The 57,671-nt window shown below is 62.7% G+C and carries 49 protein-coding genes; 30 read left to right on the top strand and 19 right to left on the bottom strand.

What is annotated here, in order from left to right; genetic code table 11:
* The 3 genes from NKI18_RS25170 to dnaE form a co-directional block, all read left to right on the top strand.
* Window positions 1-217 (top strand): hypothetical protein (locus NKI18_RS25170; RefSeq protein ID WP_353020850.1); only part of this gene is annotated, 217 nt, incomplete at its 5' end.
* An 84-nt stretch (window positions 218-301) separates the two neighbouring features.
* On the top strand, window positions 302-2,314 hold the full coding sequence (locus NKI18_RS25175; RefSeq protein WP_352458803.1) for an acetyl-CoA carboxylase biotin carboxylase subunit: 2,013 nt from the start codon (window positions 302-304) through the stop codon (window positions 2,312-2,314).
* 609 nt (window positions 2,315-2,923) lie between these two features.
* On the top strand, window positions 2,924-6,451 hold the full coding sequence (dnaE, locus tag NKI18_RS25180) for a DNA polymerase III subunit alpha (protein WP_352619864.1): 3,528 nt from the start codon (window positions 2,924-2,926) through the stop codon (window positions 6,449-6,451).
* A gap of 14 nt (window positions 6,452-6,465) precedes the next feature.
* Here dnaE and NKI18_RS25185 read toward each other — a convergent pair whose 3' ends face one another.
* Window positions 6,466-7,347 carry a DMT family transporter gene (locus NKI18_RS25185; RefSeq protein ID WP_352458805.1) on the bottom strand — a complete coding sequence of 294 codons (882 nt, stop codon included), beginning with the start codon at window positions 7,345-7,347 and terminating at the stop codon, window positions 6,466-6,468.
* A 174-nt stretch (window positions 7,348-7,521) separates the two neighbouring features.
* Between NKI18_RS25185 and NKI18_RS25190 the strand changes: the two genes are divergently transcribed.
* Complete coding sequence (locus NKI18_RS25190) at window positions 7,522-8,028, top strand: hypothetical protein (protein ID WP_352458806.1); 507 nt, start codon at window positions 7,522-7,524, stop codon at window positions 8,026-8,028.
* A gap of 656 nt (window positions 8,029-8,684) precedes the next feature.
* Here the strand turns inward: NKI18_RS25190 and NKI18_RS25195 are convergent.
* Both NKI18_RS25195 and NKI18_RS25200 read right to left on the bottom strand, forming a co-directional pair.
* Window positions 8,685-8,972, bottom strand: a complete 288-nt coding sequence (locus NKI18_RS25195) for a GIY-YIG nuclease family protein (protein WP_352570211.1) — start codon at window positions 8,970-8,972, stop codon at window positions 8,685-8,687.
* Window positions 8,973-9,220: 248 nt separating this feature from the next.
* The gene (locus tag NKI18_RS25200) at window positions 9,221-10,549 is read right to left on the bottom strand and encodes a DNA polymerase IV (protein WP_352574945.1); all 1,329 of its coding nucleotides are present in this window, start codon (window positions 10,547-10,549) and stop codon (window positions 9,221-9,223) included.
* Window positions 10,550-10,617: 68 nt separating this feature from the next.
* Between NKI18_RS25200 and NKI18_RS25205 the strand changes: the two genes are divergently transcribed.
* Complete coding sequence (locus tag NKI18_RS25205; RefSeq protein WP_352455641.1) at window positions 10,618-11,193, top strand: GNAT family N-acetyltransferase; 576 nt, start codon at window positions 10,618-10,620, stop codon at window positions 11,191-11,193.
* 302 nt (window positions 11,194-11,495) lie between these two features.
* A complete protein-coding gene (locus tag NKI18_RS25210) occupies window positions 11,496-12,836 on the top strand; it encodes a hypothetical protein (protein ID WP_352619863.1) in 1,341 nt (446 codons plus the stop codon).
* 185 nt (window positions 12,837-13,021) lie between these two features.
* On the opposite strand, the gene NKI18_RS25215 is transcribed toward NKI18_RS25210, so the two are convergent.
* Window positions 13,022-13,321: a DUF3572 domain-containing protein gene (locus tag NKI18_RS25215; protein ID WP_352455643.1), complete on the bottom strand. Its 300-nt coding sequence runs from the start codon at window positions 13,319-13,321 to the stop codon at window positions 13,022-13,024.
* A gap of 217 nt (window positions 13,322-13,538) precedes the next feature.
* Between NKI18_RS25215 and NKI18_RS25220 the strand changes: the two genes are divergently transcribed.
* The 8 genes from NKI18_RS25220 to NKI18_RS25255 all read left to right on the top strand — a co-directional run bounded on the left by NKI18_RS25220 (window position 13,539) and on the right by NKI18_RS25255 (window position 22,061).
* Window positions 13,539-13,910 (top strand): response regulator, encoded by a 372-nt coding sequence (locus NKI18_RS25220; protein ID WP_006334976.1) that lies wholly within the window; start codon window positions 13,539-13,541, stop codon window positions 13,908-13,910.
* Window positions 13,911-13,943: 33 nt separating this feature from the next.
* Window positions 13,944-15,317, top strand: coding sequence for a PleD family two-component system response regulator (locus NKI18_RS25225; RefSeq protein WP_023679987.1), 1,374 nt, complete (start codon window positions 13,944-13,946; stop codon window positions 15,315-15,317).
* Between the two features lie 461 nt (window positions 15,318-15,778).
* Window positions 15,779-16,513: a FadR/GntR family transcriptional regulator gene (locus NKI18_RS25230; RefSeq protein WP_023679986.1), complete on the top strand. Its 735-nt coding sequence runs from the start codon at window positions 15,779-15,781 to the stop codon at window positions 16,511-16,513.
* Window positions 16,510-17,697, top strand: a complete 1,188-nt coding sequence (locus NKI18_RS25235; RefSeq protein WP_352619862.1) for a PLP-dependent transferase — start codon at window positions 16,510-16,512, stop codon at window positions 17,695-17,697. Before NKI18_RS25230 ends, NKI18_RS25235 begins: the two co-directional genes overlap by 4 nt.
* 29 nt (window positions 17,698-17,726) lie before the next feature.
* Window positions 17,727-19,004, top strand: coding sequence for an ABC transporter substrate-binding protein (locus NKI18_RS25240; RefSeq protein ID WP_031212851.1), 1,278 nt, complete (start codon window positions 17,727-17,729; stop codon window positions 19,002-19,004).
* Window positions 19,005-19,217: 213 nt separating this feature from the next.
* Window positions 19,218-20,141, top strand: coding sequence for a carbohydrate ABC transporter permease (locus NKI18_RS25245; RefSeq protein ID WP_352619861.1), 924 nt, complete (start codon window positions 19,218-19,220; stop codon window positions 20,139-20,141).
* Window positions 20,141-20,989, top strand: a complete 849-nt coding sequence (locus NKI18_RS25250; protein ID WP_352594495.1) for a carbohydrate ABC transporter permease — start codon at window positions 20,141-20,143, stop codon at window positions 20,987-20,989. Before NKI18_RS25245 ends, NKI18_RS25250 begins: the two co-directional genes overlap by 1 nt.
* 4 nt (window positions 20,990-20,993) lie before the next feature.
* Window positions 20,994-22,061, top strand: a complete 1,068-nt coding sequence (locus NKI18_RS25255) for an ABC transporter ATP-binding protein (protein WP_352619860.1) — start codon at window positions 20,994-20,996, stop codon at window positions 22,059-22,061.
* Between the two features lie 68 nt (window positions 22,062-22,129).
* On the opposite strand, the gene rpmG is transcribed toward NKI18_RS25255, so the two are convergent.
* The 9 genes from rpmG to NKI18_RS25300 all read right to left on the bottom strand — a co-directional run bounded on the left by rpmG (window position 22,130) and on the right by NKI18_RS25300 (window position 31,796).
* On the bottom strand, window positions 22,130-22,297 hold the full coding sequence (gene rpmG / locus NKI18_RS25260) for a 50S ribosomal protein L33 (RefSeq protein ID WP_006201775.1): 168 nt from the start codon (window positions 22,295-22,297) through the stop codon (window positions 22,130-22,132).
* 306 nt (window positions 22,298-22,603) lie between these two features.
* Entirely contained in the window at window positions 22,604-22,984 is a 381-nt protein-coding gene (locus NKI18_RS25265) for a YybH family protein (RefSeq protein ID WP_352619859.1), read from the bottom strand.
* Between the two features lie 51 nt (window positions 22,985-23,035).
* On the bottom strand, window positions 23,036-23,497 hold the full coding sequence (locus tag NKI18_RS25270; RefSeq protein WP_352619858.1) for a YqfO family protein: 462 nt from the start codon (window positions 23,495-23,497) through the stop codon (window positions 23,036-23,038).
* A 110-nt stretch (window positions 23,498-23,607) separates the two neighbouring features.
* Window positions 23,608-24,783 carry an MFS transporter gene (locus tag NKI18_RS25275; protein ID WP_352448698.1) on the bottom strand — a complete coding sequence of 392 codons (1,176 nt, stop codon included), beginning with the start codon at window positions 24,781-24,783 and terminating at the stop codon, window positions 23,608-23,610.
* A 16-nt stretch (window positions 24,784-24,799) separates the two neighbouring features.
* Complete coding sequence (locus NKI18_RS25280; RefSeq protein WP_352619857.1) at window positions 24,800-25,534, bottom strand: NUDIX hydrolase; 735 nt, start codon at window positions 25,532-25,534, stop codon at window positions 24,800-24,802.
* Between the two features lie 72 nt (window positions 25,535-25,606).
* Complete coding sequence (locus NKI18_RS25285) at window positions 25,607-26,059, bottom strand: DUF983 domain-containing protein (RefSeq protein ID WP_352619856.1); 453 nt, start codon at window positions 26,057-26,059, stop codon at window positions 25,607-25,609.
* The gene (gene rnr / locus NKI18_RS25290) at window positions 26,059-28,365 is read right to left on the bottom strand and encodes a ribonuclease R (RefSeq protein ID WP_502900745.1); all 2,307 of its coding nucleotides are present in this window, start codon (window positions 28,363-28,365) and stop codon (window positions 26,059-26,061) included. The genes NKI18_RS25285 and rnr overlap by 1 nt, the downstream gene beginning before the upstream one ends.
* Before the next feature lie 6 nt (window positions 28,366-28,371).
* Entirely contained in the window at window positions 28,372-30,972 is a 2,601-nt protein-coding gene (gene topA / locus NKI18_RS25295) for a type I DNA topoisomerase (RefSeq protein ID WP_352619855.1), read from the bottom strand.
* 446 nt (window positions 30,973-31,418) lie between these two features.
* Window positions 31,419-31,796: a COG4315 family predicted lipoprotein gene (locus NKI18_RS25300; protein ID WP_352619854.1), complete on the bottom strand. Its 378-nt coding sequence runs from the start codon at window positions 31,794-31,796 to the stop codon at window positions 31,419-31,421.
* 187 nt (window positions 31,797-31,983) lie between these two features.
* Here NKI18_RS25300 and NKI18_RS25305 point away from each other — a divergent pair, with 187 nt between their 5' ends.
* A complete protein-coding gene (locus NKI18_RS25305; protein ID WP_352619853.1) occupies window positions 31,984-32,730 on the top strand; it encodes a cytochrome c biogenesis CcdA family protein in 747 nt (248 codons plus the stop codon).
* A gap of 53 nt (window positions 32,731-32,783) precedes the next feature.
* On the opposite strand, the gene NKI18_RS25310 is transcribed toward NKI18_RS25305, so the two are convergent.
* On the bottom strand, window positions 32,784-33,689 hold the full coding sequence (locus tag NKI18_RS25310; RefSeq protein WP_352619852.1) for an SDR family oxidoreductase: 906 nt from the start codon (window positions 33,687-33,689) through the stop codon (window positions 32,784-32,786).
* A 129-nt stretch (window positions 33,690-33,818) separates the two neighbouring features.
* Between NKI18_RS25310 and NKI18_RS25315 the strand changes: the two genes are divergently transcribed.
* Together NKI18_RS25315 and glmU are read left to right on the top strand one after the other, a co-directional pair.
* On the top strand, window positions 33,819-34,766 hold the full coding sequence (locus tag NKI18_RS25315) for an AraC family transcriptional regulator (protein ID WP_352619851.1): 948 nt from the start codon (window positions 33,819-33,821) through the stop codon (window positions 34,764-34,766).
* A 130-nt stretch (window positions 34,767-34,896) separates the two neighbouring features.
* A complete protein-coding gene (gene glmU, locus NKI18_RS25320) occupies window positions 34,897-36,258 on the top strand; it encodes a bifunctional UDP-N-acetylglucosamine diphosphorylase/glucosamine-1-phosphate N-acetyltransferase GlmU (RefSeq protein ID WP_352619850.1) in 1,362 nt (453 codons plus the stop codon).
* A 1-nt stretch (window position 36,259) separates the two neighbouring features.
* Here glmU and NKI18_RS25325 read toward each other — a convergent pair whose 3' ends face one another.
* Window positions 36,260-36,613: an ADP-ribosylation/crystallin J1 gene (locus NKI18_RS25325; protein WP_352594486.1), complete on the bottom strand. Its 354-nt coding sequence runs from the start codon at window positions 36,611-36,613 to the stop codon at window positions 36,260-36,262.
* Window positions 36,614-36,840: 227 nt separating this feature from the next.
* Here NKI18_RS25325 and glmS point away from each other — a divergent pair, with 227 nt between their 5' ends.
* Both glmS and NKI18_RS25335 read left to right on the top strand, forming a co-directional pair.
* Window positions 36,841-38,664 (top strand): glutamine--fructose-6-phosphate transaminase (isomerizing), encoded by a 1,824-nt coding sequence (gene glmS, locus NKI18_RS25330; RefSeq protein WP_352455656.1) that lies wholly within the window; start codon window positions 36,841-36,843, stop codon window positions 38,662-38,664.
* Between the two features lie 80 nt (window positions 38,665-38,744).
* Complete coding sequence (locus NKI18_RS25335) at window positions 38,745-39,497, top strand: DUF502 domain-containing protein (RefSeq protein ID WP_023680026.1); 753 nt, start codon at window positions 38,745-38,747, stop codon at window positions 39,495-39,497.
* On the opposite strand, the gene recG is transcribed toward NKI18_RS25335, so the two are convergent.
* A complete protein-coding gene (recG, locus tag NKI18_RS25340) occupies window positions 39,449-41,557 on the bottom strand; it encodes an ATP-dependent DNA helicase RecG (RefSeq protein WP_352619849.1) in 2,109 nt (702 codons plus the stop codon). The two genes, NKI18_RS25335 and recG, sit on opposite strands and share 49 nt — an antisense overlap.
* Before the next feature lie 91 nt (window positions 41,558-41,648).
* Here recG and NKI18_RS25345 point away from each other — a divergent pair, with 91 nt between their 5' ends.
* From NKI18_RS25345 to NKI18_RS25370, 6 genes are all read left to right on the top strand, one after another.
* Window positions 41,649-41,936 (top strand): FAD assembly factor SdhE, encoded by a 288-nt coding sequence (locus tag NKI18_RS25345; protein WP_023680023.1) that lies wholly within the window; start codon window positions 41,649-41,651, stop codon window positions 41,934-41,936.
* Window positions 41,937-41,949: 13 nt separating this feature from the next.
* Window positions 41,950-45,447, top strand: a complete 3,498-nt coding sequence (gene mfd, locus NKI18_RS25350) for a transcription-repair coupling factor (protein WP_352455659.1) — start codon at window positions 41,950-41,952, stop codon at window positions 45,445-45,447.
* 179 nt (window positions 45,448-45,626) lie between these two features.
* Window positions 45,627-47,000 carry a class II 3-deoxy-7-phosphoheptulonate synthase gene (locus tag NKI18_RS25355; protein WP_352448710.1) on the top strand — a complete coding sequence of 458 codons (1,374 nt, stop codon included), beginning with the start codon at window positions 45,627-45,629 and terminating at the stop codon, window positions 46,998-47,000.
* A 149-nt stretch (window positions 47,001-47,149) separates the two neighbouring features.
* Window positions 47,150-47,569: a GFA family protein gene (locus tag NKI18_RS25360; protein WP_352574951.1), complete on the top strand. Its 420-nt coding sequence runs from the start codon at window positions 47,150-47,152 to the stop codon at window positions 47,567-47,569.
* A 77-nt stretch (window positions 47,570-47,646) separates the two neighbouring features.
* On the top strand, window positions 47,647-48,006 hold the full coding sequence (locus tag NKI18_RS25365) for a diacylglycerol kinase (RefSeq protein WP_254820160.1): 360 nt from the start codon (window positions 47,647-47,649) through the stop codon (window positions 48,004-48,006).
* A gap of 40 nt (window positions 48,007-48,046) precedes the next feature.
* Entirely contained in the window at window positions 48,047-48,634 is a 588-nt protein-coding gene (locus NKI18_RS25370) for a hemerythrin domain-containing protein (protein ID WP_352574952.1), read from the top strand.
* A gap of 3 nt (window positions 48,635-48,637) precedes the next feature.
* Here NKI18_RS25370 and NKI18_RS25375 read toward each other — a convergent pair whose 3' ends face one another.
* Both NKI18_RS25375 and NKI18_RS25380 read right to left on the bottom strand, forming a co-directional pair.
* Window positions 48,638-49,225 (bottom strand): DedA family protein, encoded by a 588-nt coding sequence (locus NKI18_RS25375; RefSeq protein WP_352574954.1) that lies wholly within the window; start codon window positions 49,223-49,225, stop codon window positions 48,638-48,640.
* The gene (locus NKI18_RS25380; protein ID WP_023680015.1) at window positions 49,222-49,785 is read right to left on the bottom strand and encodes a DUF1003 domain-containing protein; all 564 of its coding nucleotides are present in this window, start codon (window positions 49,783-49,785) and stop codon (window positions 49,222-49,224) included. The genes NKI18_RS25375 and NKI18_RS25380 overlap by 4 nt, the downstream gene beginning before the upstream one ends.
* An 82-nt stretch (window positions 49,786-49,867) precedes the next feature.
* Here NKI18_RS25380 and NKI18_RS25385 point away from each other — a divergent pair, with 82 nt between their 5' ends.
* From NKI18_RS25385 to gltX, 5 genes are all read left to right on the top strand, one after another.
* On the top strand, window positions 49,868-50,581 hold the full coding sequence (locus NKI18_RS25385; protein ID WP_352619848.1) for a DNA-3-methyladenine glycosylase I: 714 nt from the start codon (window positions 49,868-49,870) through the stop codon (window positions 50,579-50,581).
* Between the two features lie 65 nt (window positions 50,582-50,646).
* Window positions 50,647-52,329, top strand: coding sequence for an NAD+ synthase (locus NKI18_RS25390; RefSeq protein WP_352619847.1), 1,683 nt, complete (start codon window positions 50,647-50,649; stop codon window positions 52,327-52,329).
* A 27-nt stretch (window positions 52,330-52,356) separates the two neighbouring features.
* Window positions 52,357-52,770, top strand: coding sequence for a GNAT family N-acetyltransferase (locus NKI18_RS25395; RefSeq protein ID WP_352619846.1), 414 nt, complete (start codon window positions 52,357-52,359; stop codon window positions 52,768-52,770).
* A gap of 382 nt (window positions 52,771-53,152) precedes the next feature.
* Window positions 53,153-54,958 (top strand): ABC transporter ATP-binding protein, encoded by a 1,806-nt coding sequence (locus tag NKI18_RS25400; protein WP_352619845.1) that lies wholly within the window; start codon window positions 53,153-53,155, stop codon window positions 54,956-54,958.
* Window positions 54,959-55,092: 134 nt separating this feature from the next.
* Window positions 55,093-56,466 (top strand): glutamate--tRNA ligase, encoded by a 1,374-nt coding sequence (gltX, locus tag NKI18_RS25405; RefSeq protein ID WP_352619844.1) that lies wholly within the window; start codon window positions 55,093-55,095, stop codon window positions 56,464-56,466.
* Here gltX and NKI18_RS25410 read toward each other — a convergent pair.
* Window positions 56,384-57,595 (bottom strand): DUF2865 domain-containing protein, encoded by a 1,212-nt coding sequence (locus NKI18_RS25410; protein WP_352619843.1) that lies wholly within the window; start codon window positions 57,593-57,595, stop codon window positions 56,384-56,386. The genes gltX and NKI18_RS25410 overlap by 83 nt on opposite strands.
* Window positions 57,596-57,671 lie beyond the last annotated feature (76 nt).

Consider the following 57,671-nt stretch of genomic DNA (forward strand, 5'->3'; position numbering starts at 1 on the left):
CCTCGCCATCACGCGGACCTTCGAGGTCGACCTCCATGATCTGCAGCGGCTTTCCGGCGGCGACGGCGACAGCGGCGCGCGTTTTCATCAGGCAATCCTCCCAAGGCAGTCTGCAATCCAGGTTAGATTTAACTTACCATTCAGCTCTGCGCTATGCACGAAGCGACGTTCTGACCCCGGATTTTCGTCGGCGCCCGCCGATTTGCATGCGGGATAGGCTCCGACTTTGCCTTGACCGGCCCCCTGAAGCCCATAAAACGGGAAGCCCGTAAAAGAAGGGCAGCCGAGGGACGAGGCCTGCATGTTCACAAAGATCCTGGTCGCCAACCGTGGCGAGATCGCCTGCCGCGTGATCAAGACGGCGCGCAAGATGGGCATCGCCACCGTCGCGGTCTATTCCGACGCCGACCGCGACGCCGTGCATGTCGAAATGGCCGACGAGGCGGTGCATATCGGGCCTTCGCCGGCTGCGCAAAGTTATCTGGTCGCGGAAAAGATCATCGCCGCCTGCAAGGCGACAGGAGCAGAGGCCGTGCATCCCGGCTACGGTTTCCTGTCCGAGCGGGCATCCTTCTGCGAAGCGCTGGAGCAGCAAGGCATCGTCTTCATCGGCCCGAAGCCCAAGGCCATCAAGGCGATGGGCGACAAGATCGAATCGAAGAAGTTCGCCAACGCGGCCAAGGTGTCGACGGTGCCCGGCTGGCTCGGCGTCGTCGAAAGCGCCGCCCATGCCGAAAGAATAGCCGGCGAAATCGGCTATCCCGTGATGATCAAGGCTTCGGCCGGCGGCGGCGGCAAGGGCATGCGCATCGCCTGGAGCAAGGCAGAGGTGCGCGACGGCTTCGACCGGGCGCGGTCGGAGGCCAAAAGCTCGTTCGGCGATGACCGCGTCTTCATCGAAAAATTCATCGTCGATCCGCGCCATATCGAAATCCAGGTGCTCGCCGACGCGCATGGCAACACGCTCTATCTCGGCGAGCGCGAATGCTCGATCCAGCGCCGCAACCAGAAGGTCGTGGAGGAGGCGCCGTCGCCGTTCCTCGACGCCAAGACCCGCAAAGCCATGGGCGAGCAGTCGGTGGCGCTGGCCAAGGCCGTCGACTACCAGAGCGCCGGCACGGTCGAGTTCATCGTCGACAGCGACAAAAACTTCTATTTCCTGGAAATGAACACGCGACTGCAGGTCGAGCATCCGGTGACAGAGCTCGTCACCGGCATCGACCTGGTCGAGCAGATGATCCGCGTGGCGGCCGGCGAAAAGCTCGCCATCAAGCAGAGCGACGTCAAGCTGAACGGCTGGGCGGTGGAAAGCCGCCTCTATGCCGAAGATCCGTATCGCAACTTTCTGCCGTCGATCGGCAGGCTGATGAAATACCGGCCGCCGGAAGAGGGAAAATTCGGCGAGGTCGTTATCCGCAACGATACCGGCGTCACCGAAGGCTCGGAAATCTCGATGTTCTACGACCCGATGGTCGCCAAGCTGTGCACCTGGGCGCCGACACGGCTGGCGGCGATCGACGCGATGTCGGAAGCGCTGGACAGTTTCGTCGTCGATGGCATCGAGCACAACATACCGTTCCTGGCGGCGCTGATGCAGCATCGGCGCTGGCGGGAAGGGCGGCTATCGACGGCGTTCATCGCCGAGGAGTATCCCGACGGCTTCGCGCCCATTGTGCCGAACAGCGAAGAAAACGCGGTGCTGGCCGCGATCGCAACCGCGGTCGAACTGCTGCGCCGCGACCGGCTCGACCGGCTGGGCGGGCGGCTGGCGCCGCATTCGGGTGCCTTGAAACGCGATTGGGTGGTGAAGATCGGCCGGGATTATCTTTCGGTTGCCATCGTCGAAGGCATGATTTCCATTCCGATGGAGCTCGACCTCACAATCGACGGCGGCAAACCGCTGACGGTGGCATGCGACTGGCGGCCGGGCGATCTCATCTGGCGCGGCACAGTCGGCGGCCGCAAGGTCGCGGCGCAAGTCAGGCCGGTGCTGAACGGGTTCCGCATCGCCTGGAAAGGCATGTCGGTGACGGCGCGCGCCATGCTGCCGCGCACCGCCGAGCTCGAACGGCTGATGCCGGAAAACGTGGCGCCGGATACCTCGAAGATGCTGCTTTGCCCGATGCCCGGCCTCGTCGTATCGATCGCCGTTGCCGAGGGGCAGGAGGTCAAGGCCGGCGAGACGCTGGCCGTGGTCGAGGCGATGAAGATGGAAAACGTGTTGCGCGCCGAGCGCGATCTCATCGTCTCGAAGCTCAACGCCAGGCCAGGCGACAGCCTTGCCGTCGATGCGGTGATCATGGAATTCGCGTGAGGCTGAAACCCGCCCTCGACGCCCGTCAGCAGTTGGCGGGACAGCGCCCCCCTCTGTCCTGCCGGACATCTCCCCCTCCAGGGGGGAGATTGGCAGCCTCGGCGCCTCGCTCGCTCCTGCAACGTTGGAAATTGGCGAAAGCCGAGATGATGGCCAATCTCCCCACTAGAGGGGGAGATGTCCGGCAGGACAGAGGGGGGCGCGAAGGAACGCGACTTTGCAATTGGTTGAGCATGCTCGCTTGAGGAGGGACAAGGCGAGGCCGTGAGGAATTCGCACTTTTTTGCCGTCACAACGTATTTTGTTCTTGCTTTGTGCCGGCAGCTATGCTACTAATTCGAGTATGGTGCTAATTGGCTCCAGCGACCCGCCCGCAGTGGCGGGTTTTTATTTGCAGCCTGACGTCGGCGGGACAGCGCCCCTCTCTGTCCTGCCGGACATCTCCCCCACGAGGGGGGAGATTGGCAGCTTCGGTGGCAGCGCCTTTCTGCCGGCGGAAGCGATTGCTAAGTTCACAAAGCTCCAATCACTCCCGCTGGACTCATGTTACCCGGTGCCGGACAATACATCTTCATCGACTGAGTCCTTGTGAGGCGGCGCGAAAAAACCATGGCGGATGAGAGACTTCCACGCCATCCCTTGCTGCGCGAGGCCTATGCAAAGGCGTCGCGGGCGGAGGCGGCGGCGCGTCGGTTCATTCATCTGCGCGTGCATTCGGCCTATTCGCTGCTCGAAGGTGCCTTGCAGCTCGGCAAGATCGTCGGCCATGCGGTGCAGGACGAATGCCCGGCAATCGCCGTCACCGACACCAACAATCTGTTCGGCGCGCTGGAATTCGCCCAGAAGGCGGTAAAGGACGGCATCCAGCCGATCATCGGCTGCCAGATCGACCTCGCCTTTTCCGGCGAGGCGAGCGACAGCCAGCGCGACCGCAGGCGGCAAGGACCGGAGATGCGGCCGGTCGTCCTGATCGCCGCAACCGAGGCCGGCTACGGCAATCTGGTCAGGCTGGTCAGCCGCGTCTACCTCGAGACACCGCCCGGCGAAGCGGTGCATCTGACGAGCGAGATGCTGCAGGGCCACACCGACGGTCTGATCTGCCTTACGGGCGGGCCGCGCGGTCCGATCGGCACTGCCTTGAAACAGGATCGCCGCGAACTCGCCGAGACCCGGCTCTCGGCGCTCAAGGGCCTGTTCGGCGACCGGCTCTATGTCGAGCTTGAGCGCGTGTCCGGCTACGACCGCGCCATCGAGCAGTCGTCGGTCGATCTCGCCTACCGCCACGATCTGCCGCTGGTTGCCACCAACGAGGCGTTTTTCTTCTCTCGTGAAGACTATGAGGCGCATGACGCCCTGATCGCCATCGCCGAAGGTTCCGTGGTTGCGGCCGACAATCGCCGCCGCCTTTCGCCCGACCACTTCCTGAGAAGCCAGGCCGATATGGCGAGGCTGTTCGCCGACCTGCCGGAAGCAATCGACAACACCGTCGAGATCGCGCTGCGCTGCTCGTATTACCCGAAGACCCGCAATCCGATTCTGCCGCGCTTTGCCGGCCGCGATGTCGCCGACGCCGATGCTGCGGTCAAGGCGGAGGCGCAGGAGCTTGCCAGGCAGGCGCATGAAGGGCTGGAGGCGCGGCTGGCGGCGCACGGGCCGACGCCGGGCTACACGGTCGAGCAATATCGCGAAAGGCTGGATTTCGAGCTCGGCGTCATCGAGAAGATGAAATATCCGGGCTATTTCCTGATCGTTGCCGACTTCATCAAATGGGCCAAGGCACAAGGGATCCCGGTCGGCCCGGGCCGCGGTTCGGGCGCCGGCTCGCTGGTCGCCTATGCCACGACCATCACCGACATCGACCCACTGCGTTTTTCGCTGCTGTTCGAGCGCTTCCTCAATCCCGACCGCGTGTCGATGCCCGACTTCGACATCGACTTCTGCCAGGACCGGCGCGAGGAAGTCATCCGCTACGTCCAACAGAAATACGGCCGCGACCAGGTTGGCCAGATCATCACCTTCGGCACGCTGCAGGCGCGCGCGGTGCTGCGCGACGTCGGCCGCGTGCTGCAAATGCCTTACGGGCAGGTCGACAAGCTGAGCAAGATGGTGCCGTCGAACCCGGCCAATCCGGTCAAGCTCGCCGACGCCATCGCCAACGAGCCGCGCTTTGCCGAAGAGGCGGAGCGTGAGCCGATCGTGCAGACGCTGCTCGATACGGCGCAGAAACTGGAAGGTCTTTATCGGCACGCCTCGACGCACGCCGCCGGCATCGTCATCGGCGACCGGCCGCTGTCGGAGCTGGTGCCGATGTACCGCGATCCGCGCTCGGACATGCCGGTCACGCAGTTCAACATGAAATATGTCGAGCAGGCCGGGCTGGTGAAATTCGACTTCCTTGGCCTGAAGACGCTGACGGTGCTGGACAGGGCCGTCAAGCTGATCCGCCGCCGCGGCATCGAGATCGATCTTGCCCACATTCCGCTCGACGACCCCGAAACCTACGCCATGCTGTCGCGCGGCGAGGTGGTCGGCGTGTTCCAGGTGGAAAGTGCCGGCATGCGCAAGGCGCTGATCGGCATGCGGCCCGACTGTATCGAGGACATTATCGCGCTGGTCGCGCTCTACCGGCCGGGGCCGATGGAGAACATACCGACCTACAACGCCAGAAAGCACGGCGAGGAGGAGATGGCGTCGATCCACCCGAAGATCGACCATCTCGTCAAGGAGACGCAAGGCGTCATCGTCTACCAGGAACAGGTGATGCAGATCGCGCAGGAGCTCTCCGGCTATTCGCTGGGCGAAGCCGATCTGCTGCGCCGCGCCATGGGCAAGAAGATCCGCGCCGAGATGGACAAGCAGCGCGAGCGCTTTGTTTCGGGCGCGGTCGAGCGCGGCGTCGGCAAGCCGCAAGCCGACTTCATCTTCGACCTGCTGGCAAAGTTTGCCGACTACGGTTTCAACAAATCGCATGCCGCCGCCTATGCCGTCGTCTCCTACCAGACCGCCTATCTGAAGGCGCATTACCCCGTCGAATTCCTGGCGGCATCGATGACGCTCGACATGGGCAATACGGACAAGCTCGCCGATTTCCGCCAGGATGCGCTGCGCCTCGGCATCGAGGTGGTGGCGCCGTCGGTCATGACGTCGTTCCGGGATTTCGAGGTCGGCGAGAACCGCATCTTCTATTCGCTGGCCGCGCTCAAGGGCGTCGGCGACGCGGCGGTCGAGCACATCGTCGCCACGCGCGGCGAAAAACCCTTCAAGAGCCTCGCCGATTTCTGTGAAAGGGTCGATCCGAAGATCGTCGGCAAGCGCGTCTTCGAAAGCCTGATCATGGCCGGCGCGCTCGACTGCTTTGGTCATGACCGCGCGGCGATGATGGCCGGCGTCGAGCGGATGATGGGGCTGGCGTCGCTGGCGCAGCAGAATGCCGTCACCGGCCAGCATGACATCTTTGGCGCCTCGCTCGGCGCACAGTCGCAGGCGCTCAACTTGCCGGCGACCGATCCCTGGCTCGCCGCCGACCGCCTGCACCGTGAATTCCAGGTGGTCGGGTTCTATCTCTCCGCGCATCCGCTCGACGAATACAAGGCGGCGCTGCAGAAAATGCGGGTGCAGACCTGGGGCGAGTTTTCGGCCGCCGTCAAACGCGGTGCTGCCGCCGGCCGGCTCGCCGGCACGGTGACCACCAAGCAGGAGCGCAAGACGCGCACCGGCAACAAGATGGGCGTCGTGCAGTTCTCCGACACGTCCGGCCAGTATGAAGCGGTGCTGTTTTCCGAGGGGCTGGCGCAATACCGCGACTTGCTCGAACCCGGCCGCTCGGTGGTGATCACCGTTTCGGCCGAGGACAGGCCTGAAGGCGTCAATCTGCGCATCCAGACCGTGCAGTCGTTGGAGGAAGAGGCAAGCCGTATCCAGAAAGCGTTGCGCATCTTCGTCAGAAATGACGCACCGGCATCGACAATCCAATCGCGGCTTGGCCAGCGTGGCGACAGTCAGGTGAGCATCATCGTCATCAAGGAAGGCGGCGAGGGCGAGGTCGAGATCGAGTTGCCTAACCGCTACCGCGTATCGCCTCAGATCGCGTCGGCGATGCGGGCGGTGCCGGGCGTGGTCGAGGTGGAACTGGTCTAAGAGTTAGCGCACGCTTATGAAGCGGCGATCTCCGCCGGTTGCGGTGCCCTCCGCTGCAGGTTGAGCAGATTTCCCATAAGGATCAGCAGGGCGCCACCGGCGGTGAAGGCGTCGATCTGCTCATGATAGAGCAGCCATCCGATCACCGCCGACAGCGGCACGCGCAAAAAGTCCATTGGCGAGATGACAGTCGCATCGGCATAGACAAGTGCGCGGGCCATGCAGAAATGCGACGACATGCCGGTGAAGGCGATGAGCAGGATCCACGGCCAGAGCTCAAGCGGCGGGTTGCGCCATTCGTAAAGCGCCGGGACGAGGCCAAGCAGCGACTGGATGATCAGCATCCAGAAGATGATGCGCACGACGCTGTCCGTCCGCGTCAGCGATTTGACGAGGACCACCGAGACGCCGAAGCAGACCGCGGCTCCCAGCACGATGACATGTCCCGGATTGACCGCGCCGACGCCCGGACGCACGATGATCACCACGCCGATCAGCCCGAGCACGATCGCCGCAAGCCGTGGCCGGGACAGCCTTTCGCCGAGGAAAGCGACCGCCAGCAGCGCGGTCCAGATCGGCGTCGTGAACTCGATCGAGATCAGCACCGCAAGCGGGATCAGCGTCAGGGCGTAGAGCCAGGCAGCCTGGCCGGTATAGTGGACGACGTTGCGGGCGATATGGGCCAGCGGACGCCCGGTGCGCATCGCCGGAAAACCGCCTGACATCATGACCAGCGGCAGCAGGATGAAAAAGCCTATCACCGAGCGCAGCTCGAGCACCTGGAAGACGTTGAGTTCTGCCGTCGTGGCGCGGCCGGCCACCGACATCGCAAGGAACGAGGCGATCGACAGCGCCATCCAGAACGCGGCCTTGGGGATCGAGGGTGCGGGTGCCATGGGCGCTATGTCGCAAGCCGGCGCTTTCATCGCAACCGCTAGCCGACGCATTCGACTGGGCCAGCCGTGCAGCGTTGCAAACAGTGATGTTGAAGCCGGAACCCGCCGCTGAGGGGAGCGTTGGTCCCTCGGTGTTTGCGTGCTGTGTTTTGGATACCAACGAGGAGCGGTCCGATGAAATCACTTGCACGATTTGTACTTGCCGGCTGCCTGACGGCCGGGGCCGGGGCAGCGCATGCCGACGATCCGGATTTTCTTCGCTCATTCCAGGGGAATTTCGCCGGCAAAGGCATCGTCAAGGTGACCACCGATGCGCCGACGGTGAATGTCTCCTGTCATTTCAATTCCGACGCAACGTCGAGCTCGCTATCGCTCGACGGCAGCTGCCGCGGTCTTATCGTGGTAACGCGCGCCATCAGCGCCGATCTCAAATCGAGCGGGACGAAATACACCGGCACCTATGTCGGATCGCGCACCGGGCCGGCGCAATTGAGCGGCAGCCGCTCCGGCAACGCAATCAATCTCGGCATCCGTTGGGCCAAGGAGGTCAATGGTGATCGCAGGGCGCAAATGACGGTCGAGAAGAACGGCGAGAATGGCATGCGGCTGATCGTCGTCGATACCGATCCGAAAACCGGGAAGAGTGTGGTGACCACCCGGATCGATCTGCAGCGCACGTGATCTTCTTGTTTGATCATGATCTTTTTGAAAACCGGTTTCCACTTTTCGCGTACGCGGACCTTCGGTTCGGGATCATGGTCTGGTTGTGAAAATCTGACGCTTAGTACCGACGCGAAAGACGGCTCGGGGTGGGCAGCAGTCAGTCCCGGCACAGCGATCTTGACGGGTTGGAAGCCGATCGGCAGCCAAGATTTCATCGTTCGTTTCGTTGGACCATCATAAACATTCGGGATCGGCCGAAACTTCCCCAACTTCGTCATCCTTGGGCGAAGCAGGAGCGAAGCGCCGTCGCGGAGACCCTGGGATCCATGCGGTAACCTTAGCCGAAGAGTGCAGCGGAGCACAATTCCGCACCGCGGCAGCGCTCTGATGTCGCGGCATGGATCCAGGGGTCTGCGCCGCGTCGCTTCGCTCCTTGCTCCGCCCCAGGATGACGAAGCGATGGGCGTTTGCGCTAATCGCTAAGCCGATCGGCAGCAACCGTCGATAGTTCTGTCAGCGGCCAATTTCAGTGGCAAACCGCTAACTTCGGAGATTGGCTGAAACATCCCTCCAATTCGTCATCCCAGGGCGGAGCAAGGAGCAAAGCGACGCGGCGCAGACCCTGGGATCCATGCCGTTACCACGCGGCAGTGCGCCTGCGGACCAGAACCGAACTACCACCCCGTTCCGCGAAAAAGCTCGAACCACTCTGGATTGGTCTTCTCGATCAGCTCGATCTTCCACTGCCGCGGCCAGCGCTTCAGCGACTTCTCGCGCTGAATGGCGTCACGAATGTCGAAATGTTCCTCGTACCAGACCAGGCGCTGCACGCCGTAGCGGCCGGTGAAGCGCGAACCTTGGCCGGATTTGTGCTCCGGCATGCGGCGGCCGAGATCGTTGGTGACGCCGATGTAGATCGTGCCGCGCTTCTGGCTCGCGGTCATGTAGGTATAGCCGGTCATGGCTGAAGGGTAGCTGGCACAGTTGCGGATACAAGCGCCGTTCTGAGCCGCTGTATTCTTCGGCTGACGTCACGGCATGGATCCCAGGGTCTCCGCGACGTCGCTTCGCTCCTGCTCCGCCCTGGGATGACGAAGACGTGGTGGCTTATCGCTAATCGCAACCTTGGAGATTGGCAGCCCGATCGGCAGGCTCCCATCCACAGCCCTTTCAGGCTCTGTCAAAGAACCAAAACCTCTGTGCAGAGGAACTAGTCCTCGACCGGTTCGGGCGGATGGGCATCGCGGCCCTTGCCGAAGGTATAGCCGGTTTCCACCGCCCTGCGGCCGAACTTGCCGCGCAGCGTGTCGATGGCGCCTTCGGCCATGGCGCGCTTGCGTGACTGGACGTCGACCAGGTCGGGCGGGTCCGCCCGGTCATCGTCGGAGAGATCGCTGACGCCAATGCCGAGCAGCCGGTATTTCGTGCCATCCGCTTCCTTGCGCAGCAGCTCGAGCCCGGTCTGAAAGATGCGGTCGGCCAGCCGGGTCGGATCGCCGAGTTGGCGATTGCGCGTGCGGATCTTGAAATCCTGGGTCTTCAGCTTGAGGACGACTGTGCGTCCGGCAATGCCGGATTTCTTCAGCCGGGCCGAGACTTTTTCCGACAGCGCCCTCAGCACCGAAACCAGTTCGTCGACGGAGGCGATGTCGGTATCGAAAGTGGTTTCCGCCGAGACGCTTTTCGCGTCCTGGTCGGGAACGACGCGACGGTCGTCCTCGCCGCGCGAAAGCCGGTAGAGCCGGTCGCCCATGACGCCGTAGCGGCGCATCAGATCGCCACGTTCCATGCGCTGCAACTGGCCGATGGTGCGGACGCCGTCGCGCTCGAGCGTGGCGGCAAAGGCCTTGCCGACCCCCCAGATCAGCGTCACCGGCTGCTCGGCCAGGAAGCCGATAGACTCGGCCTCGCCGATCACCGAAAAGCCGCGCGGCTTGCGGAAGTCCGACGCCACCTTGGCCAGGAACTTGCAGTAGGAAAGACCGGCCGAAACGGTGATGCCGATCTCCTTTTCCACGCCGAGTGCGAAGCGCGCCAGCACCACCGCAGGCGGCAGGCCATGCAGGCGCTCGGTGCCGGCGAGGTCGAGAAAGGCCTCGTCGATCGAGAGCGGCTCGACCAGCGGCGTCAGCGCCTGCATCATGGCGCGCACCTCGCGGCCGACGCGCACGTATTTTTCCATGTCCGGCGGCAGGACCACCGCTTCCGGGCAGGCTTCGAGCGCCTTGAACATCGGCATTGCCGAGCGCACGCCGTGGATGCGGGCAATGTAGCATGCGGTGGAGACAACGCCGCGCTTGCCGCCGCCGATGATCAATGGCCGGTCCTTCAACGCCGGGTTGTCGCGCTTTTCGACCGCCGCGTAGAACGCGTCGCAATCGATATGGGCAAGGCGCAGCCGGTAGAGCTCCGGATGGCGGGCGAGCCGTGGACTGCCGCAGCGCTCGCAACGGCGTGCCTCGCTGCGCTGAAAACTCAGGCAGTCGCGGCAAAAACCGTGTTCGGGATTGTTGACAGGGGCCGCCATCGCTGCGAACATAAAGAGAACAAATGCAATGGTACGTCAGGACGGACGCCACGACAAGGCGGTGGGCCGGGAGAGAGCTCATGAATACGACCATAGCGCCGCTAGTGCCCGAGCTTTGGGCGGATTTCGAAGATCTTTTCGGTAGGCAAGGCGCCTGCTACGGCTGCTGGTGCACACATTTCCGGCTGTCGCCCGCAGCGCGCCGCGCGAGCAACCGGGAACGCAACAAGGACCACATCAAGGCGCGGATCGAGGCCGGGCCGCCGCCCGGCCTGTTGGCTTTCGAGGGTGGCCAGGCGGTCGGCTGGATGCAGATCGGCCCGCGTGCCGACGTGCCCGAATGGAACAACCAGGGCAGGGGGTCGGCGCCGATCGACCCCGCCGACGCCAGCGATCCGGGTGTCTGGGCGATCTCCTGTTTCTTCATCCGGACCAAGGCGCGGGGCAGGGGCGTGTCGCACCGTCTGGTCGCGGGCGGCATCGAGTTCGCCCGCCAGAACGGCGCGCGGCTGATCGAAGCCTGCCCGATCGATCTATCGAAGGATTCGCGCTCGATCGGGCTGTTCGTCGGCTCGTCGCGGGTCTTCGAAAAGGCCGGGTTCCAGCGGTTGGTCGAACGTAAGCCAGGCCGACCGCTGGTGCGGCTGGTGCTGTAACAGCCGCCGCAACACATAGGCCTTCTCTTGCGGCTGCGATGGTATTTGCCTACCAGTGATGACGGCTTGAGGGCCGCGATTAAGTGAGGATCGACATGAAGCGCGTTTTGCCACTTGTTTTGCTTCTTGCCTGCAGCGCACCGGCCTTCGGCCAAGCGGTCGACAGGCAAGGCGCGAAGCAGCTTTCCGACGATCTGGCGCACTACATCGGCAAGAAGCTGTTCGATATCGGGTTCGTGAAAATTTCAGTCGACGGCGATGCCTACAAGCTCGCTTTCGACTTCAAGCCAGTCACGGATTTGATGGCAAAGCAGCAAGCCTTCAAGTTCGACGTCACGCCTTACTTCATCTTGGTCAAGCCACGCAAAGACGGTCAGTGGGACGTTTCGGCGGACGTGTCCCCGAAGGGGTCTGTTGATTTCGTCGGTCCGGAGGGGCCGCAGCACATCGACTTTTCCATTTCAAACAACAAGTTCACCGCTATCTATGCCCCTGATCTGGCGGCCTTTGTGAACGCCTCGGGTTCCACTTCGGGCGTCACGATGAGTGTAAAAAGCCCGCTGCAGAATGTGGAAGCCTCTGCGGATGGCGGCGCTGGCAGCATGAGCGCGACGAAATCAGCGAATGGCGGCATAGATTTTGCGTATTCACAGACAATGACCGCCTTTGCCGAAACCGTCAGACTGGACGATCCCAAGAGCGGTCTGAAATTCTCATACAATGTCAAATCGCCGCACGCGGCGGTGGATGCGACCGGCAAGGGTTTGCGGACAAAGCCGCTGCTCGACCTGCTTGCTTTCATCGTGGCGACTGATCATGCAGCCAAATTCAAGGCGGATGAGGCGGAGTTCAAATCGCTTCTGACGGCAGCACTGCCATTGTGGGAGCGGATCGACGGCACCTACGGCTTCAAGGACTTTGTGGTGGAGAGCCCGGTGGGCAAGTTCGGTGCGACGCAACTGAATACCGCCGTCGGCATGGACGGCATCGCCAAGGACGGCAAGATCAACTACGCGTTCAGGGTTTCCGGCCTGACAATACCACAGCAGGTGCTGCCCAGCTGGAGCGTTGCGTTGCTGCCGACGGATATCGACCTCAACTTCGGCGGCGCCAACATCGATCTGGACAGCATGGCGAAGAAAATCATCGAAACCCTTGATTTCAGCAAGGATCCACCGCTGCCGGCAGATTTCGGCAACCAGATCTCCGCCGATTTCCTGGCCAAGACGCCAAAGGCCATTCTCGGACACAGCACGATCAAGAACGGCAACATCGAGATTGCGATGGAAGGTGAAATGACGTTCCCCGGCAAGAAGCCCGAGGCGAGCATGACCATCGATGTCGCGGGCTATGACAAGATTGTGGAGGCTCTGCAAACGGCGGCCAAGACCGAGCCGGAAGCGGCGCAGTATTTCCCGTTCGCACTCGCCGTCAAAGGATTTGGCAAGGCACTGCCGGATGGTCGACTGGAATGGGTCGTCAACGCTAAGGCAGACGGTTCGGTCACGGTCAACGGCGCCATGCTGAAGCCGGCCGATGCCGTTCAGGACAACCCCATCATGGACCCAAGCGAGGCTACTGTTCCGGATCATGGCTCGGGCGAGAATGACAATGGCGGGGCAGGGGCGAAGTTGAAACCCTAAGTGCCGAGCTTGGAGCGGTTCATCGTTTCACGGAAACGCCGAACCGCTCCATGTCTTTGTTTTTTGCGCAATTCCGGACGGAAAACCGTTTCACACTTTTCCTGGAATTGCTCTACACGCGGCTGGCGTCAAAGCCCGAGTGCACTCACGATTTTCGGCGCGGCGATCTGTCTCGGGATCGCCGCTTATATCGAATGCTCATGATTATCGTCGCCGAGCGGCAGCGCCCGCAATGCCTTGCCGACTGCGGCGGGCGGCGTTCCGGTCTCCTCGGAAAAACGCATCAGCGTCGGCTCGTGGGCAAGGATGAACTGCAGCACGCCGGCCAGGAATCCCGGCTCGCCCGCCGCCCGGCGGATGGAATGGGCTTCGATGCCGGTGATCGCCAGGAAGCGGGGCAGAAGTTCCGGATCGGCGGCGACGAAGCCCAACGCCTTTACGGCAACCGTTTCCGCTTCCTCGCGCATTGACGCTGCGTTTGCCATTGCTACCTTCCTTCATGGGCGGAATCGTTCTGTTTTCGCAGTAGTGGCAAGTGTCGCCGGCAGCAAGCTCGCCGACCTGGAATCCGAACGCTTTTAGGGCGGCCGGTTTCCGTTTCGTCAATCATATTGCCGTATAGTGGGAACAGGTTTGGTGCGTGCCGACAAGGGGCGCATGACGGCACCCTTCGCGTGGAAGGCCAGCCGGGACGGGAAATCGATGCCAAAGAAGGTTATGATCGTCGAAGACAACGAGCTCAACATGAAGCTCTTTCGCGACCTCATCGAAGCGAGCGGCTACGAGACGGTGCGCACACGCAACGGCCTGGAAGCGCTGGATCTGGCGCGGCAGCACAGGCCGGACCTCATCCTGATGGACATCCAGCTGCCGGAAGTGTCGGGCCTCGAGGTCACCAAATGGCTGAAGGAGGACGATGATCTTCACGTCATCCCGGTCATCGCCGTCACCGCCTTCGCGATGAAGGGGGACGAGGAGCGCATTCGCCAGGGCGGCTGCGAGGCATATATCTCCAAGCCGATCTCGGTGCCGCGTTTCATCGAAACCATCAAATCCTACCTGGGCGATGCCTGATGTATCTTTCCAGCCGAGCCGGAGCTTTGTGAAATGACCGCGCGGATCCTCGTCGTCGACGACATCCCAGCAAATGTCAGGCTGCTGGAGGTTCGGCTGCTCGCCGAATATTTCGAGGTCCTGACCGCCACCAACGGGCCGGACGCGATCGAGATCTGCGAGAACGGCAAGGTCGACGTCGTGCTGCTCGACGTGATGATGCCCGACATGGACGGGTTCGAGGTCTGCCGGCGGCTGAAGGGCGACCCGGCGACATCGCACATCCCTGTCGTGATGATCACCGCGCTCGACCAGGTTTCGGACCGGGTGCGCGGCCTCGAGGCCGGCGCCGACGATTTTTTGACCAAGCCGGTCAACGATCTGCAGTTGATGACGCGCGTCAAGAGCCTGGTCAGGCTGAAATCGCTGACCGACGAGCTGCGGCTGCGCGCCTCGACGACACGCAATATCGGCATCGAGGAGCTTTTGAGCCGCAACTTCGCTGCCGACGATGCGGTGCCGAAGGTGCTGCTGGTCGACGAGCGCAAATCCTCGTTCGAGCGCATCCAGAAGATGCTGCGCGGCAGTGCCGATCTCGACGTCGCCAACGATCCGCATGCCGGCTTCTTCCAGGCCGCCGAGCAGCCGTATGAATGCGTGATGATCTCGACGGCCTTCGCCGATTTCGACCCTCTGAGGCTCTGCTCGCAATTGCGCTCGCTCGATCGCACCCGTTTCCTGCCGATCATCCTTCTGGCGGACGAGGGCGAGGAGGGGCGTATCATCCGCGGCCTCGAACTCGGCATCAACGATTATCTGATGCGGCCGATCGACCAGCAGGAGCTGACCGCGCGGCTGCGTACGCAGGTGCGCCGCAAGCGCTACAACGACCAGCTTCGCGCCAGCGTCACCCAGACCATCGAGATGGCGGTGACCGATGCCCTGACCGGCCTGCACAACCGCCGCTATCTCGACAGCCATTTGCAGACGCTGTTCGACCGCGCCGTGGCACGGCGCCGGCCGCTGTCGGTGATGATCACCGATCTGGACCGCTTCAAGAGCATCAACGACGCGCATGGCCATGACGGCGGCGACGACGTGCTGCGCGAATTCGCGCGGCGGCTGCGCAAGAATGTGCGCGGCATCGATCTAGCCTGCCGCTTCGGCGGTGAGGAGTTCGTCGTGGTGATGCCGGACACCGACGGCGCGGTAGCCGAAAAGGTCGCCGAGCGCATTCGCGCCGAAATCGCCCAGCTGCCGTTTGCCGTCGGCACCGAAGGCAAGGCCGTCGAAGTCACCGTCAGCGTCGGCGTGTCGTCGGTGCTGAAGGGGGTAGACACGGTCTCGGCGCTGATGAAACGCGCCGACCTCGCGCTCTACGAAGCCAAGAGCGGCGGCCGCAATCGCGTCGTCGCCAAGGCGGCTTAGCACCGAACACCAATTGCCGGGTCAACGCGACAAGGTTACGAATTTACCTTAATCCAAGCGATTTGCGAGGCTTGGTTAAGAAACGGTTGATTTCCATAAGTTGTTGCGCAAATGTGCAGCCCTTAGACGTAACCGGCACGAGGCTAGATCGCCGGTTCGACCCGAAGAATACCCCATGATGCTCAGGTCCGCCGCATCTCCTGGGTCCGTGGGGTCGGCCGGCCGGCGCTGGCACATAGTGGCCTCCTCGTACCGCTGCCAAACGCCGGCCGGCCCCCAATTTCAAAACACATCAGGAGTCTACGCCAAGACCCGGAAAAAGCTTGGTTTTTGTTGCGGCAGCGACAGCGCCCTTTGAAATAGCCGACTGGGCAGGGCGTATGCGCCCGCAGTCGGTTGACAGGGCCTGTCTTCTATGCAGAAATTGGTTGGACCATTGAGCCATTTGGTGACCCATTGGCATGACCGAATTCGGCCTTTCCCCCATACAGGCAACTGCTCGCGACGACGCGGTGCTCAAGGCGCTGGCCGGCTTTGTGATGCGGGAAGCTCTCGGGCCCGGCCAGAGACTGCCGACCGAACGCATCCTTGCCGAGCGCCTCAAGGTGAGCCGCAACACCGTGCGCGAGGCGCTGACGCGCTGGGAAGGGCTCGGCCTGGTCGAACGGCGGCAAGGCAGCGGCACCTATCTCAAGGGAGTGGTCTCGCTGGACATGCTGCACATGCCGCTGACGCTGGCCGGCGGCAATGATTTCACCAGCCTGATGCAGACGCTGGAAATCCGCCGGGCACTGGAAGCGGAAGCCGCCGCCCTGTGCGCCGTCCGCGCGGGCCAGGCAGATCTCGTCGAGATCGGGCGCAAGCTCGACATTATGGAGCAGGCCTTCCACACCCGCGCCGGGATGTCGGCGGAGGAGGACTGGGAATTCCATCAGTCGATCTACCGCAGTTCCGGCAATCCGCTGTTCGAGCAGATCATCGCCGCCATGCACGAACTGTTCCATCGTTTCTGGGAGCATCCGCTCGGCGTGCGTGATTTCGGCCACGCCAGCTTTCCTTACCACCGCACCATCTACGAACGCATCGCCGCGCACGATCCGGAGGGGGCCCGGGCCGAGGCGCTCAAGCTGATCGCCACCGTCGAGGACGATCTGAAGCGCGGCGCGGCCAAACTCGAACTTTCAGGCCAGAAATGAGCGATCATCCCGCCGGTTTCGAAAACGACTATCTCGCCGAGGCAGCGACGCTTCTCGCCCATGACGAGCCTTTCCCCGGCGGCGCGGTGGTCCCGCCGATCTACCAGACTTCGCTCTTCACCTTCGCCAACTATTCCGAGATGGCCGACACATTCGCCGGCAGGCGACGTCAGCCGATCTATTCGCGCGGCGACAACCCGACGGTCATGGAGTTCGAGGCGCGTGTCGCCGCTCTCGAAGGCGCGGAGGCCGCGCGCGGCTTTTCCAGCGGCATGGCGGCGATCAGCGCCACGGTGCTTGCTTTCGTCGGTGCCGGTGAGCGCATGGTTGTCGTGCGCAATTGCTACGGCGATGCCTACCGGCTGTTCGAACGGCTTTTGCCACGGCTCAACATCAAGGTCGACTATGTCGACGGTTCCGATCCGGATGCGGTCGCGGCAGCACTTCCCGGCGCCAAGCTGCTCTACCTGGAAAGCCCGACGTCGATGATGTTCGAGCTCCAGGACATAACCCACCTGGCGCGGCTGGCCAAAGAGCAGGGCATCATCACCTCGATCGACAATTCCTGGGCTACGCCGGTGTTCCAGAAGCCGATTTCGCACGGTGTCGATCTGGTGCTGCATTCGGCCTCGAAATATCTCGGCGGCCACAGCGACACCGTCGCCGGTGTGGTGGCCGGTTCGGCCCCCCATATCCGACATATCAACGAGCAGACCTATTCCTATCTCGGCGGCAAACTTTCGCCTTTCGAGGCCTGGCTGTTGCTGCGTGGCCTGCGCACATTGCCGCTGCGGTTGCCGCATCACATGAAGAGCGGGCTGACCATCGCCGAACGGCTGAAAGCGCATGACCATGTCGAGCGGGTCAACCACCCGGCCTATTCCAACCATCCAGGCAAGGCGACGCTTGCCGGCTATGCCGGGCTGTTCTCGTTCGAAGTGACGGAAGACGTCGACATCCCGGCTTTCGTCGATGCACTGAAACTCTTTCGCATCGGCGTCAGCTGGGGCGGCCATGAGAGCCTGGTCGTTCCGGCAAAGGCCTCGCTCGAGCAGACGCCGGGCCTGAATTCGATGGCGCGCTTCGGCGTCAGCCCACGAACCATCCGCTTCAGTGTCGGATTGGAAAGTGTCGAAGACCTGTGGGCGGATGTTGCCCAGGCCTTCGACAGAGCAAAAAGATAAAGGAGCCGTTCAAAATGGGAGTGCTGAACATGAAAAAACTGAGCATCCTTCTTGGTGCCGTCGCGGGTCTGGCGATTTCCGCCGGCAGCGTGCTGGCCGATTCCACGGTCAAGATGGTCGAGGTCATCACCAGTCCGCCGCGTACCGAATTCCTCAAGAAGCAGATCGCCGAATTCGAGGCGGCCAATCCGGGTGTCAAGGTCGAGCTGGTATCGCTGCCCTGGGGCCAGGCGTTCGAGAAGTTCCTCACCATGGTGCAGGCCGGCGACACGCCTGACATTGTCGAGATGCCGGAGCGCTGGATGGGCCTCTATGCGACCAACGGCCAGCTCGAGGATCTCGGGCCATACATGGCCAAATGGGACGATGCCAAAACGCTGGGCGAGCGTGCCAAGCAGTTCGGCTCGACGGTCGATAACAAGCAGTACATGATCCCTTACGGCTATTACCTGAACGCGCTGTTCTGGAACAAGAAGCTGTTCAAGGAGGCCGGCTTGGACGGTCCGCCGGCGACGCTCGATGAATTCGTCGAGGACTCCAAGAAGATCTCGGCGATACCGGGCAAATACGGCTACTGCCTGCGCGGCGGCCCGGGCGCCTTCAACGGCATGCATATGTTCATGAACATCGCCGCCGGCAAGGGCGGCTATTTCAACGAGGACGGCACCTCGACCATCAACGAGGAAGGCTCGGTCAAGGGCCTGCAGATGCTCGCCGACATGTACAAGAACGGCCTGGCGCCGAAAGATGCGGTGAGCTGGGGTTTTAACGAGACCGTCACCGGCTTCTACAGCGGCACCTGCGCCATGCTGAACCAGGATCCCGACGCGCTGCTCGGCATCGCCGACAAGATGAGCGCCGACGATTTCGCCGTGGCGCCGATGCCGGTCGGGCCGAGCGGCAAATCCTATCCGACGCTCGGTTATGCCGGCTGGGCGATGTTCGCCAATTCCCAGCACAAGGACGATGCCTGGAAGCTGATGGCAACGCTGTTGTCGCCCAAGGACAATCTGGAATGGGCAAAGGAAGTCGGCGTCATTCCAATCCACAACGGCGCCGACCAGGACGCCCACTTCAGGACCGAGCAGTTCAAAGGCTGGTTCGAGGAACTGAACAACGGCGACAAATACGAGATGGTGACGCCTCCGACGCATCTGGAAAACCTTGGCAATTTCGTAGACCAGGTGGCGATCAAGAATTTTCAGGAAGTGCTGCTTGGCCAGAAAGCGGCCAAGGACGTGGCTGACGAATGGGCCAAGTTCCTGACCAAGGAACAGCAGGACTGGCTGGCCAAGAACAAGAAATAGCTTTTCTTCCTTCTCCCGTTCACGGGGAGAAGGTGTCACGACGTGACGGATGAGGGGCGGCGCCAACCCGACTTGGCTCGCGCTGCTTCTCATCTGCCTGCCCGTCCTCCACAGCAGCTGCGCTGCAGCTGCGGAGGGTGGACCGGCATCTCCCCGTAAACGGGGAAGGCGCTGTCGCCAGCCCGTGCTTACCCAGGAGACGATCCAGTACCAATGACCTATGCCGTGTCCGAAATCCGATCCGCCGGCAGGCCGCGAAAGAAGCGGCTATCCCATGCCGCGATCGAGCCCTGGCTCTATCTCAGCCCGGCGATCGCGCTGCTGGTCGTCGTGCTCCTGGTGCCGCTGGTTATCGGCGTCGGCTACTCGTTCCGCAAATTCTCCGCTTTCAAATCCGAATATGTCGGGCTTGGGCAGTATCAGGCGATGCTGTCGGATCCCGTGCTCGGGCAGGCGCTCGTCAACACGCTATGGTGGACGGCAGCCAGCCTGTTCTTCCAATTTTTCCTTGGGCTTGGCCTGGCGCTGCTGCTCGACGCGCCGTTCCGGGGCAGAAAGATCGTGCAGGCGGTGGTGTTCCTGCCCTGGGCGGTACCGTCCTTCCTCTCGGGCCTGACCTGGGCCTGGCTGTTCAACCCGATCATCGGGCCGCTGCCGCATTGGCTCTACGCCTTGGGGCTGAAAGCCGAGCCAACCAACGTGCTCTCCGATCCCTCGACAGCCATGTGGGGGCCGATCGTCGCCAATGTCTGGTTTGGCATTCCCTTTTTTGCCATCACGCTTTTGGCGGCGTTGAAGTCGATCCCGTCAGAACTGCATGAGGCGGCGGCGATCGACGGCGCCTCGCCGTGGCAGCGCTTCACCAAGGTGACGCTGCCGTTCCTGGCGCCGACCATCGTCATTACCGTCATGCTGCGCACGATATGGATCGCCACATTCGCCGACCTGATCTTCGTCATGACCGAAGGCGGGCCTGCCGGTTCGACCGCCACGGTGCCGGTCTATATCTATGTCAGCGCGTTCAAGTCACTGGATAGGGGCTATGCCTCGGCGGTGGCGGTGCTGCTGCTTGTGCTGCTCATCGTCTATGCGATTGCGCTGATAGGCATCCGCCGCTCGCTGGTGAGGCACGTCTGATGATTGCCGGACGCTCCGTCTCCTCGCGCATCCTCGGCGGCATCGGCCTTTACGGCGCCATCGCCGCCTATATGGCCTTCGCGCTGTTCCCGATCTTCTGGACGTTGAAGATCTCGGTTACGCCGGAGCGGCTGCTCTATTCCGAAGGCATCACTTTCTGGCCGTCGCAAGCGACGCTGCAGAACTTCGTCACCGTGCTCGAAGCCACCGATTTTCCGCGCTATTTCCTGAACAGCGTTATCGTTTCGGTGTCGACGGCAGCCTTCGTAACGGTCATTGCCACGCTGGCCGGCTACGCCATGTCGCGATTTTCCTTCCGCGGCAAGGCGACCCTGGCCATCCTGCTTTTGCTCACCCAGACTTTTCCGCTGGTGATGGTCATTCCGCCGATCTACCGCATCATGGGACAGATCGGCCTCATCAACAGCCTGACCGGCCTCGTCATCATCTACACCGCGTTCAATACGGCCTTTGCGACCTTCCTGATGCAATCTTTCTTCGACGGCATCCCGAGAGACCTGGAAGAGGCAGCCATGATCGACGGCTGCACGCGCCTGCAGGCGATGCGCAAGGTGATCGTGCCGCTGACGCTACCCGGCATGGGCGCGACGCTCGGCTTCGTCTTTACCGCCGCCTGGAGCGAGTTGCTGTTTGCGCTGATGCTGATTTCCAGCGACGACCAGAAGACCTTCGCGGTCGGCCTGCTCACCTATATCGGCAAATTCGCGGTCGACTGGGGACAGATGATGGCTGCTTCCATCCTGGCGCTGATCCCGGTCTGCGTCTTCTTTGCCTTCCTGCAACGCTACCTCGTCACCGGCCTTACCGCCGGCGCCGTCAAGGGATAGATCGATGGCCTCCGTTACACTCGACAAAGTCCGCAAAGACTATGGAGCCGTGCGCGTTCTGCACGCGGTCGATCTCGAAATCGCCGACGGCGAGTTCGTCGTTCTGGTCGGCCCGTCCGGCTGCGGGAAATCGACCCTGCTGCGCATGATCGCCGGGCTGGAGGAGGTCTCCGACGGGCAGATCCATATTGGCGAGCGCCTGGTCAACGACATCGCGCCAAAGGACCGCGACATTGCCATGGTATTCCAGTCCTACGCGCTCTATCCGCACATGGACGTGTCGAAGAACATGGGCTTCAGCCTGATGCTGAGAAAGGCCGGCAAGCCGGCAATCGATGCAAGGGTGGACAGTGCCGCCAAGCGGCTCGGGCTCGATGCGCTTCTGCAACGCCTGCCGCGGCAATTGTCCGGCGGCCAGCGCCAGCGCGTCGCCATGGGACGGGCCATCGTGCGCGACCCGAAGGTCTTTCTCTTCGACGAGCCGCTTTCCAACCTCGATGCCAAGCTGCGCGTTCACATGCGTGCCGAGATCAAGGCGCTGCACCAGCAATTGAAGACCACTTCGGTCTATGTCACCCACGACCAGACCGAAGCGATGACAATGGCCGACCGCATCGTCGTCATGCATGACGGCCTCGTCCAGCAGGTCGGTGTGCCGCTCGATCTGTACGACCGGCCGGTCAACATGTTCGTCGCCGGGTTCATCGGCTCGCCCGGCATGAATTTTCTGCCTGCCGTGGTTGAAAAGGGCGCCAAGCCGGATGCCATCCTGGCCGACGGCCAGAAGCTGAGGCTGCCAGACGGCCTGCCGCTCAGGGATGGCGATACGATCACCGTCGGCTTGCGGCCCGAGCATATCCGGCTCGCCGACAATGGCGCGCTGAAGGGCGAGGTGGGTGTCGTGGAGCCGCTCGGCCTGTCCACCCAGTTCTATGCCAGGCTTGCCGGCCAGCAGGTCTGCGTGTTTGCCATGGGCCGGGCCAGCGTGAAGCCGGGTGAGGCCGTGCGCCTGTCGGCTGATCCGGCATCGCTCCATCTGTTCGATCCGGCAAGCGGCGGTCGCATCGGCTAGTCCTGTATTCCCGAAACGAAAAACGCCGCCCGGAGGGCGGCGATTCGGTACTGCGAGAGAAAACCCGATTACTTGATCTTGGTTTCCTTGAATTCGACGTGCTTCTTGGCGACCGGGTCGTATTTGCGGAACGACAGCTTGTCCGTCTTGGTGCGGCTGTTTTTGCTGGTCACGTAGAAGAAACCGGTGTCGGCGGTCGACAGAAGCTTGATCTTGATGTTTGCGGCTTTGGCCATGATGTTCGTCCGTTAAATGTTCGTGGAGTTTTGGCCGCTGGAGCACGGGGAAAACACCCGGACGCGGGAAACTTGCCGCGACACATAAAGGACGCGCCCGGAAAGTCAACCCTTGTCCAGGTTCTGTGTCGTAAGCAGATGAGTTGTCCGGATTAGGTAGCACATGAGTTGTCCGGGTTTATTGCCAGCCGATGGAGGCTGGGGACGAAGCAGACATTGATGTGCTACCAAAACCCGACAATTTGATTGGGTGCCGACAGCCGCGGGAGGCTCCTGTGTGCCTCCGGCCGTCCTCCGGGTGGCGTCTCAGTTTGAATGCTGGCTATGAGTATCGATGGACGGCTGATCGATCACCCAAAGCCAGTTCCCGTCACCTTGCCGGCGAGCGATTTCCGCAGTAACGGTGCCATCGGCAAGGCGCGTGGAAGTGAGCGCCAAATCCCTGTTGATGATAGCCGGACGCTGATCTCCGAGATCAAACTTTCGTCCCGCTGCCACCAACTTGGCGTAAAATCGGCGGATGGCATCTCTGCCGCAGGCCAACTGTCCGTTGCCGGTATCGAGGATGGCACCGGGTTCGTAAAGAGCAGCCATTCCTTCCGCGTCTCCCGCTTGCTCGCGAGAAACCAATAGCCGCGCCAGGTCCTGGGGATCGCTTGCCGGTTTGCGGTTTGCTTCGTCATTCATCGGCAGGCTTCCTGACAGACAAATTCAAATCGAGATGCGACCAGGTTCCGGTCACTCCGCCGCGACGGTTTCCGGTTGCAACGCCTTCTTCCAGTCTCCCGTCGTGTTCCACCAGCGGTTCGGGTTGGCGCGGTCGTCGAGACCCTTGGAGCGGCTGGCAAGCAGTGGCTGAATGCGGATCACCGGTTCCTGATAGCTGTGAACCTGATAAATCGCCTCGACGACGCGTGCGGCGAGCTTCTGGTCATCGGGCAGTTCGAACGACACCTCGACAGTGCCCGACCGCCTGCGCAATTCCGTCTCGGCGCCGGCGGCGGCACCTTCAAGCGGCCGGTAACGTTCGATGCCGTCCGCCGACTGAAAGGCATTGCTGTCATATTTGCCCATTCCGAGCGGTGCGATCGCGACCACCGCCTCCATGATGCGGTCGACATCGGCTGCCGGTGCCTGAAAGGTCACCAGCAGCAGCAATTCCATCCGCAGCGATTTCGTTTCAAAGCCACTATCGATCATCCGAGGTCTCCCTGCTAATGCACTTTGGGGGAGCATATACTCGAGCCCTCCTGACATGGTTGTGTCAGGAGTTGGTCAGCAGTGGGAGCGATGTCGGCAGCGGAACCGACTCAGAGGATTTTGCGGAGCAGCCTGGTGCCGACCAGCACGATATAGCAGGCGAAGAACAGGCCGAGCGCCCAACCGAAGCCCGACGGCCCGAAAGCGTCCATGCCGATGCCGATTGCCTGCGGGCCAAGCACCATGCCGACGCCGTAGCAAAGCACGAAGGCGGCGTTGGCGGAGGCCAGTTCGTGGCCGGAAAGCTGGGAGCCGAGGTGAGCAAGACCGATTGTATACATAGCGGCGACCACACCGCCCCAGATGAACAGAAGCGCTGCCATCAAATGCCAGTTCTGCGCGAAGAACGGCATGAAGACCGTGCCGGCAAGCCCGACAGTAGCACAGGCCATCAGCAGATAGCGGCGGTCGCTGACGCGGTCGCTGATCATGCCGATCGGGATCTGCAACAGCACATTGCCAAGCCCGATCATGGTGAGCAAAAGGGCGGCGTCCGCCTCTGAGTAGCCGATGCGGCTACCGTAGACCGGGAACAGTGCAAAGCCGCCGGTCTCGACCGCGCCGAACACCAGCACGGCGGCGGTCGCCGTCGGCACCAGCCAGATGTAACGCAGGAAATTGCTGGTTTCGCCGTCCGAGACGATCGTCGGGCTCTCGTTGCGTGCCGCCAGGACCGGTATGGCAGCGAGCGTAACCAAGGCGATGGTAACGCCGAAGGGCAGGAAGCCACTGCTGCCGAGATGGGCGAACAGCCAAGGCCCGGCGGCAAAGCCGAGAGACAGCACGGTGGCATAGATGCCGAGGACCAGTCCGCGCCGGTGTGGCGGCGCCGAGGTGCTGATCCAGAATTCCGACAGGATGAACAGCACCGTCAGCGCGATATGCAGCAGCACGCGCAGCGGAAACCACATCCAGAAAGCTGGCGCGAAATGGAAACCGACAAAGGCCAGCGCTCCGGCCGCAATCATGGCAAGCATCGTCCAGGCGACCCCGAACCGCATGGCAAGCGGAGTGGCGAGCGGCGCGCCGGCTATCGAAGCGAGGCCGGCGACCGCGGTGTTGAGACCGATCATCGACGCGGAATGGCCACGCGTTTCCAGGATCACACTGAGCAGCGGCATGCCAAGGCCGATGGCAATGCCGACGACGCTGATCGACGAGATCGCCGCGACCATCGGCAGCCAGTGTACGCGTTCCTTGCCCTGCGGCTGGATATCGACTGTCATGGAATGCCTGGCTGCTCTAGAGAATTTCGCGGACGAAGCGATTGCGGACAAGCCGGTAGAACGGCACGGGACCGCCGGGGCTCAGCAGCGGATCCCGGGCGAGCCGGGTTTCCAGCTCCTCCAGGACCGTGCGCGTGATGTCTGGAATATCGACTTGCCGGGCCTTGGCCAGCGGCAGCCAAACGACGTCTTCCAACTCGTCGGTCGGACCGCCATCCGGCAGTTGCACGGCGACATCGTCGCGCCATGCGGCGAGAAAGCGCGTATCGAAGCGGCGCACCCGGTTGGGCGGGGTGATGGCGCGTGCGACGAAGCGCAGCGCTTGCAGTGATGGGATGACGCCGTGCTCGACAAAGCCCTGCCAGTCGCGCCTGGCGGTTGCGAACACGCCTTTTTGACCGATCAGCAGGCCGGCCTCCTCATAGGTTTCGCGGATTGCCGACAAGGCAATGGCGCGGGCGCGAGCCGGGCTGGTGCGACCGATGCCAGCGGTCAATCTCGCTTCTTCCTCGGGATGAAGTGCGGTGGCTATCGAGATGCGGCTGTCGGCCGGATCGGTGCGGCCGCCGGGAAACACGAATTTTCCCGGCATGAAGGCATGACGGGCGTGGCGCCGGCCCATCAGCACCAGGAATTCGTCGCCTTTGCGGTCGAGCAGGATCAGCGTCGCGGCGTCGCGCGGGCGTATTGGCTTGGCCTCGAGCGCGTTCCGCTCAACCTTGTCGACTTCCGCCTTGGTCATAACGTCCATGCGCTCGACCTAGCGGAATCTTCTCCGATGCGAAAGTGGCGTCCAGCCATGCCGATTGCGCCAGTCTCGGTTTCAAGCCTCGGGATGCGACTCGATCAGATCTTCTTCACCGCCAAAGCCGTGCATATAAAACGCCCATTGCAGGCCGATGACAGCGCCCTTGACCGGCTGCAGCAGGACGACGGCGAGAATGATGGTCAATGGCACCCAGATGGCGATGTGCTGCCAGGTCGACAGCGTCGAGGTTGCCTCGACACCCATGAAGGCGCCGAGCACGATGTGGCCGACAATGACCACCACAAGATAGGCCGGCAGGTCGTCGGCGCGTTGGTGGTGAAGCTCCTCGCCGCAATGATCGCATTTGTCGACGGTCTTGACGAAGGCGCGAAACAGCTTGCCCTCGCCGCAATGCGGGCAGCGGCCGAGCATACAGCGCTTCATTGCCGTCCATAGCGGCCTGGCGGTCCGGCCCGAGTGATGTTCGCCGCCGAAAATCCGTTCTTCCACCTGCAGTTCTGTTGGCATTACCGTCTCCTGCCGCGGGAGCCTGGACGCGATTGCGACGCCCGGGCGCGGCCTTTGGCCTTGTGGAACGACCGTTTGGAGCCGGGCAGCGGCTTTGGCTCGGTCAGCATCTCGAAACGCATCGCGCCGGCCATCGGCGCCACCTCGATCAGGCGAACCTCGACGCGATCAGCAAGCTGATAGCCCTTGCCGGTGCGTTCTCCGAAAAGCGATCGAGCAGTTTCGTCGTATATATAGTAGTCGCCGCCCAGGGTTGAAACCGGAATGAAGCCATCCGCGCCATACTGCGGCAATTGGACAAACAGGCCCGATTTGGTGACGCCCGAGATGCGGGCGTCGAAACGGTCGTCGATGCGCTCGGCGAGATAGGCGGCGATCAGCCGGTCGACCGTGTCGCGCTCGGCGGCCATCGCGCGCCGCTCGGTCGCCGAAATCAGCGCCGAGACCTCTTCCAGCCGCTCCGCCTCGTCCTGCGTCAGGCCCCCCGGACCAAGGCCGAGTGCGGCAATCAGCCCGCGATGCACGATGAGGTCGGCATATCTGCGGATCGGCGAGGTGAAATGCGCGTAGCGCTTCAGGTTGAGGCCGAAATGGCCGATATTGGCGGGCGAATATTCGGCCTGGCTCTGCGAGCGCAGCACCACTTCGTTGACCAGCCCCTCATTGTCGGCGCCGCGCACGCGAGCGAGGATGCCGTTGAACTGGTTCGGCCGCATTTGCGCGTCGCGCGCCAGCGACAGGCCGAGCGTCTGCAGGAATTCACGCAGCGATTCCTGCTTGGCGAGCGAGGGCGCATCGTGGATGCGGTAGACCAGCGCCTGGCGCTTCGCCTCGAGTGTCTCGGCGGCGGCGACATTGGCCTGGATCATGAACTCTTCGATCAGCTTGTGCGCGTCGAGCCGCTCCGGCACGACGACCTTGTCGACGGTGCCGTCCTGCTTGAGCAGGATCTTGCGCTCGGGGAGATCGAGCTCAAGCGGCTGGCGCGTGTCGCGGCCGCGCTTCAGGATCGCGTAGGCGTCCCATAGCGGCTTCAGCACCGTATCGAGGATCCGGCCAGTCGTGTCATCCGGTGCGCCGTCGATCGCCGCTTGCGCCTGCTGATAGGCGAGTTTCGCCGCCGACGTCATCATGACGCGATGGAAGGAGTGTCTGAGTTTGTGGCCATCGGCCGAGAAAGTCATCCGCACCGCTATCGCCGGACGATCCTGGCCTTCGCGCAGTGAACAGAGGTCGTTCGAGATGCGCTCCGGCAGCATCGGCACGACGCGGTCGGGGAAATAAACCGAATTGCCGCGCTTCAGCGCTTCGCGATCGAGCGCCGTGGCATAGCGCACGTATGCAGCGACATCCGCAATGGCGACGGTGACAACCACGCCGCCGGCGTTCTTCTCGTCGGTGTCGGGCATGGCGAACACCGCGTCATCATGATCCTTGGCGTCGGCCGGATCGATGGTGAGCAGCGGCAGCTCGCGCCAATCCTCGCGGCCGGCAAGCGTCGCCGGCTTGACCGCCTCCGCCTCGGCGATGACGTCGGTGGGAAAAATATGTGGAATGTCGTGTGCGTGGATGGCGATCATCGAGACCGCCTTTTCGCTGGTCAGCGACCCCAACACCGCCAGAACCTTGGCTCGCGGCAGCCCGTAGCGCGAGGCCCGCGCCGGCTCGACCTCGACCAGATCGCCGTTCTTGGCGCCGTTCTGGAATTCCTTGTCGACGACCAGCTCCGGCTGGCGCCTTTCCACCGGCTCGATGCGGAACGTGCCGTCCTTCAGCACACGGAAAACGCCGAGAACCGCATCGGGGCGCTTCTCGAATATCTTCATCACCCGGCCGGTATAGGCCGGGCCTGCCGGATCGTCGGTCGGAAAGGTCTTGGCCAGTACGCGGTCGCCGATGCCCGGCGTCGGGCCATTGCCGCCGCGCGACATGCGGATCGCTATGACCGGAGGTTCGCCATTGCCGATCGCTTCGGTCGGGTGCGCCAGCAGCACACCGTCGGCGTCACGGCCGAAGATGTCGAGCACCGCGACGTGGGGCAGGGCGCCGACACGGGCAAGCCGCTTGCGCTCCTTGGTCAGCAGGCCTTCATCCTGCAGGTCGCGCAAGACGTCCTTCAGCCAGATGCGGTCTTCGCCGCGCAGCGCAAACGCCTTGGCGATGTCGCGTTTTCCGGCGCGGTCCGGATTTTCGGCGATGTAACGCAGTATCTCGTCGCGTGAAGGCCGGTAATTGTCCCTGACCTTGGCACGGGTATCGGCGGTGCGCAGATCGCCGTGGCTTCTTCCGGAGACTTTGCGCGCCAACCCGTCCTATCCCTTTTTCCTGGCCGCAGCCGATTTCTTTGCAGGCGCGGCCGCTTTGCGGAAGGGCTTCCTGGCGCCATTGCCGCCCTTGGCTTCCTTTTCCGCAATGAGCGCCACCGCATCCTCGATCGTCACCGATTGCGGATCCTTGCCCTTCGGCAGCGTCGCATTGACCTTGCCGAAATTCACATAAGGCCCGTATTTGCCGTCGCGCACGACGATCTTGCCGCCGCCGGCAGGATGCTCGCCAAGTTCCTTGAGCGCAGCGGCTGTGCCGCCATTGCGGCCGCCTTTACCCTTCAATTGCTTCTCGGCGATCACGGAGACGGCGCGATTGAGGCCGATCGAGAACACGTCCTCGATGCTGTCGAGATTGGCGTAGGTGCCGTCATGCAGCACGAACGGCCCGTAGCGCCCCAGCCCGGCCGAAATCATCTTGCCGGATTCCGGATGCTTGCCGACGTCGCGCGGCAGCGACAAAAGGGCGAGTGCCTTTTCGTGATCGATCGAATCGACAGTCCAGCCCTTGGGCAGGCTGGAGCGCTTGGCATCCTTGCCGTCGCCGCGCTGGATATAGCGGCCGAACCGGCCATTGCGCAGCGTGATCTCCTCGGCGGTATAGGGGTCCTTGCCGAGCACTTTGGTGCCGTCTTCGCCACCGCCGTTCTCGCCATTGGGATTGGCGGCGTCGCCGAGCTGGCGGGTGAAGGAGCATTCGGGATAGTTCGAACAGCCAACGAAGGCGCCGAACTTGCCGAGCTTCAGCGACAGGTTGCCGGTGCCGCATTTCGGACAGATGCGCGGGTTCGAACCGTCTTCCCGCGCGGGAAAGACCAGCGGCGCCAGTTCCTCGTTCAATGCATCGAGGACGTCGGTGACGCGCAACTCCTTGATGTCGGCGACGGCGCCGGAAAAATCCTTCCAGAAATCGCGCAGCACGTCCTTCCATGCGAGCTTGCCGTCGGAAATCTCGTCGAGCTTTTCCTCCAGCGAAGCGGTGAAGTCGTACTCGACATAACGCTCGAAGAAGCTTTCGAGGAAGGCCGACAATAGCCGGCCCTTTGCCTGCGGCACCAGCTTGCGCTTGTCGATGGTGACATAGTCACGATCCTCGAGCGTCTTCAGGATCGCCGTATAAGTCGACGGCCGGCCGATGCCCAACTCTTCCAGCTTCTTGATCAGCGAAGCTTCCGAATACCGCGGCGGCGGCTCGGTGGTGTGCTGGGTGGCGTTGATCGCCTCGCGGGTGAGCTGCTCGCCGGCACGGATCTCAGGCAGGCGGCGGCTTTCCTCATCTTCCGAATCTTCTTCCTTCTGCTCGATGTAAGCGGCAAGGAAGCCGTCGAAGCGAACAACCGAGCCGACAGCACGAAGCTCGGCGGAACGCGAACCGTTGACTGCCTCGATCTCAACCGTGGTGCGCTCGATCTCGGCCGGCTGCATCTGGCTGGCGATGGCGCGTTTCCAGATCATCTCGTAAAGCCGCGCCTGGTCGGCGTCGAGATACTGCTTGACGGAAGCCGGCGTGCGCATGAAATCGGTCGGACGGATCGCTTCGTGCGCCTCCTGGGCATTCTTGGCCTTGGCGGAATAGTAGCGCGGCTTTTCAGGCAGGTATTTAGGGCCGAATTCCTTGGCAATCGCATCGCGTGCGGCAGAGATCGCCTCCGGTGCCATCTGCACGCCATCGGTCCGCATATAGGTGATCAGGCCGGTGGTCTCACCGCCGATCTCCATGCCCTCATAGAGCCGCTGCGCCACCTGCATGGTGCGGTTGGCCGAAAAGCCGAGACCCGATGAGGCTGCCTGCTGCAGCGTCGAGGTGGTGAAGGGCGGCCCGGGATTGCGCTTGGTCGGCTTCGCTTCGACAGACGCCGCCTTGAAGCTGGCGCCTTCGAGCATCGCTTTGATGTCGTCGGCCTGCGCCTTGTTGGAAATGTCGAGCTTTTGCAGCTTCTTGCGCTCGAAGGCGGTCAGCCGCGCCTCGAAATTTTCCTTGCGCGGCGTACCGAGAATGGCGGCGACCTGCCAGTATTCCTCGCGGATGAAGCGCTCGATCTCGGATTCGCGGTCGCAGACCAGACGCAGCGCCACCGACTGGACGCGGCCGGCGGAGCGGGCGCCGGGCAGCTTGCGCCACAGCACGGGCGACAGCGTGAAGCCGACCAGATAATCGAGCGCGCGGCGGGCGAGATAGGCATCGACCAGCGGCGCGTCGATCTGGCGCGGATTGGCCATCGCCTCCAACACGGACGCCTTGGTGATGGCGTTGAAGACGACGCGGCTGACCGGCTTGTCCTTCAACGCGCGCTTTTGCTTCAGCACTTCCAGGACATGCCAGGAGATCGCTTCGCCCTCGCGGTCCGGATCGGTGGCGAGGATCAGCCCGTCGGCGTCCTTGACCGCCTTGGCAATATCGGCGAGACGCTTTCCAGACGCGGTGTCGACGGCCCAGGACATGGCAAAGTCCTCATCCGGACGCACCGAGCCATCCTTGGCCGGCAGATCGCGGACATGGCCGAACGAGGCCAGAACCTTGTAGTTCTTGCCGAGGTATTTGTTGATTGTCTTCGCCTTGGCCGGCGATTCGACGACGACGACGTCCATACGGTCTCATATCAGTTGTGATGCGGCAGAAGAATTCCGCTGCGCGCGACGAAATCTCGTTCAATGTGTCGCTCACATGGCCGCGCTTTTGCATCCGGTCAAGGCCAAGCAGTCAAAATGCGGCCCTGTACCGAATGCGCAACCCAACGGTGCCATGCGATTTTCCGCAATCCTGGATAAGGGAAATGGCCAGCCTATCACTGGACAAGCCCGGCAATTGATCCTGGAGAACGGGACAAACTCTCCCGCGGATATAAGAGAAACATCGAGCACGCGCCAGCCCTGCTTGAACAGATGCTGTGAAGCGCGCAATCGGTAGCCCGGCATTTTGCTCGGACAGTCGCAAGGAAGTACCGTGCTGAAAAGCTGGCCGCCGGGGCGGTTGGGTCGAGTTCCCAGCGACCAGCCGTGTTACCGCCTGTTACAGCCGATCAGAAGCTCAAGGCCTAGTCGGCCTTGGCGATATGCCAGAAGCCGCCGACACCCTCGCCGGTCACGTCGCCGGCCTTCTTGTCCTTGAGGAACGTGTAGAGCGGCTTACCTTCGTTGGCCCACATCCCGGTGCCGTCGGTGCGGTCGACGATCGTCCACTCGCCCTCGGCCTTGGCGTTGGCGTCAGCCTTCAGCGGCGGCCAATTGGCGGCGCATTTGTCGTAGCAGTTCGACTTGCCCGCCTCGTCCTTGTCGTAGGTGTAGAGCGTCATGCCGCTGGCGTCGGTGTAGATCTTGGTGCCGCCGACCTCCGCTTCCTTCCACGCCTCGGCGGCGAAGGATGCGGCAGTGCCGAGCAAAAGCGCGGCCGTGCCAATTGCGATCGTTTTCATGGACTTCTCCCTGGATCATTCGAAAAGCGCGCGGAACAACGCAGCTTCGTTTGATCAACGCTGCCTGGCTGCCCTTTCTTCCCGGGCGGGCGTCGACTTGCTACCCAATATGGTGGGGCCACGCGATGGTGATTGGCGGACGGCCGCCGTCGCGGCTATATGGCTGCGCAGTAATCGGGAGACGGAAATGGCATTGGACGTCGGCTATGTCAGCGCGATCGGGGCGGGAGCGATTTCGTTCCTGTCGCCTTGCGTGCTGCCGCTGGTGCCACCGTACCTATGTTATATGGCCGGCGTGTCGGTCGACGATTTCCGCGGCGAGGCCGGCATTACGGCAAAGGCCGGTGCGCGAGGTGCGCTGGTTAATTCCTCTATCGCCTTCGTGCTCGGCTTCTCGACCGTCTTCGTCGCGCTCGGCGCCGGCGCCTCGACCATCGGCCATCTGTTGCGAGTCTGGCAGGAGCCGCTGGCAATGGCGGCCGGCGTGCTGATCATCCTGATGGGCCTGAATTTCCTCGGCGTACTGCGCATCCCTTTGCTTTCACGCGAGGCGCGCTTCCAGTCACAAGGCAAGCCGGCCAGCCTGATCGCCGCTTACGTAATGGGCCTGGCCTTCGCCTTTGGCTGGACGCCCTGTATCGGCCCGGTGCTAGGGCCGATCCTGACGCTTGCCGGCGGCCGCGAGACGGTGGGCGAGGGCGCGCTGCTGCTTGCCGCCTATTCGCTCGGCCTCGGTATTCCCTTCCTCGTTGCGGCGCTGTTTTCAGGCGCCTTCATGCGCTTTCTCGGGAAATTCCGCGTCCATCTCGGCCGCGTCGAAAAGGCCATCGGCGCGCTGCTGGTCGTGGCCGGCGTGTTTTTCCTGACTGGCGGCGTGCAGGCGGTATCGTACTGGCTGCTCGAGACTTTCCCGGTGCTGGGGCAATTGGGATAGGTTTGCCGCCCGGCCGAAGCGCGAGGCCGTAGCTGCGGCGCAAGGCACCGCAGCTACGCGGTCCATTCACCTTCGAAATAGCCCGGCTGGTCGATATCGGCGATGAGCCCGGGTCCGCTCGGCGCCCACCCCAGCAGCGCGCGAGTCCGCTCGCTCGAGGTCGGGACATCCATCGCCGCGAACATCGCGAACCAGCCAAAATGATCGGCGGTTTCTTCCGCGGACTTGGCGACGACCGGCACGTTCAGGCGCCGGCCGATCACGCCGGCGATGTCCTTGAACGGCACGCCTTCTTCGGCGATCGCGTGATATCGCCCGCCATCGGCTCCATGCTCGAGCGCAAGCCGGTAAACGCGAGCGGCATCGAACCGATGCACGGCAGGCCAGCGATTGAGCCCTTCGCCGATATAGGCCGACACGCCCTTCTTGCGAGCGAGGTCGATGAGAATAGGAACGAAGGCGTGGTCGCCTTGGCCATGGACCGACGGAGGAAGGCGCACAACCGACGCGCGCACGCCGCGTGCCGCCAGCGCGGCGGCTGTCGCTTCGGAGGCGCGGGGATACAAAGCGGAAGAGGGGACAGGCGCATCTTCCTCGGTCGCGATACGGCCCCGCGCCTGGAGCGCGGTTCCGGAGGTGACGAGCAGGGGCCGCTCGGAGCCTTCGAGTGCACCGCCCAAGGCCTCGATGGCGCGCCGGTCCATCTCGCATTTTTGCGCGAATTTCGAGAAGTCGTGGTTGAAGCCGGTATGGATCACTCCATCAGCTGCCGCTGCGCCCCTGCTGAGGCTTTCGAGGTCTTCGAGGTCACCTCGATGCACCTCGGCTCCGGTGGCTGCAAGCGACTTGGCCGACGCCGCCGAGCGGGCGAGGCCGAGCACCTGATGGCCGGCGCCGATGAGTTCTTGAACGACGGCAGAACCGACGAATCCGGTCGCTCCGGTAACGAAAACACGCATCACGACTTCTCCTTGTTCGTTTCTGACCACGACCATTTTCGCGGCTCAGTTATGTCGTGATAGGCGCTTGAGAAAATACGATCTATGCGGTAAAGTCCGTATTACCTTCGCAATCGTCCGGAATGACCTGTGGATCCCCTTTCAGATGTGCTCTCGCTGCTGAAGCCGCGAAACTATATGTCGGCCGGTTTCGATGCTGGTGGTGAATGGTCGATCCAGTTCCCCGACCAGCAGCAAAGCATCAAGACCGGAGCGGTGGTCTCCGGCCGGTGCTGGCTATCTGTGGAGGGCGTTGCTGACGCAGTGCGCCTTGAGACGGGAGACTGCTTCCTGCTGCCGAGTGGACGGCCTTTCCGCCTTGCAAGCGACATGAGCTTGACGCCTGTTGAAGCCGTCAAGATTTTTCCGCCTGCGCGAGCCGGCGGTGTCGTGACCCACAATGGCGGTGGTGATTTCTTTCTGGTCAGCAGCCGCTTCGCGCTTGGCGGCAATCATGCCGGCATCCTGTTGCGGATGCTGCCAGCCATTGTGCATATCCGCAAAGAGTCGGACCAGTCGGCGCTGCGCTGGTCGGTGGAGCGGATGATGCAGGAGCTGCGCGAGCCGCAGCCGGGCGGCTTTCTGATGATCCAGCACCTCGCCCACATGATGCTGGTTCAGGCGCTGCGGCTGCATCTTTCGGAAGGATTGAAAGGTGGCATCGGCTGGCTCTTTGCCCTCGCGGACAAACAGATCGGCGCGGCGATCAGCGCCATGCATGACGATCCGGCGCATGGCTGGACGTTACAGGAACTGGCGGAACGGGCCGGCATGTCGCGATCGACCTTTGCGCTCAGATTCAAGGAGACGGTTGGCGCGTCGCCGATGGACTATTTGACGCGCTGGCGAATGCTGCTGGCCGGCGACCGGCTGACGAATTCCAGCGATCCCGTCGCCGTCATAGCGCTTTCGCTCGGCTACGAATCCGAAAGCGCCTTCAGCACCGCCTTCAAGCGGGTCATGAACTGTTCGCCACGGCAATACGGCCGTGGCCGAGCCTCCAGTTTCGCATCACGCAACGAGGCGGAAGCCGCGTGAGCCGATCGGCTTGAGCGTGTCGCGGGTTGGAGGTTCCACCGTCTCACCGGAATTTAACCGCATTGGTGCAGCATGGCGCCGGTGCTACTAACGCTTCGATTCCAGACCCCTTTCAACGGTTGCTGTCCCCATGAGCCAGAGATCCTGCCTGTCCATCATCCTCGCCGCCGGCGAAGGCACGCGCATGAAGAGTGCAGTGCCGAAAGTGCTCCACACAATCGCCGGCCTGCCGATGGTTGCCCATGTCGTCAAGGCGGCCGAAGCCGCCGGCAGCGGCGAGTTGGCGCTGGTGATCGGCCATGGCGCCGATGAGATGCGCAAGGCCGCACTCAAGTTTGCGCCGAAGGCCGAGGCTTTCGTTCAGGAAAAACGTCTCGGCACCGCGCACGCCGTGCTTGCCGCACGCGCAGCAATATCAAAAGGTTATGACGACATCTTGGTGATGTTTGGCGACACGCCGTTGATCGATCCGGAAGCGCTCGCGGCGGCGCGGCTGAAGCTGGCGGAAGGTGCGGCCGTCGTCGTGGTCGGCTTCCGTACGGAAAATCCTTCGGGCTACGGCCGGCTTATCGAAAAGGCCGGCAAGCTCGTGGCCATCCGCGAGGAGAAGGACTGCTCGGACGAGGAGAAGAAAATCACCTTCTGCAATGGCGGGCTGATGGCGGTCGCCGGCAGGCACGCGCTGAAGCTGCTCGATCAAGTCGGCAGCAAGAACGCCAAGGACGAGTATTATCTCACCGACATCGTCGAGATCGCCGCTGCGCAGGGGTTTGATGTGGTCGCCTCCGAAGCAAGTTTCGAGAACGCGCTCGGCATCAACAACCGTGCCGAGCTTGCCCAGGCGGAAGGTATCTGGCAGGCGCGCCGGCGGCGCGAGGCGATGCTTTCTGGCGTTACGCTGATTGCGCCCGAAACTGTGTTCTTCTCGCACGACACCGAGATCGGCGCCGATACGATCGTCGAATCCAATGTCTGGTTCGGGCCGGGCGTGAAAATCGCGACGGGGGCCAAGATCCATGCCTTCAGCCATATCGAAGGCGCCACCATCGCGTCGAATTGCGATGTCGGGCCGTTCGCGCGGCTGCGGCCCGGGGCCGATCTGAGAACCAAGGCCAAGGTCGGCAATTTCTGCGAGGTCAAGCAGGCGATCGTCGAGGAGGGCGCGAAGGTCAACCATCTGACCTATATCGGCGATGCCCGCATCGGCGCCGGTGCCAATATCGGCGCCGGCACCATCACCTGCAATTATGACGGCTATTCGAAATTCTTCACCGATATCGGCGAAGGTGCCTTCATCGGCTCAAACTCCTCGCTGGTGGCGCCGGTGTCGATCGGCAAGGGCGGCTACATCGCCTCGGGCAGCGTCATCACCGAAAGCGTACCCGACGATGCGCTGGCCTTCGGCCGCGCCCGCCAGCGGACTCTACCCGGCAAGGGCAAGGAGTTGCGAGAGCGTTTTTCTCAGGCCGCGGCGGCCCGCAAAAAAGGGTAGACTAGCGGAACTCGGCGACAAGCTGGATTTCGCCAACGATTGCATCGTTGAAGGCCGACAGGTCTTCGGCCGGGATCCAGTATTCCAGATGCGCCCGGCTGCCGGCATGCTGGACGCTGTAACGGTCCAGAAAGCTGCGACGCACCTCGAAACGCGTCACGAAACCTGATCCGCTCGCGGGCACATTCCAGTCTCGGGCGATCTGGGTGGCATAGGCCTCGCTGGTGACCGGATAGAAGATCGGCTGATCGGCAAGTCGAGGAGGAAAGGCGCGCATCCCTGCCTTCTGGATCAACTCCAATTCGCGGGGGCCGACCGGACGCCAAAGCGTCACCGTGTCAATTCGTTCGTTCATAGCCGCATCATGTCTTTGACTGATTTCTGGAGCCGTTGAGGCGAGATAGGATACATAAGCGGAGAAACTGAGCAATTGCAGTAACCGGATTGCAAGTGCGCCCTGTCATGGTGCATCTGTGCAGGATAGTCCGGCTGATACCGGACGAAATGGAATGTGATTTTTCGCGACAGCCCGGCAGTCTCTAAATAGCGCCGGGTTTGAGGTCGGAATCGGGGGCAAGCGCCATGTGCGGTATCGTTGGAATTGTCGGTAACTCGCCGGTCGCGCCGCTTATCGTCGATGCGCTGAAAAGGCTCGAATATCGCGGCTATGACTCGGCCGGCGTCGCCACGATCGAGCACGGCAGGCTTGACCGCCGCCGTGCCGAGGGCAAGCTGGTCAATCTCGAGCGCCGGCTGAAGGACGAACCGCTCGACGGCATGATCGGCATCGGCCACACGCGCTGGGCCACACATGGCGTTCCGAACGAGAGCAATGCGCATCCGCATTTTTCCGACGGCGTCGCCATCGTCCATAACGGGATCATCGAGAATTTCGCCGAATTGCGCGACGAGCTGATGCGCGACGGCTACAGTTTCGCCTCGCAGACCGATACCGAAGTCGTCGCTCATCTGGTGGCGCGCGAACTGGCCAAGGGGCTGAAGCCGGTTGAGGCGGCGCACAAGGCACTGAAGCGGCTGGAAGGCGCCTTTGCGCTCGCCATCATGTTCAAGGGCGACGAGGATCTGATCGTCGGCGCGCGCAATGGCCCGCCGCTCGCGGTCGGTCATGGCGACGGCCAGATGTTCCTTGGCTCCGACGCCATTGCGCTTGCCCCTTTCACCAATTCGATCACCTATCTGGAAGACGGCGACTGGGCGGTGGTGCGCCGCAACGAGGTCGATATCTTCGACATGGGCGGCAACAAGGTCGACCGCAAACGCCAACAGTCGCTCAGCACGAGCTTCATGGTCGACAAAGGCAACCGCCGCCATTTCATGGAAAAGGAAATCCATGAGCAGCCGGAAGTGATCTCGCACACGCTGGCGCATTATGTTGATTTCGTCAGCGGCGTCTCGAAGCCGCTCGACCTGCCGTTCGATTTCGCCAAGATCGACCGGCTGGCGATCTCGGCCTGCGGCACCGCCTATCTCGCCGGGCTGATCAGCAAATACTGGTTCGAGCGCTATGCGCGGCTGCCGGTCGACATCGATGTCGCTTCGGAGTTCCGCTACCGCGAGATGCCGCTGTCGAAGAACGATGCCGCTTTCTTCATCTCGCAATCGGGTGAAACCGCCGACACGCTGGCGTCGCTGCGCTACTGCCGCAAGGCCGGCATGAAGATCGGCGCGGTCGTCAATGTGCGCGAATCGACCATGGCGCGCGAATCCGACGTCATCCTGCCGACGTTGGCCGGCCCGGAGATCGGCGTCGCTTCGACCAAGGCGTTCACCTGCCAGCTTTCCGTGCTGGCCTCGCTGGCGGTGCGGGCGGGCGTGGCGCGCGGAACGATTTCGCAGGAGCAGGAGAAAACGCTGATACGCGAGCTGTCGGAAGCGCCGCGTTATGCGAACCAGGTGCTAAAGCTCGACGGGCAGATCGAAAAGGTCGCGCGCGACCTCTCGCACTACAAGAATGTGCTTTATCTCGGCCGTGACACCAATTTTCCGCTGGCCATGGAAGGTGCGCTGAAGCTCAAGGAGATCTCCTACATCCATGCCGAAGGCTATGCTGCCGGCGAGTTGAAACACGGCCCGATCGCGCTGATCGACGAGAACATGCCCGTCATCGTCATCGCGCCGCATGACCGCATCTTCGAAAAGACCGTGTCGAACATGCAGGAGGTCGCGGCACGCGGCGGCAAGATCATCCTGATCACCGACAGCAAGGGCGCCGCACACGCTACGGTGAAGACGATGGAGACGATCGTTTTGCCGGACGTGCCGGAAATCATCTCGCCGATCATCTACGCGCTGCCGATCCAGATGCTCGCCTATTTCACCGCCGTGTTCATGGGCACGGATGTCGACCAGCCTCGCAACCTGGCGAAATCGGTAACGGTGGAATAGGTCTCGTTTAAAAACTTCGCCATTCCAAAGCGCCTTGGGGTTCAGTAGTGTCGCGCTGCAAACACACGCTGCGGTGAACCATGTCGGATGCTCTCAAGACCTCAGGCATGACCCGGCTGAGAAACTATTTCCTGACCGGCTTCGTCGTTTGCGCGCCGCTGGCGATTACTGCCTACATTGCCTGGTCGCTGATCGGCTGGGTCGATTCCTGGGTGAAACCCTACATTCCGGTACGCTACAATCCGGACACCTACCTGCCGTTTCCAGTGCCGGGTTTTGGGCTGATCGTTGCCTTGATCCTCATCACCTTCATCGGTTTTATGACCGCCAATATCGTTGGCCGCGCCATCGTCAACTTCGGCGAGCGCCTGCTTGGCCGCATGCCGCTGGTGCGCGGCATCTACCGTTCGCTGAAGCAGATTTTCGAGACCGTGCTGTCGAACAAGGGCGACATGTTCCGCCAGGTCGGGTTGGTCGAATATCCGCGCAAAGGGGTCTGGTCGCTGGTCTTCGTCGCCAGCGAGAAGGAAACCGAGATCAACCAGAAGCTCGACCGGGAAGGCGATCCGCTGATTGCCGTATTCATGCCATGTACGCCCAACCCGACGACAGGCTTTCTGATGTATGTGCCGAAATCCGACATTGTGCTGCTCGATATGACAATCGAGGACGGAGCCAAGCTGATCGTGTCGGCCGGCTTGGTGGCGCCGGCGGTCAAAATGGTGACGGTGAACGGCGAGCAGATCCACGGCGCGCTTGCCAATCCTCCGCTCGACACGATGCCTCAGCCGGCACGCAGGAGCCGCACGGCCTCCTCGCGGCCGAACAGATAGAGCAACAGGCGCAGCGCCGTGCCGCGTTCGGACTGCAGTTCCGGATCACGCGACAGCATCAGCCGCGCATCGTCGCGAGCGGCCTCGAGCAGGTCGGCATGCGCCTCGATGCGCGCCACCTGGAAGCCCGGCGTGCCGGACTGGCGGGTGCCGAGCAACTCGCCTTCGCCGCGCAGCTTCAGATCCTCTTCGGCGATACGGAAGCCGTCCTCGGTCTCGCGCATTACCGACAAACGGCGTTTTGCCGTCTCGCCGAGCGGATCCTTGTAGAGCAGCACGCACGATGAAGGCTTGTCGCCACGCCCGACCCGGCCGCGCAATTGGTGCAGTTGGGCGAGGCCAAAACGCTCGGCATGCTCGATGACCATGATTGTCGCGTCCGGCACATCGACGCCGACCTCGATGACGGTGGTGGCGATCAGGATACGGGTGTCGCCCTGCTTAAAGGCGCGCATCGCCTCGTCCTTGTCGGCGCCTTTCATGCGACCATGCACCAGGCCGACGCGGTCGCCGAACAGCGGCTTCAGCGAGGCAAAACGGTCCTCGGCCGACATCAGCTTGATCTCCTCGGATTCCTCGACCAGCGGACAGATCCAGTAGATTTTCTGGCCATCGGCGACGGCGTCGAGCATGCGTCCGATCAGTTCGTCGAGCCGTTCAAGCGGCAAGGTGACGGTGCGGATCGGCTGGCGGCCGGCCGGCTTTTCCGTCAGCTTCGACACATCCATGTCGCCGAATGCAGTCAGCACCAGCGTCCGCGGTATCGGCGTTGCTGTCATCACCAGCATGTCGGGCGCATCGCCCTTGGCGGTAATGGCAAGGCGCTGATGGACGCCGAAACGGTGCTGCTCGTCGACGACGGCGAACACGAGGTCACGGAACGTCACCGTTTCCTGGAACAGCGCATGGGTGCCGACGACGATGTCGATGTCACCATTGGCCAGCCCGGTCAGCGTGTCGGCACGCTCGCGGCCCTTTTCGCGACCTGTGAGGACGGCGACACGCAGGCCGGCCCGTTCCGCCAACGGCGCAATCGTTGCCAGATGCTGGCGCGCCAGGATTTCGGTCGGCGCCATCAATGCCGCCTGGCCGCCGGCCTCGACGGCACGCGCCATGGCAAGCAGCGCGACCACCGTCTTGCCGGAGCCGACATCGCCCTGCAAAAGGCGCAGCATGCGTTCGGGGTTACCGAGATCGGCGTTGATTTCGGCAAGCGCCATTTCCTGCGAGACGGTCAGCGAATAGGGGAGTGCGGCGCGCAGTTGTTCGACTATGCGGCCGTCGCCGACCAGTGGCCGGCCAGATAATCGGCGGACCTTGGCCCGCACCAGCGCCAGCGATACCTGGCCGGCCAAGAACTCGTCATAGGCAAGGCGCCGCCACGCTGCGCCGTCGACAGAGACGTCGATCGGGTCGGCAGGATTGTGGATGCGGTTGAGCGCATCGCTGAAAGCAGGAAAGGCATGGCGGCGCCGGAACTCACCGTCCTGCCATTCGGGCAGCACCGGCAGGCGGGCCAGCGCCTGGCCGATGGCCCGGCGCAGCACCTTGCCCGAGAGCGCGGCGGTCAGCGGATAGACCGGCTCGACCAGCGGCAGGTTTTCCGCGTCGCCGGCAAGTGCGATATGGTCGGGGTGAACCATGGTCGGGCGGCCGTTGAACCATTCCATGCGGCCGGAGACGACGACATGCTCGCCTACGGGCATTGCTTTTTCGAGATAGGCGGCATGGGCATGGAAGAAGGTCAGCGCGATCTCGCCGGTGTCGTCATGGGCGTAGACCCGGTACGGGACCGACCTGTTGCCGCGTGGCGGCGGCTGGTGGCGGTCGATGCATACGTCGAGTGTGACGATGGCGCCCTCGGCCGAGCCGGCGATGCCGGGCCGGTTGCGGCGGTCGATGACAGTATGCGGCAGCACGAACAAGAGGTCCCCGGCGCGCGCGGCCCGGTCGCCGAGGTCGGCTGCTACGACTTTTTCGATCAGGGCGCCAACTTTTGGCCCGACGCCGACAAGCGAGGTGATCGGGACAAACAGCGGATCGAGGAGGGAGGGACGCATGATGTCAGCTTATGTTGCGGCGACTGTAGCACAAGGCTGACACCGCCTTCTATCCACGCTATATGCGCCGCCTGGGCAAGGATGTTGCAAGATGACCGGAACGAAACGATCAAGCGAGGGGCTCGACGCCCGCCGCCGCAAGCTTCTGTTTCGTTCGTGGCACCGCGGCATGCGCGAGATGGACCTGATACTCGGCAGCTTCGCCGATGCCGAGATCGGCGCCTTGACCGGCGACGAAATCGACCAATATGAGAGGCTCCTCGACATTCCCGACACCGAATTTCTGCCTCTCGTCACTGGCGAACGCCCGGTTCCGGCGGATATCGACTGTGCCGTCCTGCAAAAAATCCTGGCTTCGCGCCGGGAGATGACCTTCTGAACAACGTGTAGCCATGAGCCTTATCCCTACGATCGGTCTGCCGAAAGGCCGCGCCGGCCAGTTCATCGTCGATGGCGTCGCCGACGGCTACGAAGCCTTTGCGCTGGTGCAGGCCGCGCATGAGATCGCTCCTGACAAGCCGGTGCTGTTCGTGGCGCGCGACGGCCAGCGTCTGCCGGCGATCGTCGAGGCGCTTGCCTTTGCGGCGCCGGGCCTGCCGGTGCTGGAACTGCCGGCCTGGGACTGCCTGCCTTACGACCGCGTCTCGCCCGGCGCCGATGCCGCCGCAAGGCGGCTCGATGCACTGGCCGCAATGATTGCGCTGGCGAAGAAGCCGCACCGCGCCGTCGTCCTCACCACTGCGAATGCGCTGTTGCAACGCATTCCGCCGGCTGAACTCGTCGAGGCGCAGACCTTCCACGCCAAACCCGGCAACCAGATAGACATGAACGTGCTGGTGTCGCGGCTGGAGAATTCCGGCTTCGAGCGAGTGCCGACAGTGCGCGGCATCGGCGAATTTGCGGTGCGCGGCGGCATTCTCGATCTCTTCGCGCCCGGCTGGACGGAGGCACTGCGCCTCGATTTCTTCGGCGATACGCTGGAATCGATCCGCGTCTTCGACACCGCAACCCAGCGCACCATCGGCCAACGCAAATCGATGGCGCTGCAGGCGATGAGCGAGGTGGCGCTGACGCCGGAAACCATCAGCCGCTTCCGCCGCGCCTACATCGAAGCCTTTGGCGCGCCCTCCCGCGACGATGGGCTCTATGCGGCGGTCAGCGAGGGCAGGCGGTTTGCCGGCATGGAGCACTGGCTGCCGTTCTTCTATGAGCGGCTGGAAACCGTCTTCGACTACCTGCCCGATGCGCCTGTGGTTTTCGACCATCTGGCGCATGAGGCACTGGCCGAGCGCCACACTCTGATCCTCGACCACTACGAAGCGCGCAAGAAGCAGGCCGACGGCGCCTTGAAGGACGCGGTGCCCTACAAGCCGGTGCCGCCGGATCTGCTCTATCTGTCGCCCGAGAACCTGATTGCCTCGCTTGGCCCGCGCGAGGCGATAGATTTCACGGCCTTCGACGCGCCCGATGCCGGCGCGAAAAAGGTGTTCCATGCCGGCTCGCGCCACGGCCGCAGCTTCGTCGAGGAACGCGCCGATCCTAACGCCAACGTTTTCGACGTCGTCGTAAAACACATTTCCGACGAGCGCGCTGGACGCCGCCGTGTCGTCGTCGCCGGCTGGACTGAAGGTTCGCTCGACCGGCTCGGCCAGATCCTGGTCGAGCATCACCTTGGCAATCTGAAGCCGGTGGCGACGCTTGCCGAAGCCGAAAGGCTTGAGCCAGGGCAGGCGGGACTGGCCGTGCTGCCGCTCGAATCCGGCTTCGAGACTGAGAAACTGGTCGTCGTCGCCGAGCAGGACATTCTCGGCGACCGGCTGATCCGGCGCTCGAAGCGCAAGAAGCGCGCGTCCGACTTCATCGCCGAGGCTTCGGCATTGTCTTCAGGCGATATCGTCGTCCATGCCGACCATGGCATTGGCCGCTTCATCGGGCTGCGCACCATCGAGGCGGTCGGTGCGCCGCACGATTGCCTCGAAATCCACTATGCCGGCGACGATCGGCTATTCTTGCCGGTGGAAAACATCGAGCTGCTGTCGCGCTATGGCTCGGATTCGGCCGAGGCGACGCTCGACAAGCTTGGCGGCGGCGCCTGGCAATCGCGCAAGGCGCGGCTGAAGAAGCGCCTGCTCGACATGGCCGGGCAACTGATCCGCATCGCGGCCGAGCGACAGATGCGGGCCGCGCCGGCGTTGGTGCCGGCGGAAGGCCTCTATGGCGAGTTTGCAGCGCGTTTTCCCTATGAGGAGACCGATGACCAGCAGACGGCGATCGATTCGGTCATGGATGATCTAGGCGCCGGAAAGCCGATGGACCGGCTGATCTGCGGCGATGTCGGCTTCGGCAAGACCGAAGTTGCACTTCGCGCCGCCTTCATTGGGGCGATGGAAGGCTTTCAGGTGGCCATAGTGGTGCCGACGACATTGTTGTCGCGCCAGCATTTCAAGACCTTCTCGCAGCGCTTCTCCGGCCTGCCGATCCGCGTCGCCCAGGCCTCGCGGCTGGTCGGCGCCAAGGAATTGGCGGAGACCAAGAAGGGCATCGCCGAAGGCCAGATCGATATCGTCGTCGGCACGCATGCACTGCTCGGCTCCTCGATCTCGTTCAAGAATCTTGGTCTGCTGATCATCGATGAGGAGCAGCATTTCGGCGTCAAGCACAAGGAGCGGCTGAAGGATCTCAAGACCGACGTCCACGTTCTGACTTTGTCGGCGACGCCGATCCCACGCACGCTGCAGCTTGCCTTGACCGGCGTGCGCGAGTTGTCGCTGATCGCTACGCCGCCGGTCGACCGCCTGGCGGTGCGCACCTTCATCTCGCCCTTCGATCCGCTGGTCATCCGCGAGACGCTGCTCAGAGAACGCTACCGCGGCGGCCATTCCTTCTACGTCGTACCGCGCATCAGCGATCTCGCGGAAATCCATGATTTTCTGCGCGAATCTGTACCTGAGCTGAAAGTGGCGGTGGCCCATGGCCAGATGCCGCCCCGCGAGCTCGACGATATCATGAATGCCTTTTATGACGGCCAGTACGACGTGCTTTTGTCGACCACAATCGTCGAATCCGGCCTCGATATACCGACCGCCAACACGCTGATCGTGCATCGCGCCGACATGTTCGGCCTGTCGCAGCTCTATCAGTTGCGTGGCCGCGTCGGCCGTTCGAAGGTGCGCGCCTATGCGCTGTTCACGCTGCCCGCCAACCGCAAGCTAACCGATACAGCCGAGCGTCGGCTGAAAGTGCTGCAGTCGCTCGATACGCTAGGCGCCGGTTTCCAGCTGGCCAGCCACGACCTCGACATCCGCGGCGCCGGCAATCTGCTTGGCGAAGAGCAGTCGGGCCACATCAAGGAGGTCGGTTTCGAGCTCTACCAGCAGATGCTGGAGGAGGCGGTGGCCGAAGTGAAGGATTCCGGCGAGGTGCAGGACGGCGGCTGGTCGCCGCAGATCGCCGTCGGCACGGCGGTGATGATCCCGGAAAGCTACGTCCCGGATCTGCAGCTCAGGCTGGCGCTCTATCGCCGTCTTGGCGATCTCGAAAATACGGAAGAGATCGATGCTTTCGGCGCCGAGCTGATCGACCGGTTCGGGCCGCTGCCGGAAGAGGTAAAGCATCTGTTGAAGATCGTCTTCATCAAGGCGCTTTGCCGCAAGGCCAACGTGGAGAAGCTCGACGCCGGGCCGAAAGGCGTCGTCATCCATTTCCGCAAGCGGGAATTCCCCAATCCGGTCGGGCTGGTCAAGCTCATCGGCGAACAAGGCTCGCTGGCCAAGATCCGACCCGACCAGAGCGTCGTCTTCAGCCGTGACTGGGCGACGCCCGAGAAGCGGCTGGCTGGCTCAGCGGTTGTCATGACGCAGCTGGCGCGGCTGGTGGAGAAGGCGGCGTAGCAGCGCGTCGGTGGTGCTCTGGGCACAACCGCACCGGCACTTTCGCAGTGCCGTGCTCATTCGCCACGCGACCACTTCCGGTCTAGAATAGGAAATCGGCTTCGTGTATGGAGCCGCGACCCCATATGGGGCGGATTGGCGGGCGATGGCGTCCGTGTGAAAGAGCGTTAGGTGCTTCGATGACGAAATGGTCGCCGAATTCGTGGAGAGCTAAGCCGATCCAGCAGGTTCCTGCCTATCCGGATCTTGCCGCGCTGAGGAACACGGAAGCCCAGCTTGCCACGTTTCCGCCGCTGGTTTTTGCAGGTGAGGCACGCAAGCTGAAGAAGCAGCTTGCAGCCGTCGCTGCCGGTGACGCATTCCTTCTGCAGGGCGGCGATTGCGCCGAGAGCTTCGCCGAGCATGGCGCCGACAATATCCGCGACTTCTTCCGCGTCTTCTTGCAGATGTCGGTGGTGCTGACCTTCGCCGGCGCCCAGCCGGTGGTGAAGGTCGGCCGTGTCGCCGGCCAGTTCGCCAAGCCGCGCTCGTCCGACAATGAGACGAAGGGCGGCGTGACGCTGCCGAGCTATCGCGGCGACATCATTAACGGCATCGAGTTCGACGCCAAGTCGCGCATTCCCGATCCTGCGCGGCAGGAGATGGCGTACCGCCAGTCGGCGGCCACGCTCAACCTGTTGCGTGCCTTCGCCCAAGGCGGCTACGCCAGCCTGGAGAACGTGCATCAATGGATGCTCGGCTTCGTCTCCGACAGCCCGCAGGGCGAGAAATACGAGTCGCTCGCCAACCGCATCACCGAGACGATGGACTTCATGAAGGCCGTCGGCATCACCTCGGAGACTAATTACGCGCTGCGCGAGACCGACTTCTATACCAGTCATGAGGCGCTGCTGCTCGGTTATGAAGAGGCGCTGACTCGCGTCGATTCGACTTCGGGCGACTGGTACGCCACCTCTGGCCACATGATCTGGATCGGTGATCGCACGCGCCAACCCGACCATGCGCATGTCGAATATTGCCGCGGCATCAAGAACCCGCTGGGGCTGAAATGCGGTCCGTCGCTGACGCCGGATGGCCTCTTGCAGCTCATCGACCTGCTCAATCCGGAGAACGAGCCGGGACGGCTGACGCTGATCGCGCGCTTCGGTTCCGACAAGGTTGCTGACCACCTGCCGAAGCTGGTGCGCGCGGTGCAGAAGGAAGGCCGCAGCGTGGTGTGGTCGTCCGACCCGATGCATGGCAACACCATCGAGGCCGCCGGCTACAAGACACGGCCGTTCGACCGCATCCTGAAGGAGGTGCAGACCTTCTTCGAGGTGCATCGCGCCGAAGGCACGCATCCGGGCGGCATCCATGTCGAGATGACCGGCAAGAACGTCACGGAATGCACCGGTGGCGCCCGCGCCATCACCGCCGAAGAGCTGCAGGATCGCTACCACACCCATTGCGATCCGCGCCTCAACGCCGACCAGGCGATCGAGTTGGCGTTCCTGGTCTCCGATCTGCTCAAGAAGACCCATCCGGTGCAGCACAAGCAGGCCGTCAATGGCTGATACGATCTGAACTGTGATGTCATTGAAGAAGCGCCGGGCGAAAACCGGCGCTTTTTCTATTCAATCCCGCCGGTGTCGCGTTTGCTCGTGCCTAACGCGCGCAAAACTGGAATCCTGCCAGGCGATGGCAATTGCATCGGGAGGCCGACATGGCTGATAGTCACAGCGGATCATGCTTGTGCGGGGCAGTGCGGTTCCAGACACGAGGACCGCTACGCGGTGTCGTCTACTGCCATTGCTCGCAGTGCCGGAAGCAGAGCGGGCATTTTTATGCGGCGGCCAACGTTGCCGACCGCGACATCACAATCACCGGCGCGGAGAGCATCACCTGGTACGAGGCCTCTTCGTTCGCCAGGCGCGGCTTCTGCAAGACATGCGGCTCTCTGCTGTTCTGGAAGCCGAGCGATGACGGCTATGTTTCGGTCATGGCAGGGCTGTTCGACGCGCCAACCGGGCTTCAAGGAGAATGCCATATCTTCGTCGGCGACAAGGGCGATTATTACGCCATCGATGATGGGCTGCCGCAGTTCGAGAAGTCGACACCGTCGATCAAGGTGGCAGGCGACTGATTTTTGAAGGGGTCGCCTTATTCCCTTGGTCCAGCCATTGCGCTAATCCCCTGCCGGTGATTCCGAAGGGTTTTGGCATGCAGCGGCTGATCGACGCTTTTTACAATTCGGTGCGGGCGTTTCGCAAACTGGCGGCCAGCGAGGAGGCCTTCCAGCTGGAGCTGACACTGCTCGTGCTTGCCTTGCCGCTCGGCTGGTTCCTTTCGGAATCGTGGCGCGGCTATGCGTTGCTGATCGGCGCGGTGCTGCTCATGATCATGATCGAGGTGTTGAACACCGGCATCGAGGCGGCATGCGACGCGTTCAGCCGCGAATTCAACATCGATATCCAACTGGCCAAGGATTGCGGTTCGCTGGCGGTGCTTATTTCGGTGGTAATCGCTGCAGGCGTCTGGGGCGTCGCCATCGTCGAGCGGATCCTCGGGGTACCGATCTGACGTTTCAAACACTACATGCCGGTCAATTGAGGGAACCGACATGACCGATACCGCCGGATTTCTGCTGCTCGAACGTGAGGGCCTGCCGGACGATCTGCGCTGGCTGGCCGAAAAATATCCGCGCGAGATCTGGCAGGCGCATGCCAACATCCACGGCGTGGCCAATATGTGGCTGCAGCGGCACGATATGTTCCGCGAGCTTGGCGGCATGCTCACCAATGGTATCGGCGATTATCGAGAAGGTAGGCTGAACGCGCCGGAATTCGCGCGCTGGTTCGCGCCGCGCCTCAACCATTTCCTCGGCAATCTCGACGGCCATCACAATGTCGAGGACCATCATTATTTCCCGGTCTTCGCCAGGGCCGAGACCCGTCTGAAGCGCGGCTTCGAGATTCTCGATGCCGATCACCACACAATCCATGAGGGACTGGAGCGCAATGCCGAGGCGGCAAATGCCTTCATCCGCACGCTTCAGGAGAGCGAAGACAAACAGCGTTTCGCCGCCGATGCCTATGCCGACGAGAACAGCCGGCTGATCGCCATGCTGACCAGGCATCTTGCCGACGAGGAAGACCTGATCATCCCGCTGATCCTGGAAAAGGGTGACCGTGCGCTCGGCATAGATTGACGATCAGCTTCCCTTGCGAAGCTCCTTCTTGGCGAGGAAGTGCGACGCCAGCCAGCCGAGGATAGCCACAACGAGGCCGATTGCCAGAGCGATCAGCAACCGCTCGTGGCGGGCCAGCGCCTGGCCGACGATGTGCTCCGCGCCCAGCCCGAAGACATAACCGACAGTGCAGAACAGTGCCGCCCAGACTACCGACGAGATGGCGTTGAGGATGATGAAGCGCGCCGCGGCGATGCCCGACAGCCCGGCCGCGATTCCGCCGACCAGTCGCAGGCCATAGATGTAACGGTTCGACAGCACGAAAATGTTGGGATGAGAGGTGACAAGGCGGTAGGCGTGGCTGAAGCCCGGCCGGGCTCGGAGCCTGATCACGAATTTATGGTCGGCGAAGCTCCGTCCCAAGATGAAGAACAACGTGTCGCCACCGAAGGCGCCGAGCGCGGCTGCGAGAAACGCCTGCCACGGGACGAAGACATGCTGATGCGCAAAAAAACCGCCAAGAATTGCGGCGCTTTCGCCCTCGGCGACGCAGCCCAGAAAAACCGCGACCAATCCATATTGCTCAATGAGACGATGGATGACTTCCGTCATGAAGACGTTCGCTGCTTCGACAGAATGTCGTCGATGCGCTTCACCTGCTCGGCCAGCCGGGCGATCTCGTCTCGCATGCCGATGATCTGGCTGTGGCGCAGTTCGTCGAGCTTTTCGTGTAACGCCATGATCTCGATCTCGGCCTTGAGATTAACCTCATAGTCGTGGGCGGCGTCGATTCGATCGCGCTCCGTCTGGCGGTTCTGCGCCATCATGATCACTGGCGCCTGCAGGGCGGCAACCATGGAAAGCACGAGATTGAGGAAGATGAAGGGATAGGGATCGAAGGCGGCGCGCGACAAGAGCCAGACATTGCCTGCCGTCCACAGGATCAGGAAGCCAATGAATGCCAGGATGAAGGACCACGAGCCGCCGATCCGGGCGATGGTGTCGGCCAGGCGATCTCCAAACGTCTGGTGAAAGGCGACGGCCTTGTTGGTGTCCTTGGAGATCGTGGTGCGCTCGAGCGTAGATTGCAGTACCCGGCTTTCGAGCGCGCTGAGGCCGTCCGGCTTTCGCTTCAGCCAGCGGCTTGCCAGGTCCTCGATCGTTTTGTTCATCGTCGCCTCCGTCGTCAGCGATGAGGTAGAAGCTGCCGGTTCATACGGAAGTGGTAGATTGACGCGATGGGGTCAGGAAACAATGGTGGATTTTCAGAAAATTCGCGCCCGTGCAGCGAAGCGCAAAGGCGGTGAGGCAGCGCTGACGTCGCTGCTGGGTCCTATGCCCGACAATGCCGCGGTGGCAAAGATTGCGGACGACCGGATCCTGTCGACCATGGCCGAGCGGGTTTTTGCCGCCGGCTTTGTCTGGCGCGTCATCGAGCAGAAATGGCCGGGTTTCGAGGAAGCATTTCTTGGCTTCGAGCCGAAGCGGCTGCTGTTCCAGCCTGACGATTTCTGGCACGATCTCACAGCCGACAAGCGCATCGTCCGCAATCCGCAGAAGATCAAATCCGTACGCGACAACGCAGCCTTCGTCGAGCGCGTGTCGAAGGAGCATGGCAGCTTCGGCAAGTTCCTGGCCAATTGGCCGGCGGATGACCAGGTCGGATTGATGGCCTATCTCGGCAAGCATGGCAGCCGGCTCGGCGGCAATACCGGCCAGTATTTTCTGCGCTGGCTGGAGTGGGACGCCTTCATCGTCTCGGCCGACATGGCGGCAGCGCTGCGCGACGCCGGGCTCGACCTCGCGCAGAGCCCGACATCGAAGAAGGACCTGGACAAGATCCAAGTGCAGATAAACGCCTGGGCGGCGGAAACCGGGCTGCCGCGCCGGCACATTTCGCGCATTCTGGCAATGTCGATCGGCGAGAACCATCCGCCGGAAGCCTTGCGCGAATATATGGGCGAATAGGATCGACTGTTTGGTCCAAACGAACGCCATTGCTCGACGAATTTTGCCGCGCTAAACCCACGGGCATGACAGACAAGACCGCTCCAGACGTATTGCGCATCGCCGTCGCCCAGCTCAATCCGACGGTCGGCGACGTCGCCGGCAATCTTGCCAAGGCACGCGAGGCGAGGGCGGATGCCGCCCGCCAAGGCGCCGACCTCGTGCTGTTTACCGAGCTTTTCCTTGCCGGCTATCCGCCTGAGGATCTGGTGCTGAAGCCCGCCTTCCTGAAGGCCTGCGAGCGGGCGGCGGAGGATTTCGCCGGCGATACCGCCGACGGCGGCCCGGGTTTCGTCATCGGCACGCCGTTGAAGCGCAAGACCGGCACGCACAATTCGATCATCTTTGCCGATGGCGGCAAGATCCTTGCCGAACGCTACAAGCTCGATCTGCCGAATTACGGTGAGTTCGACGAGAAGCGCGTCTTCCAGGCCGGCCCCGAGATCCAGGGGCCGGTCAATTTCCGCGGCGTGCGCGTGGGAGTGCCGATCTGCGAAGATATCTGGGGCGAGGTTGCCGTCTGCGAGGCGCTGGCCGAAAGCGGCGCGGAAATCCTGCTGGTCCCGAACGGCTCGCCCTATTACCGCGGCAAGGTCGACGTCCGCCACCAGATCGTCATCCGCCAGGTCATCGAATGCGGACTGCCGATTATCTATGCCAACCAGCTTGGCGGCCAGGACGAGCTGGTTTTCGATGGCGCATCGTTTGCCATAGGTTCTGACAAGACGCTGGCCTTCCAGATGAGCCAGTTCGAGGAGACGGTCAACGTCACCACCTGGAAGCGAAAGAATGACATCTGGTTCTGCTCTGACGGACCGATGTCGAAAATCCCGGAGAAGGAGGAGGCCGACTACCGCGCCTGCATGTTGGGCCTGCGCGATTACGTCAACAAGAACGGCTTCAAGAATGTCGTGCTCGGCCTTTCCGGCGGCATCGATTCGGCGATCTGCGCGGCACTTGCCGTCGATGCGCTGGGCGAGGAACGGCTGCGCGCCGTGATGATGCCTTACCGCTACACTTCGAAGGACTCGCTGAAGGATGCCGAGGACTGCGCCCGCGCACTCGGCTGCCGCTACGATATCGTGCCGATCTTCGAGCCGGTCGAGGGCTTCCTGCACACGTTGACACAGCTTTTCGAGGGCACCAACGAAGGCATCACCGAGGAAAACCTGCAGAGCCGGGCCCGCGGCACCATCCTGATGGCGATTTCCAACAAGTTCGGCTCGATGGTGGTCACCACCGGCAACAAAAGCGAGATGTCGGTCGGCTACGCGACGCTCTATGGCGACATGAATGGCGGCTTCAATCCGATCAAGGACCTCTACAAGATGCAGGTCTATGCGCTGTCGCGCTGGCGCAACGCGCATGTGCCGCCGGGTGCGCTCGGTCCGTCCGGCGAGGTGATCCCGACCAACATCATCGACAAGGCGCCCTCGGCGGAACTGCGAGAGAACCAGACGGACCAGGATTCGCTGCCGCCCTATCCGGTGCTCGACGACATATTGGAGTGCCTAGTCGAAAACGAGATGGGTGTCGACGACATCGTCGCGCGCGGCCATGACCGGGCGACGGTGACGCGCGTCGAGCACCTGCTTTACGTCGCCGAATACAAGCGCCGGCAGGCGGCACCCGGTGTGAAGATCACCAGGAAGAATTTCGGCCGCGACCGCCGCTATCCCATTACCAACCGGTTCAGGGATGGCGGGTAGGCGATTGGCCTGTTTAACGGTTTAGCCATGGCCAACCTTGAAATCAGCTTCGACCCGTCGCGGATCGACTTCCGGGCGACGTCCGACATTTTGAAGGAGAGCTATTGGGGCAGTGGCCGCAGCGACGAACTGCACCGCCGCGCCTTCGCCAACTCACTGTGCGTCGGCGCCTATGTCGGCGGCAATCAGGTCGGCTTCGGCCGGGCGATCACCGACCGTACGGTATTTGCCTATCTCGCCGACATAATTGTCTGGCCCGGGTATCGCGGACAAGGCATCGGAACCCGGCTTGTCCAGGCGCTTATCGACCACTCGGACGTCAAGACGGTCACGCATTGGAGCCTGTCGACCAACGACGCCCATGCGGTTTACGAAAAGCTCGGCTTCAGGCCTTCTACCGACGGCCGCTATATGCGCTTCGACCGTATCCCGGCAACCTGAACAGAGGCAGCGCACAACCCGCGATTGTTGCAAAATCGTCTCACTGCTTGGACCAGATGCGCTTTTGGCTATCTACTGACTTGGCGCGGCGTTGAGGCGTCTCTATAAACACCTCTCCGCGATTCCCCTTCAGGAGGAACCGAATGCCAGGATTTGACATCGTTATGCGAGGCCGCGAAGCCTAGGTCTTGGTCAGTGCGCCGCGAGATAGCCTCGCGGCAAGGCTGAACCGAGGCAGGTATTTCGCCGCTGCCGGTCGCCGCCCCTCTACAGGGCCGCCAAATACGCCAAACCTCCGCATCTCCGGGCGCCTAACGGCGCCGACGCGGTTTTTCAATTTCTACTTTCGTGGGATCGGGCTCGTTTGCGCCCGAATGACATCATGACTCGTTTTCGAATAGATTTGCGCGCGGGCGCCTTTCGCAGCGTTCTTGGCTTCACGCTCAGCCATTGGCGGCGTCAGCCGTGGCGGCTTGCCGGCATTATGGGCACGTTCCTGCTGTCGACCTTGGCCGACGTGCTGACGCCGCTCTATTCCGGCCAGCTGGTGGATGCCGTCGCCAGCAGTGCTGCGGCCGACGATGTTGCGTGGAACGCGGCGACAGCGGCCTTTTCGATGCTGGTGGCCCTGGCGCTCACCGGTGTCGTGCTGCGCAATCTCGCCTTCATGGCCATTGTCGAGCTGACGTTGAAGATGATGGCGGATATCGCCGCCGACGCCTTCCACCGCGTCCAGCGCTTCTCCACCGACTGGCACGCCAACAGCTTCGCCGGATCGACGGTGCGCAAGATAACGCGCGGCATGTGGGCGCTCGACCTGCTCAACGACACGATCCTGATCGCGCTGCTGCCATCGGTCGTCATGCTCGTCGGCTCGACGCTGCTGCTTGGCTGGTTCTGGCCGCTGATGGGTGCTGTCGTCGCCACCGGTTCGGTTCTGTTCATCGCGGTGACGACGATGCTGTCGCTTGGCTATGTCGCGCCCGCGGCAAGGCTTGCCAATGCGTGGGATACACGGCTCGGCGGCTCGCTGGCCGACGCGGTGAGCTGCAACGCCGTGGTCAAGGGTTTTGGTGCCGAGGAACGCGAGGAGACACGGCTTGCCGAGGTCGTCGCTAAATGGCGCGGCCGCACGCGCCGCACCTGGATGCGCGGCACTGTCAACGGCACCACGCAAGGGACGATGCTGCTGCTTTTGAGGGCAGCGGTCATCGGATTCTCCCTGCTGTTGTGGTCGTGGGGGCAGGCGAGCGCCGGCGACGTCGCCTTCGTGCTGACCTCATTCTTCGTGCTGCAAGGCTATTTGCGCGACATCGGCACGCATATCCGCAATCTGCAGCGCTCGATCAACGACATGGAGGAACTGGTCGACTTCCAGTCCGAACCACTCGGCATTGAGGATCGGCCCGGCGCCAAACCGATCCGGATCACCGATGGCCGTATCACCTTCGACAATGTCACGTTCCATTATGGCAGCCACCGCCTGCCGCTCTATCGCGACTTTTCGGTGGACATCGCGCCGGGCGAGCGGGTCGGGCTGGTTGGCCATTCCGGCTCCGGCAAGACGACATTCGTCAAGCTGATCCAGCGCCTCTATGACGTGACCGCGGGAAATATCCTGATCGACGGCCAGGACATTGCCGGTGTCGCGCAGGCGTCGCTGCGCGCACAGATCGCGATTGTCCAGCAGGAGCCGATCCTGTTTCACCGGTCGCTGGCCGAAAACATCGCCTATGCCCGGCCGGCCGCCACGCAGGCCGAGATCGAGCACGCGGCGCGATTGGCCAGCGCGCATGACTTCATCGCCAATTTGCCGAAAGGCTATGGCACGCTGGTCGGCGAGCGTGGCGTAAAGCTATCGGGTGGTGAGCGTCAGCGCGTTGCAATCGCACGCGCCTTTCTTGCCGATGCGCGCATCCTTATCCTGGACGAGGCAACGTCGAGCCTCGATTCGGAATCGGAGGTGTTGATCCAGCAGGCGATGGAACGCTTGATGGTTGGCCGCACGACGCTGGTCATCGCCCATCGGCTGTCGACGGTGCGCGCGCTGGACAGGCTTCTGGTGTTCGATCGCGGCCGCATCGTCGAGGAGGGCTCGCATGACCAGCTGATCCGGCTGCAAGGCGGCATCTATCGTCGACTGTTCGAACGCCAGGCGCTTGAGCTGACCAAAGGCCTGGTGATCTGACGGGTTGCGGTGCCGCGCGTCTTAACGGACGCGTGGCGCTGCCGTCTTTTCTTCGCCTTGGTCATGTTCTATGTCTGCCGCAGAGCGCGGGGGCGCGTCTTGTCAACAGCAAAACCATCCGGTACGCCCCGCTCATGACAGTTACCGTCCGTTTCGCCCCGTCTCCGACCGGCCGCATCCATATCGGCAATGCGCGCACTGCTTTGTTCAATTGGCTGTTTGCCATCAAGAACAAGGGCCGCTTCATCCAGCGCTTCGACGATACCGACGTTGCCCGTTCGACGCAGGAATTTTCCGACGCTATCCTATATGACCTGCATTGGCTGGGCATCTTCCCCGATGCCACGGAGTATCAGTCGCGGCGGGTCGAAATCTACGATGCCGCACTGGAGAGGCTGAAGGAGGCCCGCCTCGTCTATGCGTGCTATGAGACGCCTGAAGAGCTCGACCTGAGGCGCAAGGTGCGCCGCACGCGTGGCCTGCCGCCAGTCTATGGCCGCGAGGCGCTGACGCTGGAACCCGAGCAGGTGGCGGAATATGAGGCCGATGGCCGGCGGCCGCACTGGCGCTTTCTGCTGCCCAACTTCAGCAGCGATCCGCTGCAGCCGGAGCGCACCGAAATCCACTGGAACGACCTGGTGCGCGGCGAAGAGACCGTCGACCTCGCCTCGCTTTCAGACCCGGTTCTGCGGCGTGAGGACGGCACCTACCTCTATACATTGCCTTCGGTTGTCGACGACATCGACATGGGCGTCAGCCATGTCATTCGCGGCGACGACCACGTCACCAATACCGGCGTCCAGATAGCCCTGTTCCGAGCACTTGGCGCGGAGCCGCCGGTGTTCGGCCACCACAATCTCCTGACAACGGCATCAGGCGAGGGACTTTCGAAGCGCACCGGCGCGCTGTCCATCCAGAGCCTGCGTGAGAGCGGCATCGAGCCGATGGCGATCGCTTCGCTGGCGGTGCTCGTCGGCACCTCGGAAAACGTCGTGGCGGTGCCAACGATGGCCGAGCTAGCCGAGCGCTTCGATCCGGCTGCAACATCGAAATCCGCCGCCAAATTCGACCCGGACGAGCTCTTCGTGCTCAACCGCACGCTGCTGCATCACATGCCGTTTTCCGAGGCGCGCGACCGGCTGATCGTGCTCGGCATCTCCGGCGAACAGGCCGAGCCTTTCTGGCTGGCCGTGCGCGGCAATCTCGACAGGCTGGCCGATGCGGCGATCTGGTGGCGTACGCTTCGAGACGGTCCAGAGGAGCCGGCGGAGTTTTCCGACGATGACCGCGACTTTCTTCGCCAGGCGTTCGAACTGCTGCCGGAGGAGCCTTGGAACGGCACCGTCTGGAAAGACTGGACCGGCAAGATCCGAGAGGCGAGCGGCCGTAAGGGCAAGGCGCTGTTCATGCCGCTCAGGCTGGCGCTTACGGGACAGCCTTCGGGTCCGGAGCTTGCAGATCTGTTGCCGCTGCTGGGTCGGGAAGGAACGTTGGCCCGACGACCCTGACCTTGCGCTGTTCTGGCGGGGGCAGGGACGTCGGCGAAGGCACGGGCTTGACGGCAAGGCGTCTGATCGCCTCACGGTCGAGACCGTCTTGCGCATTGGCCAAGGACTCCGGGTCGGCGCCCGGATCAGGCCTAGCAACCGGCAGCGGAATGAACGGGGTACTCTCTACATTCGCCTCAGATTGTGCCCGGGTTGGCGGGTTGCCGGCGATGATCTCGAAATTCTGCGCGGCATTGCAGCCGCAGGTCGGCCGCCGCGGCATGTCGGACTGCTTGTAGAGGTAGGCCGTCGGCAGTTCGATATAAGGCCTGCCGGTCACCGAAGACGTCATGGACGCCGAATCGCCATTCATGCCGCGCGTGTAGAAAACCTGCATTTCTGTGCCGGGGCAGCTCGATTCGCAATTCTTCTGGTCGCGCTCGAAATCGCCCAGTGAGGCGGCATTCGACATCGGAAAGAAATAACCGTCGCAGGTCCGCACGCACATGGTGCGGAATTCGCCTTGGGGCTGGCCCATGTCGGCGTTGTTGAGCATGGTGCGGATGTTGCCCGGCTGGCTTAGCTCTTCGGCCTGGCTGGGCCCTTCAGGCTGGTCGGGCGCACCGGGTTCAGTTGCGTCACTGCCCAAAAGCTGGTCGAGCAGGTTTCGCTTGCCGTTTTCACGGCTGGCTTCGCGGACCGGCGCGGGCGTCCGCGCTGCCGCATCATCGCGGCAGCCATTGGCGTCAAGCAACGTCAATATGCGCGCGCGATCGCGTCGCGAACCACCGCCGGCAAGGTCGGCGCGCTTGGCCTGCAGGGCGTCGAGATTGGCTGCCATGCGATCGATGGTGGCGTCGAGTGCCGCGCATGCGTTGGCGTTGCGGCGAGACAGCGAAAAGCCGCAGCCGGCGCTGCTGGCCTGGCTGACGGCCTTTGAAATCTGCTGGCGCTGCCGGACGATTGCGTCGTCATATTTCCTGAGCAAGGCCGGTTTGCCGCCGCCACCGCGAGAAGCGGCGGCAAGATCGGCTTCAAGCTGGCGGCAGAGGCGCGGAGCGGCCTGCGCCTGAGTGACGGCAATGTCGCACAGTAGCAGGGCACCGAGCAGCGCGGCGGCACGCGTCAGCTTCCAACATGCGCCCGTCATCCCTCCGAAACTCCGCCTGCCTGTCGTTCAGAAAGCTACCGCGCTTGCGGTTAACCGTTTGTTTAGCATACCGCCG

Source organism: Mesorhizobium sp. M0800, from assembly GCF_040320095.1.
Lineage (GTDB): Bacteria > Pseudomonadota > Alphaproteobacteria > Rhizobiales > Rhizobiaceae > Mesorhizobium.

Coding starts and splice junctions, on each gene's coding strand:
- NKI18_RS25190 (WP_352458806.1), top strand. CDS start 7,522: ATGAAATCACTTGCACGATTTGTACTTGCCGGCTGCCTGACGGCCGGG.
- mfd (WP_352455659.1), top strand. CDS start 41,950: ATGAGCCTTATCCCTACGATCGGTCTGCCGAAAGGCCGCGCCGGCCAG.
- recG (WP_352619849.1), bottom strand. CDS start 41,557: ATGCGTCCCTCCCTCCTCGATCCGCTGTTTGTCCCGATCACCTCGCTT.
- NKI18_RS25410 (WP_352619843.1), bottom strand. CDS start 57,595: ATGACGGGCGCATGTTGGAAGCTGACGCGTGCCGCCGCGCTGCTCGGT.
- NKI18_RS25325 (WP_352594486.1), bottom strand. CDS start 36,613: ATGAACGAACGAATTGACACGGTGACGCTTTGGCGTCCGGTCGGCCCC.
- NKI18_RS25395 (WP_352619846.1), top strand. CDS start 52,357: ATGGCCAACCTTGAAATCAGCTTCGACCCGTCGCGGATCGACTTCCGG.
- NKI18_RS25375 (WP_352574954.1), bottom strand. CDS start 49,225: ATGACGGAAGTCATCCATCGTCTCATTGAGCAATATGGATTGGTCGCG.
- NKI18_RS25335 (WP_023680026.1), top strand. CDS start 38,745: ATGTCGGATGCTCTCAAGACCTCAGGCATGACCCGGCTGAGAAACTAT.
- NKI18_RS25365 (WP_254820160.1), top strand. CDS start 47,647: ATGCAGCGGCTGATCGACGCTTTTTACAATTCGGTGCGGGCGTTTCGC.
- NKI18_RS25285 (WP_352619856.1), bottom strand. CDS start 26,059: ATGCCAACAGAACTGCAGGTGGAAGAACGGATTTTCGGCGGCGAACAT.
- NKI18_RS25205 (WP_352455641.1), top strand. CDS start 10,618: ATGAATACGACCATAGCGCCGCTAGTGCCCGAGCTTTGGGCGGATTTC.
- NKI18_RS25200 (WP_352574945.1), bottom strand. CDS start 10,549: ATGTTCGCAGCGATGGCGGCCCCTGTCAACAATCCCGAACACGGTTTT.
- glmU (WP_352619850.1), top strand. CDS start 34,897: ATGAGCCAGAGATCCTGCCTGTCCATCATCCTCGCCGCCGGCGAAGGC.
- NKI18_RS25270 (WP_352619858.1), bottom strand. CDS start 23,497: ATGATCGATAGTGGCTTTGAAACGAAATCGCTGCGGATGGAATTGCTG.
- NKI18_RS25240 (WP_031212851.1), top strand. CDS start 17,727: ATGAAAAAACTGAGCATCCTTCTTGGTGCCGTCGCGGGTCTGGCGATT.
- NKI18_RS25245 (WP_352619861.1), top strand. CDS start 19,218: ATGACCTATGCCGTGTCCGAAATCCGATCCGCCGGCAGGCCGCGAAAG.
- NKI18_RS25185 (WP_352458805.1), bottom strand. CDS start 7,347: ATGGCACCCGCACCCTCGATCCCCAAGGCCGCGTTCTGGATGGCGCTG.
- NKI18_RS25280 (WP_352619857.1), bottom strand. CDS start 25,534: ATGGACGTTATGACCAAGGCGGAAGTCGACAAGGTTGAGCGGAACGCG.
- NKI18_RS25220 (WP_006334976.1), top strand. CDS start 13,539: ATGCCAAAGAAGGTTATGATCGTCGAAGACAACGAGCTCAACATGAAG.
- topA (WP_352619855.1), bottom strand. CDS start 30,972: ATGGACGTCGTCGTCGTCGAATCGCCGGCCAAGGCGAAGACAATCAAC.
- NKI18_RS25225 (WP_023679987.1), top strand. CDS start 13,944: ATGACCGCGCGGATCCTCGTCGTCGACGACATCCCAGCAAATGTCAGG.
- NKI18_RS25385 (WP_352619848.1), top strand. CDS start 49,868: ATGGTGGATTTTCAGAAAATTCGCGCCCGTGCAGCGAAGCGCAAAGGC.
- NKI18_RS25355 (WP_352448710.1), top strand. CDS start 45,627: ATGACGAAATGGTCGCCGAATTCGTGGAGAGCTAAGCCGATCCAGCAG.
- NKI18_RS25380 (WP_023680015.1), bottom strand. CDS start 49,785: ATGAACAAAACGATCGAGGACCTGGCAAGCCGCTGGCTGAAGCGAAAG.
- NKI18_RS25195 (WP_352570211.1), bottom strand. CDS start 8,972: ATGACCGGCTATACCTACATGACCGCGAGCCAGAAGCGCGGCACGATC.
- gltX (WP_352619844.1), top strand. CDS start 55,093: ATGACAGTTACCGTCCGTTTCGCCCCGTCTCCGACCGGCCGCATCCAT.
- NKI18_RS25360 (WP_352574951.1), top strand. CDS start 47,150: ATGGCTGATAGTCACAGCGGATCATGCTTGTGCGGGGCAGTGCGGTTC.
- NKI18_RS25345 (WP_023680023.1), top strand. CDS start 41,649: ATGACCGGAACGAAACGATCAAGCGAGGGGCTCGACGCCCGCCGCCGC.
- NKI18_RS25370 (WP_352574952.1), top strand. CDS start 48,047: ATGACCGATACCGCCGGATTTCTGCTGCTCGAACGTGAGGGCCTGCCG.
- NKI18_RS25210 (WP_352619863.1), top strand. CDS start 11,496: ATGGCAAAGCAGCAAGCCTTCAAGTTCGACGTCACGCCTTACTTCATC.
- NKI18_RS25175 (WP_352458803.1), top strand. CDS start 302: ATGTTCACAAAGATCCTGGTCGCCAACCGTGGCGAGATCGCCTGCCGC.
- NKI18_RS25250 (WP_352594495.1), top strand. CDS start 20,141: ATGATTGCCGGACGCTCCGTCTCCTCGCGCATCCTCGGCGGCATCGGC.
- NKI18_RS25215 (WP_352455643.1), bottom strand. CDS start 13,321: ATGGCAAACGCAGCGTCAATGCGCGAGGAAGCGGAAACGGTTGCCGTA.
- NKI18_RS25390 (WP_352619847.1), top strand. CDS start 50,647: ATGACAGACAAGACCGCTCCAGACGTATTGCGCATCGCCGTCGCCCAG.
- NKI18_RS25300 (WP_352619854.1), bottom strand. CDS start 31,796: ATGAAAACGATCGCAATTGGCACGGCCGCGCTTTTGCTCGGCACTGCC.
- rpmG (WP_006201775.1), bottom strand. CDS start 22,297: ATGGCCAAAGCCGCAAACATCAAGATCAAGCTTCTGTCGACCGCCGAC.
- NKI18_RS25275 (WP_352448698.1), bottom strand. CDS start 24,783: ATGACAGTCGATATCCAGCCGCAGGGCAAGGAACGCGTACACTGGCTG.
- NKI18_RS25400 (WP_352619845.1), top strand. CDS start 53,153: ATGACTCGTTTTCGAATAGATTTGCGCGCGGGCGCCTTTCGCAGCGTT.
- dnaE (WP_352619864.1), top strand. CDS start 2,924: ATGGCGGATGAGAGACTTCCACGCCATCCCTTGCTGCGCGAGGCCTAT.
- NKI18_RS25310 (WP_352619852.1), bottom strand. CDS start 33,689: ATGCGTGTTTTCGTTACCGGAGCGACCGGATTCGTCGGTTCTGCCGTC.
- NKI18_RS25235 (WP_352619862.1), top strand. CDS start 16,510: ATGAGCGATCATCCCGCCGGTTTCGAAAACGACTATCTCGCCGAGGCA.
- glmS (WP_352455656.1), top strand. CDS start 36,841: ATGTGCGGTATCGTTGGAATTGTCGGTAACTCGCCGGTCGCGCCGCTT.
- NKI18_RS25230 (WP_023679986.1), top strand. CDS start 15,779: ATGACCGAATTCGGCCTTTCCCCCATACAGGCAACTGCTCGCGACGAC.
- NKI18_RS25265 (WP_352619859.1), bottom strand. CDS start 22,984: ATGAATGACGAAGCAAACCGCAAACCGGCAAGCGATCCCCAGGACCTG.
- NKI18_RS25255 (WP_352619860.1), top strand. CDS start 20,994: ATGGCCTCCGTTACACTCGACAAAGTCCGCAAAGACTATGGAGCCGTG.
- NKI18_RS25305 (WP_352619853.1), top strand. CDS start 31,984: ATGGCATTGGACGTCGGCTATGTCAGCGCGATCGGGGCGGGAGCGATT.